A 56863-nucleotide genomic window follows, 5' to 3' on the forward strand; every position below is an offset into this window, starting at 1 on the left:
GATTCTCGGCGGTCTAGGCATAGCGATCATCGTGGTGGCGTGCTGCATCTCGGTGGCGAATCGGATCCCGCGCGCTGTCGCGCCCCTGGTCGCTATGGGGTCGATGTCGTTGACCGTGTATGTCGGCCACCTCATCGCCATAGAGGCCCTGGATATGGCAGCGCGCGACGGCGGATCCAGTCCACCCCCGACGGGCGAATCGGTGCTGAGCTTTTGCACGTTCGCCGCCATTGCCGTTGTCGCCTCCTGGATTTGGATGCGATACAGCCGGCGCGGTCCGATTGAGGAATGTATTCATCGCGTAACGGCGCGGGTCTCGTGATCCATCGACGCGACGTGCAAGAAAGCGATCCGCCAAAATCGGCAGTCGGACGTCGGAGCCCCGGTGCTGTGCACCTGGAGCTGAGCATGGACCGGCGTCGTCGCAACCTCCGCTGATCTGAGCCCTCTTCAATGTCGAAAAACCATGTAGCAGCCGCCGGTCCAAAGTGCGGCCGAACACGATTGGGATTGCTCTGGTCGTTGACCAGACCCCATCGCGGCGCGCTGCTGGCCGGCCTCCTTCTCGGCCTGCTGGCTTCAACTGCGGGACTGGCGACGCCGATGATCACCAAATCGGTTCTCGACACCCTCGGCGGCCATGCATCACTGAGGGGTCCGGTGGCGGCACTTGCCGGGTTGTTAGCCCTCAGCGCAACGATCCGGTGTGTCCAGATGGTGCTGCTCGGCACCGTCGGCGAGCGCATCGTGCTTGGCGCGCGAAAGTCGCTGGTGCAGCGGCTTGTTCGTGTAACCGTGCCGACTCTGATCAGCCGACCAGCGGGTGAGCTCGTGGCCCGGGTCACCTCCGATTCCGTGCTGCTTCGCGACGCCGCTTCGACGAGCGTGGTCGCCCTGATCAACGGAACTGTGATGATGGTCGGCACCCTGATCCTGATGGGCGTGCTCGATCCCGCGCTGCTGGTGACCACGCTCACCGCAATCTCCCTGGTGGCATTGCTTTTCATGCTGCTGATGCCGGGCATCGCTGACGAGCAGCAGACGGCCCAGAGCCATCTCGCGCACGCCGGCGGCATATTGGAGGGCACGCTTCGAGCAATTCGCAGCGTGAAAGCCAGCCGCGCAGAGGACCGCCAGGCTGATCGCGTGATCGGCGCCGCCAAGCAGGCTAGCCGTCATGCTATCCGCGCCGTACGCAGGAAGGCGATTGCCGAGACGATCGCCTGGGCCGGGGTGGATCTCGCGATCATCGTCGTTGTCGCCGTGGGAGCATCGCGGGTAAGCGCGGGCGCGATGACACTCTCCAGCCTCATCGCCTTCCTGTTGTACGCGTTTGGTCTGATGGACCCGGTTACCGAACTGTCGGTCAATGTTTCGACACTACAATCGGGAATCGCTGCGGCGGGCCGGATGCTGGAAGTCCAGGCACTCGACACTGAGGCCGATTCCACCTCTGCGCCCCTCGGAGACGGCGTCGAGCGCATCGATGCGCCGCCGCTAATCGAATTTCGTTGTGTTACCGCGGACTACGGTGGGCAGCGACACATTGTGCGGGGTCTCGACCTGGTCATCCCGCGTACCGGACAGCTGGCGATTGTGGGCCCCTCGGGTGCCGGAAAGACGACAGTCTTGTCGTTGATCATGCGCTTCCTGGAGCCGCGGGAAGGCGAAGTGCTATTGCTGGGCGAGCCCTACTCTCGGTACACACATGCCGAGATCCGCCAACGCATGGCCCTGGTCGAGCAGGAGGTCCCAGTAATACCGGGAACCATCCGCGACAATCTCACGCTTACCCATGAGGATGCGTCCGAATCCGAGTTGCAGAAGGCGTTGGCGAAAGTTCAGCTTGCCGAAGACATCGCGGCTCTAGAGCATGGACTCGACACCGACCTCACCTCTTCACCACTTTCGGTGGGCCAACGGCAGCGCATCGCTCTCGCGCGCGCAATCATCCGGCCCTCAGAGATACTCCTGCTCGATGAGGCAACCGCACACGTCGACGGGCTGACCGAAGCCGCGATCCAGTCATGCGTTCGCGAGCAGGCACGCGAACGGATGGTTATAACTGTGGCCCACCGCCTTTCGACGGTTGTCGACGCGGACACGATCGTTGTCATGCACGACGGTCGAATTCGGTCTCAGGGTAAACATCCTGAGTTGCTCTCCACCGATGATCTTTACCGCGATCTCGTCAATTCCCTGCGCATCGGAGGAAATGGATCGCCGTAGGTGCAACCGAGGCCGCTCGGCTTACTTGTGCATCCATTCGGATGACAAGAATCGTCGCCTGGCGGATCGCCATCTTCGGCACAAGCCACGACGATTGGGTCTATGAACGAAACAGCCACGCAGCGAGAGCAATCCGCGACGACGAGAGTTGAGAGCGGCATGGTCGGTCGTGCTGAGCCATCGCAGAGGATCTATCGGATCGCTGCAGGGGTCGGAATCGCCGTTGGCGGTGTGGTCATTGCCGGCGCCATTTTCGCGCTGGGATACCTCATAGGCGGTCAATCTTCCGACTGCTGGGGCTCCGATGCCGCATACGATGGCCCGGGCTGGCACGACGGGCCGTATGGGTCCGGCCCCGAGCCGGGCTGGGGCCCGTCGCCGTTTGGTACCGGCGCTCCCAGTACTGGTAGTCCGGGTTCGCCGCCGGCCGGCGCGCCGACGACCCCGCCAACCTCGCGACCCTAGTCTCCATCACCCCCGTACCTACGGCGCGCAAAGAGGTGACTTGTCGGCAACCAGCCCGATGCCCGTTGGCATCGGCGCCACTACGCCACCTCCACCCGGACGATGACGCTGTCAGGCCAAACGCTACGGTCACGGGCGCGGGCCAGCTTCTCGCGCGCGCACAGGTCTCGGTGGACATTGGTGACTCCCGGGACCTTGATCAGCGGCACGATGTTCCACTGCCAGCCATACCGGGCGCGCAACACGCGGTTGGCCCGCTCGGCCTCGGCGCCGGAGAGGAGCGTGGCGCGGCCCGCCACCGCCGGAGCGCCCGGCCGAACCCGGCCGCGGTAGTCGCACGCGGTGAGCTCGACGCCGGGGTCCGCGGTCAGCCGCCTCGTCTTCGGCCCCACCTTGGTGCGGAACACCAGCGCGTCGCCGTCGCGCCCGAACCAGATCGGGGTGTCGACGGGGGTGCCGTCGCGGCGGAACGATCGCAGCAGCGCGTAGCGCGCCGCGCCCAGCCCATCGAGTGAATGTGTGTGCATCGCCCCAGTCAACGACTTAGAGTTGGCTCTAAGTCAAACGCCGAAGGAGGCCCGATGCTGACGATCGGCGACGTGGCGCGCCGGGCCGGGGTCGCGGCGACCACGTTGCGGTACTACGAACAGATCGGGCTGGTGCCGCCCCCGGGACGGTTGGGCGGCCAGCGCCGCTACGACGACTCGGTGCTGGCCCGGCTCGAGGTGATCCGGCTCTGCAAGTCCGCCGGCTTCGCGCTGGAGGAGATCCAGCTGCTGTTCGCCGACGACGCGCCGGGTCGTCCGGCCAGCCGCGCGCTGGCCGAGGCCAAACTCGCCGAGATCGACGCGCAGATGGAGTCGCTGGCCCGGGCGCGCGCCGTCATCGAGTGGGGTATGCGCTGCACGTGTCCGTCGATTGACGCGTGCACGTGTGGCATTCATACCGCCGTGCCCGCCTGAGCGAAGGAGTTTCCATGAGCCGGCCAGCCACCATCACCGTGCAGAACTTCTCCCACGTATGCATCGGCGTCTCCGACATCGAGGCCTCCCTGGCCTTCTACACCGCGGTGCTGGGCATGGATGTCGTCTTCGACGTCGAGCTCGGCGGTGCCGGCCTGGATTCGGTGACCGGCGGCGCGGCGCAGCAGGGTCGCATGGTGGGCGGGCTGATCGGCGCCGCCATGGTCGAACTGCTGTCCTTGGGTGAGGTGCCCGAGTGCCCGAGCGGGCCGCACCTGGGCTACACCAACGTCTCGTTCCGGGTCGATGACCTCGACGCCACCTTCGACGCCGTCCGGCGCGAGCACCCCGACGTCCGGGCCGAACCGCCCGTCGATATCGGCGGCGTGCGCATGTTCTTCATCTACGACCCCGACGGCACCCCCATCGAACTGCTGGAACTGCCCGCCGGCATCTCGAGCACGCTGCAGCTCTGGCGCCCCGATACCGCGTGATGTGTTCCGCGCCACAACCCACGCACGTACGCTCACACACATGACGACACCCGAGCGCCCGGTCACCTTGTGCGAGGCGTTCCAGCGCACCGCGTCGATCGAGCCGGATGCCGTCGCGCTTCGGACCCCCGGCGACATGCAGACCATGACGTGGGGTGAGCTTGCGGCGCAGGTGCGGAAGGTCACCGCAGGACTGGCCGGCCTGGGGGTGGGCCGGGGTGACACGGTGTCGCTGATGATGGCCAACCGGATCGAGTTCTATCCCTTCGAGATCGCCGCCCAACACCTCGGCGCCACTTCGTTTTCGGTGTACAACACGCTGCCCGCCGAGCAGTTGACCTACCTGTTCGACAACGCCGGCACCAAGGTCGCGATCTGCGAGGAGCAGTACGTCGACCGCATCCGCGCCAGCGGCGCCCCCATCGAGCACATCGTCTGCATCGACGGTTCGCCGCCCGGCACCATGTCGGTCGACGACGTGTGTGCCGCCGCGCAGCCGGATTTCGACTTCGAGGAGACCTGGCGGGCCGTGCGGCCGGACGACGTCGTCACCCTCATCTACACCTCGGGCACCACCGGAAATCCCAAGGGCGTGGAGATGACCCACGACCATCTGCTGTTCGAGGCGTATGCCCTGAACAGCGTCCTGCCCTCCCAATACGGCGACCGGGTCACGTCCTACCTCCCGACGGCACACATCGCCGACCGGGTGATGGGGCTGTACGGCCTGGAAGTGTTCGGTGCCCAGGTCACGGTCGTCTCCGATGTCCGCGCCATCGCCGCCGCGCTGCCCGACGTCCGGCCCACGGTATGGGGCGGCGTCCCGCGCGTGTGGGAAAAGCTCAAGGCGGGAATCGAATTCGCCGTCAGCAACGAGGCGGACGAGGTCAAGCGCCAGGCCCTGCAGTGGGCGATGTCGGTGGCCGGCAAGCGCGCCGCCACGCTCCTGGCCGGTGACCCGGTGTCCGCCGAGCTGGCCGCCGAATGGGCCCAGGCCGACGAGCTGGTCCTGTCGAAGTTGCGCGAGCGGCTCGGCTTCGGCGAACTGCGGTGGGCGGTGTCGGGTGCCGCCCCGATCCCCAGGGAGACGCTGGCGTTCTTCCTCGGTATCGGCATTCCGATCGCCGAGGTCTGGGGGATGTCGGAATTGAGCTGCGTCGCCTCGGTGAGCCATCCGCGGGACGCGCGCCTGGGCACCGTCGGCAAGCTGCTTCCCGGGATGGAGGGCAAGGTTGCCGAGGACGGCGAATACCTGGTCCGTGGGCCGTTGGTGATGAAGGGCTATCGCAAGGAACCCGCGAAGACCGCCGACGCCATCGACGCCGACGGGTGGCTGCACACCGGAGACATCATCGAGGTCGACGACGAGGGGTACTTGAGAATCATCGACCGCAAGAAGGAGTTGATCATCAACGCCGCCGGAAAGAACATGTCGCCGGCCAACATCGAAAACACCGTGCTGGCCGCGTGCCCGATGGTGGGCGTGATGATCACGATCGGTGACGGGCGGCCGTACAACTCCGCGCTCATGGTCTTCGACGCCGAATCGGTCGGTCCCTACGCGGCCCAGCTGGGGCTGGCCGACACCTCGCCGGCCGCCCTGTCGGCGCACCCGGAGGTCATCGCCCGGATCGCCGCGGGGGTGGCCGAGGGCAACGCCAAATTGTCACGGGTGGAACAGATCAAGCGCTTCCGGGTGTTGCCGTCGCTCTGGGAGCCGGGTGGAGACGAGATCACGTTGACCATGAAACTCAAGCGCAAGCCGATCATGACGAAATACGCGAGCGAGATCGAGGAGCTCTACGCGCCCGAGCTGCACCCGGACGTGCACGAGCCGTCGGCGGCCGCGACGGTGCAACCGGCATGAGCCGGGGACCGGGGGCGACGGCCCGCGAGTTCGGCCGGGTGGGAGTGCGAAAGTTGCTGCAGCGCACCGGCATTGTCGAGGAATCGACGACACCGCTGACCACCGACCCGGCGGAGGTCGTCCAGTTGCTCGCCGCGCCGTGGTATGACGAGCGGCTAAGCGGACTGGCCGACGAGCTCGGGCGGGACCTGCCCGGCGTGCGCGCCGAGGCCGCGTGCTACTTGAGGGAGATGGCCCCGTCGCTGGACGAGCGGGCCGTGAAGGCCTGGCGCAGCTTCAGTTGCTGGCTCATGCGGGCCTACGACGTGCTGGTCGACGAGGATCAGATAGCCCAGCTGCGCAAGCTGGACCGCAAAGCGACACTGGCCTTTGCCTTTTCGCATCGCTCCTATCTGGACGGCCTACTGTTGCCGGAGGTGATTCAGGCCAACCGGCTCTCGCCCGCGCTCACTTTCGGCGGAGCCAATCTGAACTTCTTCCCGATGGGCGCGTGGGCCAAGCGCACCGGCACAATCTTCATCCGGCGCCAGACCAAGGACATCCCCGTCTACCGCTTCGCGTTGCGCGCCTACGCCGCGCAGCTGGTGCAAAACCACGCCAACCTGACCTGGTCGATCGAAGGGGGCCGCACCCGGACCGGCAAGCTGCGTCCGCCGGTGTACGGGATACTGCGCTACATCAGCGACGCCGTCGACGAAATCGATGGCCCCGAAGTGTATTTGGTGCCCACGTCGATCGTCTACGACCAGCTGCACGAGGTCGAGGCGATGACCACCGAGGCCTACGGTGCGACGAAGCGGCCCGAGGACTTCCGTTTCCTGGTTCGGCTCGCGCGCCAGCAGGGGGAGCGGCTGGGCCGCGCCTACCTGGACTTCGGCGAACCGCTCCCGCTGCGCAAGCGCCTGGAAGAGCTGCGCGCCGAGGAGACCGGAACGGGCACCGAGATCGAGCGCATCGCGCTGGACGTCGAGCACCGGATCAACCGCGCCACCCCGGTCACCCCTACCGCGGTGGTGAGCCTCGCGCTGCTGGGTGCCGACCGATCGTTGTCCATCAGCGAGGTGCTGGCCACCGTGCGGCCGCTGGCCAGCTACATCGCGGCACGCAACTGGTGCGTGGCCGGTGCCGCCGACCTGACGAATCGCTCGACCATCCGCTGGACGCTGCACCAGCTCGTCGCCTCCGGCGTGGTCAGCGTCTACGATGCCGGCACCGAACCGGTCTGGGGGATCGGGGCCGACCAGCACCTGGTCGCCGCGTTCTACCGCAACACCGCCATCCACATCGTGGTCGACCGCGCCATCGCCGAGACGGCCCTGCTGGCCGCCGTCGAAGACGCCGAAAACTCCGTAGAGGGCTTGGTACTGCCGGCGACCGTGCGCGACGAGGCGCTGAGCCTGCGCGAGTTGCTGAAATTCGAGTTCCTGTTCTCGGGGCGAGCCCAGTTCGAGAAGGAACTCGCCGACGAGGTGCGGCTGATCGGGCGGGTGGAGGACACCAGCAAGGCGGCCAGCGCGGCCGACGTGCGCGGACTGCTGGAGAAGGCCGACCTGCTGCTGGCGCATCTGGTGCTGCGGCCGTTCCTGGACGCCTACCACATCGTCGCCGACCGGTTGGCCGCCTACGACGACGAATCATTCGACGAGGACGCGTTTCTCACCGAATGCCTCGAGGTCGGCAAGCAGTGGGAGCTGCAGCGCAGGATGGCCAGCGCCGAGTCAAGGTCGATGGAGTTGTTCAAGACCGCGTTGCGGCTGGCCCGGCACCGCGAACTGGTGGATGGCTTCGAGGACCTCGATATCGCGCGGCGACGCCGCGAGTTCGCCGACGAGATCGCCACCGCCGTGCGGCGGGTCAACACCATCGCTGCGCTGGCCGGGGCGCGGTAAACCGCCTTCGTTGCGACGGCCCGTCGGGCGCCGCCGTCAGCGCGCGTCCGGCACCGGTATGTCGGCATGTCGAACCTGGTTCCCGCCGGCACGCTTCGCCTCCTACATCGCGAGGTCGGCGGCGTGCACCCTCGTCGCCGATGCACCCGTAGCTTCGCCGTATGGTAATTACCGCGGACGAAATCTGACATAGGGTCGATGGGTGGGCCTGGTAATCGAAGAGATGCCCGAGCTTGGGGTCACCAGGATCTCGCGGTGGGTCTTCAACTGCTATGTGATCCACAACAATGGGAACGCGATCGTCGTCGATGCTGGGTTGCCCTCTGCGGCAGCCGATCTGGCACCGGTTCTAGACCGGCTCGGCGGACATGTGCACGCGATCGTCGCCACCCATGGCCACAGTGATCACGTCGCCGGCGCCGCGCGTCTCGCGGCGAAGTATGCGGCACCGATTCATCTGCCCGCGGTGACGATGAAGTATCTGGCGGGCGAGCGCCCGCGCACCCCCAGCGCGGCCCGCGTCGCCCGCATCTGGCCCACACTGATCGACCAGCCGCTGGACCGGGTCGGCGTGGCGGGACTGCTTTCGGGCGCCCGCTCCGCCGGGTACGGGACCGCCGCCGGGATGCGATGGTCCGGTTCACCACCGGCCCGTGCGCTCGCCGACGCGGAGCCATTGCCCGGTGCCCCCGACTGGCTGATCCTGGCCACCGCGGGCCACACGGACGACAGCATCGCGTTCTGGAACCCGCTGAGCCGCAGCCTGATAGCGGGCGACGCCGTTCTCAGCGCACGTGGGCGGGCCTGGCACACTCCCGAGACGGTTGATGACAACGCCGCCGCGCGCACCCGCGAGCGGCTGGAGAAACTCCCCGCCGCCCATCTGCTGCCCGGACACGGCCGGGTGGTGCACGCCGCGACCACGGTGTGGGAGGGCCAACGCCGGTAACGTCGTGCCCGACCCCTCCAACCAACCGGCCACCGAACGGAATATCACCATGACCACCGTCGACAATCCCATTCCGCAGCAGGACTTGTCGGGGATCGTGGGACATCGGTTCATCTATACCTACGCCAACGGCTGGCGTTACGAGATGTATGTGAAGAACGACCGCACCATCGACTACCGGATTCATTCCGGTCATGTCGGTGGCCGCTGGGTCAAGGGCCAAGAGGTGGACCTGGTGCAACTCGACAACGACAGCTACAAAATCTCGTGGACCGAACCCACGGGCACGTCGGTGGCCGTCAACGTGATGCCCGGCAAGCGGCGCATCCACGGCGTGATCTTCTTTCCGCAATGGATTCGGCAGCACGGCGAGCGCACGGTGTGTTTCCAGAACGATCATCTCGAGGAGATGCACGCCTACCGCGACGCGGAGCCGACCTACCCGATCTATGTCGTCCCCGAATTCGCCTACATCACGCTGTTCGAGCGTGTCGGTACCGACGACGAATCGGTGATCGACGTGCCCCCGGGGGAGCTTCCGCCGGGCTGGGCCGACCGCAGAGGTTGACCATGGTCGGCAATCGCCAACGCGCCACCATGAGCGGTGACCGCCGGCCCGACGAAGACGCCAACCGAGAACGGTTCTTCTCATGATCCGAATGGCGACGCCGGACGACGCGGCCGCTATCGTCGGCATCTATGCGCCGTACGTGCGCGACACCGTGATCTCCTTCGAAACCGTGCCGCCGACCGTCGACCAGATGCGATCCCGATTAACCGCCACCCTGGTCCAGCTGCCCTGGCTGGTCGTCACCGATGACGGCGTTGTGAAGGGGTTTGCCTACGCGGGCCCGCATGGCGAGCGGGCCGCGTACCGCTGGTCTGTGGACGTGTCGCTCTACCTGGACAGGTCACTCCACCGGCAGGGGCATGGTCGCCGCATCTACACGGCGTTGTTCAAGCTGCTTGCGGCGCAGGGATTTAGCAATGCCTATGCCGCCATTGTGCTGCCCAATCCCGCAAGCGTCGGCCTTCACGAGTCGATGGGGTTCACCCGGGTCGGCGTGTTCGGTGGTGTCGGTTTCAAGAGCGGGCAGTGGTGCGACGTCGGTTGGTGGCACCGCCCATTGGCCGACCGGTCCGCGCGGCCGCACGACCCGCGGCCATGGTCGGAGCTACCGGCTCGCGCAGTGCAGGGTGTGCTGGCGGGTCGCATCGCGTAGAGCCACAGCCGCCGACGGCGCTCGCGGCCCCGCGAAGGCCCCGTCACACGGCCGCGCCGCTCACAGGCACCGTCAAGGTTCGGTCGCAATACTGGCGTAACGTCGGACGCGCTGAGTTCGCCGTCGGTTCATGAGGAAGGGCACCGGGCCGGGGACCCGAAGGTATGACTGTTGCTGTGTCGCTGTTAGGGCAGGCCATAGGCGCTGCCGTGGCAACCGGCGTCGACCCGTCCCGATCCCGTGCCGCAAGCCCGCGATGAGTGACACGTGCGGGGGAGAGACCCGTCCGCTGATCGCATTCACCACCGGAGACGGCGCGCCGCCGATAATTCCGGCCCCCATCAGCCGGCCCTGGATGTCGCAGATGCGCAACGGTTGGCCGAACCGGTGCTTGCCGATGCTCATCGCCAACCAAAGTGGCTGGGAGGTGCGCAACCCGTGCGCATTCACCGCCACCTGGATGGGCGGCGACGAGAGCATGGGGGTGATCATCGCTCCCGACCGGCGCGACGCCGGTCAATTCCTGCCCTTCAGCCACTTCGGTCACGGCATCGTGACCTGGCATCTGCCGATGCTGTTTCGCACCCCGCCCGGTTACAACCTGTTGGTCCGCGGTCCCGCGAACCACCCGAAGGACGCCGTCTCCCCGTTGGAGGGCATCGTGGAAACCGACTGGGCCACATCCAGCTTCAGCATGAGCTGGCAGATCACGCGGAAGATGATGCCGGTGCGGTTCGAGATCGACGAGCCGATCTGCATGATCGTCCCGCAACGGCGGGGCGAGCTCGAAGAATTCGCCCCGCAAATCCGGCCGATCGCCTCCGACGAGGAAGTGCGCCGCAAACACGAGTACTTCCTTCGATCGCGTGACGAGCTGGGCCGCGCCCAGGCCCGGGCGAACCCTGAGCTGGGCGAGCGGGTGCCGTGGCAGGGCGACTACACGCGCGGCCGGCATGCCGACGGCGAGGCCGGCGCACCCGATCACCAGACGCGCATCCACCTTCGCCCGTTCGCCGGATCGGGGCAGTAGGCGATCAGCCCGCGCTACCTGACGGGCCCGGCGGCCCCCGAATCCGCGGCATAGAGTTGGCGGCATGCCGCTTACCGGAGATTACGAGCCGTCGCCTTGGAACTGGGCCCGCGAGCAGGCCGAGAAGTACGAGCAGTCGGGCGGGACCTAAGCCACCGACATGAAGGGGAAACCCATCATCGTGCTGACGACGGTCGGCGCCAAGACGGGCAAGCTGCGCAAGACGCCCCTGATGCGGGTCGAGCACGACGGCGAGTACGCGATCGTCGCCTCGCTCGGCGGGGCCCCGAAGCACCCCGTCTGGTACCACAACGTCGTCAAGAACCCCCGGGTCGAGCTGCAGGACGGCGCCGTCACCCGCGAGTACGACGCCCGTGAGGTGTTCGGCGACGAGAAGGCGGTCTGGTGGGAGCGTGCCGTCGAAGCCTGGCCGGACTACGCCGAATACCAGACGAAGACCGACCGGCAGATCCCGGTGTTCGTGCTGACCCCGGTCGGCTGAATTCCGGAGTTGATCGGCTGGCATGGCACCATTGATCAGTGTCCGCCGACCTGAGCCACCACCCGAGCGTCGCGCCGCTTTCTGCGGCTGACATCGACGGCGCGGCCAAGCGGATCGCCGCGGTGGTCACGCCGACCCCGTTGCAGTACAGCGACCGGTTGTCGGCGATCACCGGTGCGAACGTCTACCTCAAGCGGGAAGACCTGCAGGTGGTGCGCTCCTACAAGCTGCGCGGGGCATACAACCTGCTGGTGCAGTTGTCCGATGAGGAGCTGGCCGCGGGCGTGGTGTGCTCGTCGGCGGGCAACCACGCGCAGGGCTTCGCCTACGCGTGCCGGACGCTCGGCGTGCACGGCCGGGTCTATGTGCCCGCCAAGACCCCGCAGCAAAAGCGGGACCGCATCCGCTACCACGGCGGAGACTTCATCGAACTGATCGTGGGCGGAACGACCTATGACCTGGCCGCCGAGGCCGCGCTGGCCGACGTCGAGCGCACCGGCGCCACACTGGTGCCGCCGTATGACGATCTGCGCACCATGGCCGGCCAGGGCACCATCGCCGTCGAGGTGCTGGAGCAGCTGGAAAACGAGCCCGACCTGGTGGTTGTCCCCGTGGGTGGCGGTGGCTGCATCGCCGGCATCACCACCTACCTGGCTGAGCGGACGACGAACACCCCGGTGCTGGGCATCGAACCGGCCGGGGCCGCGGCCATGATGGCCGCGCTGGCCGCCGGCAAGCCGGTGACGCTGGACCACGTCGATCAGTTCGTCGACGGTGCCGCGGTGCGGCGCGCGGGGACGCTGACCTACGCCGCGCTGGCGGCCGCCGGTGACATGGTGTCGATCACCACGATCGACGAGGGAGCGGTGTGCACCGCGATGCTGGACCTCTACCAGAACGAGGGCATCATCGCCGAGCCCGCCGGCGCGCTGTCGGTCGCGGGACTGCTGGACGCCGACATCGAGCCCGGCTCAACGGTGGTGTGCCTCATCTCGGGCGGCAACAACGACGTGTCGCGCTACGGGGAGGTGCTGGAGCGCTCGCTGGTCCACCTCGGCCTCAAGCACTACTTCCTGGTGGACTTTCCACAGGAACCCGGGGCGCTGCGCCGGTTCCTCGACGAGGTGCTGGGACCCGACGACGACATCACCTTGTTCGAGTACATCAAGCGCAACAACCGCGAGACCGGTGAGGCGCTGGTGGGCATTCAGCTGGCGTCGTCGGCCGATCTGGACGGCCTACTGGCGCGGATGCGGGCCACCGAGCTGCACGTCGAACGCCTCGAGCCCGGCTCGCCGGCCTACCGCTACCTGCTGTTCTAGCCCAGGTATCCCGGCACCGGCGTGGCGGGATCCAGGTCCCCGGCCGGCACCGGCGGCCCGGCCGTCACGCTCAGCGGCACCACCCCCGCCCAGTGCGGCAGCGCGCAATCCTCCGGGTCGTCCGCCGGCCCTCCGGTGCGCACCTTGGCCGACACCTCCACGAGGTCGAGCGCGAGAACGCCGGTGGCGGCCAGTTCGCGCGGGTTCGGGCCCCGGCAGTCGGCGGCGCGCCCGGGCGCGAGGTGATCGAGCAGGCCGGCGAGCGCCCGCCGCTTCTCCGCCTCGTCGTCGACCACGCGGGCGTCACCCAGCACGACCACCGAGCGGAAGTTGACCGAATGGTGCATGGCGGAGCGCGCCAGCACCAGCCCGTCGACCAGGGTGACGGTGACGCACACCGGCAGGCCAGCCGGCGCGGCGCGGGCCGCGAGCAGGGGGCCGCCGCCGGTGGAGCCGTGCAGATAGAGCGTCTCGCCGAGGCGGGCGTGCGTCGTCGGCAGCACCACCGGCCGGCCGGCGCTGAGATAGCCCAGGTGGCAGATCAGCGACGCATCCAAGATCTGATGGACCGTGTCGCGGTCGTAGTGCGTGCGCTCGCGGTAGCGCGTGGGCGTGGTGCGCGGCGTCGGCTGGTATCCGGTCTGCATGGCCCTGGCTTTCGTATTAGTACATAATGGATAACGTGTCAGTACAAAGCAGCATAACCGGGACGGGCGCGGAGTCCATAGCCGCCAGCATCGAAGAGGCGATCTCGGCGGGTTCCCTGGCGCCCGGGGATGCGCTGCCGCCCGTCCGTGAGCTGGCCGCTCGACTCGGCGTGAACGCCAACACCGCCGCCGCGGCCTACCGCCTGCTGCGTCATCGCGGGGCCGTCGAGACCGCGGGCCGGCGCGGTACCCGGGTGCGGCACCGCCCGGCGACCACACCGCGGTCACTCCTGGCACTCGACGTCCCCGCCGGCGTGCGCGACCTGTCGACCGGGAATCCGGACCCCGCCCTGCTGCCCCTCGCGGGGGCCACGCTGCCCGGCCCCGTTGCCGGCCGCCCGGTGCTGTACGGGGAGCCGGCGATGTCGGCGGCGTTGGTGGAGTTCGCCAAAGCGGCGCTCTCCGCCGATGGTGTGCCGGCCGAGCACCTCGCGGTGACGAGCGGCGCGCTCGACGGCATCGAGCGCGTCCTGACCGCGCATCTGCGTCCCGGCGACCGGGTCGCCGTCGAGGACCCGGGCTGGGCCAACCTCCTCGATCTGCTTGCCGCCCTGGGGCTTTCGGCCGAGCCGGTCCGGGTTGACGACGACGGGCCATTGCCTTCCGACCTGGCGCGTGCGCTGGCCCGCGGTGTGCGCGCGGTCGTCATCACCAATCGCGCCCAAAACCCCACGGGGGCGGCGCTATCCGCCGACCGCGCCGACGCGCTGCGGCGACTGCTGGCGCCCCGGGCCGACGACCTGCTGCTCGTCGAGGACGATCACTGCGCGGGTATTTCCGGCGCCCCGCTACGCACGCTGGCCGGCGCGACCGGGAACTGGGCGTTCGTGCGGTCCTCGTCCAAGGCCTACGGACCCGACCTGCGCGTGGCCGTGCTCGCGGGCGACCGCCGCACCGTCGAGCGCGTGCACGGCCGCCTGCGGCTGGGGCCGGGCTGGGTGAGTCATCTGCTGCAGGACCTGGCCGTCAGCCTGTGGTCGGATCAGGCGGCCGCGCGGCTGGTCGCGGCGGCCGAGCGGCAGTACGGCGAAACCCGCCGGCGACTGTCCGCAGCCCTGGCCGAGCGCGGCGTTGTGGCGCACGCGCGTTCCGGACTCAACGTGTGGGTCCCCGTGCCCGACGAGACCGTTGCGATCACCCGGCTGCTCGGCGCGGGCTGGGCGGCGGCCCCCGGCACGCGGTTTCGGATCGGCACGCCGGCGGGCATCCGCGTCACCGTCGCGGACCTGACGGTCGACGAGATCGACCCGCTGGCGGATGCGATCGCCGCGGCGGTGCACGGCGCGGGCCGCCCCAGCGTCTAGGCGAGCGTCAGTGTCCTTCGCCGCACACGGATCCCAGGCCCGGGCCCGTCCACAACAGCTCCACGCTGCGCTCCGGCGGTGTCTCGTCGAGCGCGACCGCCGGCGGGGGCACCGGCTTCTTCTTTCGCAGCAAGCCGATACACCGGCCGAATGCGGATCGATTCATGGGCAAATCATCGGCGGCTGCCCGCGCCGCCGCTCACCGTTATCCACAGGGCGGGCGGCGCGATATTACGTCTGCGCGCCCACCGCCAGGATGGCGAACGAGTGACCTTCCAGCACGGTGTGCTCGCCCTCGGCCTCCGGATCGCCCCAGGCCAGGACCACGTCACCGGCGACGGGCACCTTGACCGCCTCGGGCCCGAGGTTGCACACGATGCGCAACCGCCCGCGCGACACGCTGATCCAGCGCTGGTCCTCGTCGTAGTCGACCGTGAGGTGCTCCAGCCACGGGTCGGCCAGATCGGGGTCGCTGTGCCGCAAGGCGATCAGCTCGCGGTAGAGCCGGTGCACGCGGCCGTGTTCGCCCGAGTCGACCTCGCCCCAGTTGAGTTTCGAGCGCTGGAACGTCTGCGGGTCCTGCGGGTCGGGGATCTCGTCGGCATCCCAGCCGTGTTCGGCGAACTCGGCCTTGCGCCCTTCGGCGGTGGCCTTGGCCAGCTCGGGCTCGGGGTGCGAGCTGAAGAACTGGAAGGGCGTCGACGCCGCGTATTCCTCACCCATGAAAAGCATTGCGGTGAAGGGCGTCCCGAGCGCAAGGGCGGCCTTGATCGCCAGCTGGCCGCCGGTCAGGTTCTGTGACGGCCGGTCCCCGAGCGCCCGGTTGCCGACCTGGTCATGGGTGCAGGTGTACGCGACCAGCCGGGTGCCGGGGATCCCCGACTTCTCCGCGGTGTCCAGCGGCCGGCCATGGCGGCGGCGCCGGAACGACGAATACGTGGCCGCGTGGAAGTATCCGTGACGCAGCGTTTGCGCGAGCGTGGCCAGCGACCCGAAATCCGCGTAGTAACCCTGGCGCTCACCGGACACCGCGGTGTGGATGGCGTGGTGGATGTCGTCGGACCATTGCGCGGTCAGGCCGTAGCCCCCGCGGTCGCGCGGGGAGATCAGCCGCGGGTCGTTGAGGTCGCTCTCGGCGATCAGCGACAGCGGGCGACCCAACTGCTGTGCCAGCCAAACGGTTTCGGTCGCGAGCTCCTCGAGGATGTGGATGGCGGTGGTGTCCACCAGCGCATGCACCGCGTCCAGGCGCAGCCCGTCGGCGTGGAAGTCGCGCATCCAGCGCAACGCGCACCCGATGATGTAGCGGCGCACCTCGTCGGAGTCGGCGTCGGCGATGTTGATGCCTTCGCCCCACGGGTTGCTCGCCGACGACAGGTAGGGCCCGAACTTCGGCAGGTAGTTCCCCGACGGGCCGAGGTGGTTGAACACCGCGTCGATCAGCACGCCCAGCCCCCGCCCGTGGCAGGCGTCGACGAACCGGACCAGGCCGTCGGGGCCGCCGTAGGGTTCGTGCACGCTGTACCACAGCACCCCGTCGTATCCCCAGCCATGCGTTCCCGCAAACGAATTCACCGGCATCAGCTCGACGAAGTCGACACCGAGGTCCACCAGGTAGTCGAGCTTCTCGATCGCGGAGTCGAAGGTGCCGGCCTCGGTGAAGGTGCCGAGGTGCAGTTCGTAGATCACCGCGCCCTCGACCTGCCGGCCCTGCCAGTCGCCGTCGGTCCACGCCGCGCGGGCCGGGTCCCACAGCTGAGAACGCGCGTGCACGCCGTCGGGCTGGCGGGGTGAGCGCGGGTCGGGCAGCACGGTGGGATCGTCGTCGAGCACGAAACCGTAGCGGGCGTCCGGCGCCGCGTCCACGGTCGTGTGCCACCAGCCGTCATCGGCGCGCGTCATCGGGTGCACCCGGCCCTCGACGTCGAGCCGGACCGACTCCGGTTTGGGCGCCCAGACGCTGAATTCAGTCATGGTGACGCTCCAGCAGCACGACGGGCAGGTCGGCGAACAGCTGCGCCGCCGAGGTCGGGCCGTCCGCGACGGCACCGGTCAGCGCGTCCTTCCAGGTCCCCTCGGGCAGCGGCAGCACCGTGTTGCCCCAGCCGGTTTCGGCCAGCCGCACGGTCCAGCGGGTGACCGCGACCACCACGTCGTCGCCCCGGCGGAAGGCGAGCACGTGGTCGCCGGCATCGCCGGCGGCCAGGACGGGCACGTAGCGGCCGTGCAGGAAGGTCTCCGGGTGGGCGCGACGCACCCGAAGCGCCGTCGTGACCACCCGAATCTTGGGGTGCTCCAACGCCTTCAACGCGGCGCGCCGGGCCGCGTAGTCGACGGGCCTGCGGTTGTCCGGGTCGACGAGGCTGTCGTCCCACAGTTCGGTGCCCTGGTAGACGTCCGGTATCCCGGGCACCGTCAGGGCCAGCAGCTTCTGGCCCAGTGCGTCGCTGGCGGCGTGCGGGTTGAGCTGGACGACCAGTTCGGTCAGCTGGCCCGCCACCGGGCCGTCGAGCACCTGATCCAGCCACCGGTGGACGGCGTCCTCGAACTCGGCGTCCGGATCGTTCCACGAGGTGCGCCAGGCGGCTTCGCGGATGGCCTTCTCGGCGTAGGCGTGCAGCCGCTGGCGCAGCTCGGCGCTGACCTCGCCGGTGACCGGCCACACGCCGAAGATGTTCTGCCACAGGAACTGTCCGGTGGCCGGGTCGGGTGAGGGTGCGTCGACCTCCCAGCGGGCGACGAACTCGGTCCACAGCGAGGGAACCTGCGACAGCACCCCGATGCGGGCCCGCACGTCCTCACCGCGCTTGGTGTCGTGCGTGGTCAGCGTCGTCATCGTCTGCGGCCACAACCGGGCGCGGGTGGCGGCGCTGTAATGGAACTCCGCCGCGCCGACACCGAACCGGTGCGGTTCGCCACCCACCTCGTTGAGCGACACCAGCCGGGCGTCGCGGTAGAAGTAGCAGTCCTCGCTTGCCTTGGCGGTGACCGCGCCGCACAGCTGCTGAAGCCGGATGGCCGGCTCAGCGCCCCGGGCCAGCGCCGCGGCGAGCACCTGCAGGGCTGGCCCCAATTCCGGTGAACGCGCCTGGGTTTCGGCGAGCGCGGTCGGCATGACCGCCGACAGCCCCGGATAGTCGCAGCGGTAGACGCCGATATGCGTGAGCAGCGCGGCCACCGCGTCGGGCAACCGTGGGTCATCGGCGCCGGCGGCCGCCACGACGGCGCGGCAGAGCCGGCGCAGTTCGCTGGCCAGCGTGTCGGTGGCCGCGTGGATCTTGAGTTCGGCCAACATCTGCGGTGCCGCGCCGTAGTCCAGGCCCGCCGACTCGACGAGCTCGGTCAGCGCGGGCGCGCCGCTCGGGTCGACGAACACGCCGCCGACCTCGCGCAGCACGTCGTAGCCGGTGGTGCCGCCGACGGGCAGGGTGGGCTCGAGCGCCTCGTCGACCGCGAGGATCTTTTCGATCACGATCCACGTTTGCGCGCCAACCGATTCGCGCAGCCACGCCAAGTAGCCGCTGGGGTCGGACAGCCCGTCGGGGTGGTCGATGCGCACGCCGTCGACGAGTCCCTCGGCCGCCCAGCGGGTGACCTCGGCGTGGGTCGCGTCGAACACGGCGCGGTCCTCCTGGCGCAGCCCGGCCAGGGAGGTGATCGAGAAGAAACGCCGGTAGCCGCACACGCCGTTGCGCCAGCCCACCAGCCGGTAGTGCTGGCGGTCGTGAACCTCGGGTCCGGCGCCCCCGGCGGTGCCGGGCGCGATGGGCAGCGCCAGATCGCCCAGCCGCAGCAGCTCACCGTCGACCCTCAGGTCGGCGGCGTCGTCGTCGGACCCCAGAATGGGCAGCACGATGCGGCCGTCCTCGTCGAGGTCCCAGTCGATGTCGAAATACGTTGCATAGTCCGAGGACCGGCCGTGGGTCAGCACGTCCCACCACCACGCGTTCTGCTGGGGCTGGTCGATCCCCACGTGGTTGGGCACGATGTCGACGATGAGGCCGATGCCGCGCTCGCGTGCCGCCGCCGACAGCCGTTCCAGCCCGTCGCGGCCGCCGAGCTCGGGGGAGACCGTCGTCGGGTCGGTGACGTCGTAGCCGTGGTTGGATCCGGTGGCCGCGGTCATGATCGGGGACAGGTAGAGGTGCGACACCCCCAGCTCGTCCAGGTAATCCAGCAGGTTTTCCGCGTCGGCGAAGGTGAACGCGAAGCCGCTGGCCTCACCCCTCAGCTGCAGCCGGTAGGTCGACAGTATGGGAAAAACCATGCGTCACATGGTCTTACGTAATACCAGAAGCGAACGTGAACCCACTATGATCTGCTCCTCGGCATTCATCACCTGGTCGGCATCGTCCTTGACGCCCACCGGATCGTTGGTGTCCAGTTCCACGGTCCACTCCTGCGCATATTCGTTGTTCGGCAGCACGAACTGCACCGGCTCGTCACCGGCGTTGAAGCACAACAGGAATGAGTCGTCGACTACCCGTTCGCCGCGTGCATTGGGTGCGGTGATGGCCTCGCCGTTGAGGAACACCGCCACACACTTGTGGATGCTTGCGCCCCAGTCCTCGTGCGTCATCTCGCGGCTGCTCGGATTCAGCCAGGCAATGTCGCGCACGTCGTCGCCGCTTCGGATCGGCTCACCCTCGAAGAACCGGCGGCGACGGAACACCGGGTGGTTCTTGCGCAACGTGCTCACCTTGCGCGCGAACGCCAGCAGGTCCGAATTCTTGTCCACCAACGACCAATCCATCCAAGACAATTCGGAGTCCTGGCAGTACACGTTGTTGTTGCCGTTCTGGGTGCGGCCCAGCTCGTCGCCGTGCGCGATCATCGGCGTGCCCTGGCTGAGCATCAGGGTCGCCCAGAAGTTGCGCATCTGACGGGCACGCAGCGCCAGGACCTCCGGGTCATCGGTCGGTCCCTCGACGCCGCAGTTCCACGAGCGGTTGTGGCTTTCGCCATCCCGGTTGTCTTCCCCGTTGGCCAGGTTGTGCTTTTCGTTGTAGGAGACCAAGTCGTTGAGCGTGAACCCGTCGTGGGCGGTGACGAAGTTGATGCTGGCGCTCGGCCGACGGCCGGTCGCCTCATACAGGTCCGACGACCCGGTCAGCCGGGACGCGAACTCGCCCAAGGTTGCGGGCTCGCCCCGCCAGTAGTCACGCACAGTATCGCGATACTTCCCGTTCCACTCCGTCCACAAACCCGGGAAGTTTCCGACCTGGTAGCCACCCTCGCCGACGTCCCACGGCTCGGCGATCAACTTGACCTGGCTGACGATCGGATCCTGCTGCACCAGATCGAAGAACGCGCTCAATCGGTCGACGTCGTGCAGCTCCCGGGCGAGCGTGGCGGCCAGATCGAAGCGGAACCCGTCGACGTGCATCTCGGTCACCCAATAGCGCAGCGAGTCCATGATGAGCTGCAGGACGTGCGGGTGGCGGGCGTTGAGGCTGTTGCCCGTGCCCGTGTAGTCCTTGTACAGGCGTAGATCCTCGTCGACGAGTCGGTAGTAGGCGGCGTTGTCGATTCCGCGGAAGTTGATCGTCGGGCCGAGGTGATTGCCCTCGGCGGTGTGGTTGTACACCACGTCGAGGATGACCTCGATGCCGGCTTCGTGCAGCGCGCGCACCATGGACTTGAACTCGGCGACGCTCGCGTTGCGGTTGGCCGCGTACTGGTTGTGCGGCGCGAAGAAGCCGAAAGTGTTGTAACCCCAGTAGTTTCGCAAGCCGAGGTCCAGCAGCCGCGAGTCGTGCATGAACTGATGCACCGGCATCAGCTCCAGCGCGGTGACGTTCAGCGACTTGAGGTAGTCGATGACCACCGGGTGAGCCATGCCGGCAAAGGTGCCGCGAAGCTCGGCGGGGATGCCCGGGTGGGTCTGGGTCATGCCCTTCACGTGGGCCTCGTAGATCACCGTCTCGTGATAGGGGGTGAGCGGCGAACGGTCCGAGCCCCAGTCGAAGAAGGGATTGCTCACCACACTGGTCATGGTGTGGCCCAGCGAGTCGACCATCGGGGGAGTCCCGGGGTCGGCGTCGTCACCGTCGGGGTGGACGGCCTTCATGTCGTAGGAGAACAGCGCCTGGCCGAAGGCGAACTCGCCGTGGAACGCCTTGCCGTACGGGTCGAGCAGAAGCTTGCTCGGGTCGCAGCGGTGCCCGGCGGCCGGATCGAAGGGCCCGTACACCCGGAAGCCGTAGCGCTGGCCCGGGGTGATGTTCGGCAGATAGGCATGCCAGACAAAGCCGTCGACCTCGTCGAGCGGGATCCGCGACTCCGCCCCGGCGTCGTCGATCAGGCACAACTCGACCCTCTCGGCGATCTCGGAGAACACCGAGAAGTTGGTCCCCGCCCCGTCATACGAGGCGCCGAGCGGATAGGGGTTCCCCGGCCACACGGTGGCCAGTTTCGGCTGCTGATTACCAGATACGCCTGCTGCTGAAGCGTGGTTGTCGGTCGGCACCACTCGACCTTAGTCGCGGTCAGCGGCGCCGGGCGCGTTCACCACCAACCGGTGTTGGCGGCGATCTGGCGGCCCAATTCACCCGCCATGGTCCGGACGTAGGTGGGGGTGAGGTGGTGCGCGCCGTGGTAGATCAGCACGTTGCCCTCGACCGGGCGGCACACGTCGGCACGGCAGATGGCGTCGGACATGTCGAGCACCTTCAGCAGCGGGAATTGTGTGACGAAGTCGAGGGTCTGGTTACGGTCGGACAACGCGTCGGATCGCTTGATCGCGCACGACTGGGGGTTGCCGCCCTTCTTGGCCAGGCAATCCGCCGGATCGAACGGCTGGCCGTTCTTCACCAACCACGGGGTGTCACGCATGCCGAGGATCGGAATGTTGTTGTCGGAGAACCGCTGCCAGATTCCGATGTAAGTCGCCGGCATCACGTCACCGGGCTTGATGTTCCACGGCCGGGTGGTCGTGGTGAACACGTAGTCGGGGCGATCGGCGATCACCTTGGCCATCGTCTGTTCCACCCACTCCCGGCACTGCGGGTAGGCGAGGTTGTTGCCCATGATCAACGGGACTTCCTCGGTGGACAGCGGGCAGCCCATCTTGAGATATGTCGTCACTTTGAAGTGGTGTATCTGGCCGAGCAGGCTCAGCGCGGGCAGCCAGTGCTCGGCGTGGGACCCACCCGCCAGCGCGATCGTGCGGTCGGCGGTCGGGTCGCCGTAGGTGCACACCACCACCGCGGGGTTGACGAAGTCGCTGATGCAACCGTCGCGGGTGGAGGCCGGCAGGTCGTCCTTGACCTCCAGCACGCTGGGCCGCATCGGCAACGCGGGCACACGCACGTGCTCGGTCAGCGCGCGGGCCCCCGGATAGTCCTGCGGGTTGAGCACGCTGAGCTCCTTGCCCGCGGCCCGTAGGACGGTGACGTGCTGGCGCCACGTGAACGACGTCGCCGTCAGCGTGACGCCGAGCAGCACGATCGCCGTTCCCAGCGCCATCGTGGGCCTGGGCAGGCGGGCCAGCCACGCGGGCGCGGGCGCCGGTGCCCTCCCGGCGGTGCGGTAGCGCAGCGGATCCTCGACGAGCCGGGTGGTCAGGTATGCCAGCAGCCCCGAGACCAGCAGCACCGCCATGCCTTCGACGAAGTTGGCGTGCCGGTGCCCGGTGAACGACAGCCAGAAGATCAGCAGCGGCCAGTGCCACAGATAGAGCGAGTACGCCATCGCGCCCAGCGCGACCAGCGGCCCGGCAGCCAGCAGTCGGTTCGGCAGCGGGAGGCGGTCCTTGGCTGCCGGATCGCCGTGCAGGCCGGCCCCCGCGAGGATCATCAGCATGGTGGCCCCGACGGGCACCAGCGCCCACGGGCCGGGAAATTCCTGCACGCCGTCGATCAGCGCCCCGCAGGACGCGATCGCGGCCAGCGCGGCCGTGGCCAACAGCGTGCGCAACCACATCGGCCAGCGGATGGACGGCACCAGCGCGCCGACCAGCGCGCCCAGCAACAGCTCCCAGCCGCGCGCGAAGCTGTTGTAGTAGGCGGCTGCCTGGTCGCCCTGGTGCGCGACGATCGCGTAGACGAACGACGCGACCGTCAGCGCCGTCAGCAGCACCAGGAACAGGGTGCGCAGGCGGGCGCCCAGCCGACGGCGGAAGAGATACGCGCACCCGGCGATCAACAGCAGGAAGCCGACGTAGAACTGACCCTGCACCGACATGGACCAGATGTGTTGCAGGGGGCTGACGGCCTCGCCCGCGCGCAGGTAGTCCGACGCGGTGTTGGCCAGCTCCCAGTTCTGGTAGTAGCCGAGGCTGGCGAGGCTCTGGTCGGCGAAGGTCTCCCAGCGGGTTTCCGGCTGCACCAGGATGGTCAGCACCGCGCACCCGGCCAGCACCACGACGAGGGCGGGGACCAGGCGGCGCACGAGGCGGATCACCTCCGCCACCGGCGACAGGGTGACGGCCGGGTTCAGCGCCGCGCGAATGATCTTGCCGCCGAAGAAGAATCCCGAGAGCGCCAGGAACACGTCGACGCCGCCGGAGACCCGGCCGAACCAGACGTGGAACACGGCGACGAGCGCGATCGCGATGCCGCGCAGGCCGTCGAGGTCGTAGCGATAGAACTCCGCCTTACGCGCTCCCGAAGTGACCGGTTTCGCGGTCGCGACCGGCCGGGGAGGCAGGGACAGGGTCGGCATGATCGACCGCTAATTTACCGAAAACCGCCACCCGCTCCCGGTCAGGAGCAGGTGGCGGTGTGGAACAGGTCCCAGAAAGCGCCGGGAATTACCGGGCGGTGCCGGCTGCCGGGGGCAGGAACGGAGATTGCTGGGGCGGCAGCAGCTGCACCGGAGCCTGTTGCGGCGACGCTTGCTGTGTCGGCAGTTGCTGCATCGGGGCCTGTTGCATCGGGGCCTGTTGCAGCGGTGCCTGCCGCGACGGTGCCTGTGGCACCGGGCGTTGCTGCAGCGGGGCCTGTTGCAGGGGGGCCTGCGCGGACTGCTGCTGCAACGGCGCCTGCTGCACCGGGGCCTGCTGGGTCGGCAGTTGCTGGGTAGGCGCCTGCTGGACCGGGGCCTGCTGGGTCGGCAGTTGCTGCACCGGCGGCTGCTGCAGCGGGGCTTGCTGCGCGGGCGCTTGCTGGGTCGGCAGTTGCTGCACGGGCGGCTGCTGCAGCGGGGCTTGCTGCGTCGGCGCTTGCTGCGCGGGCAGCTGCTGCGGCAGTTGCTGGGCCGGCGTCGACGGGACACCCAGGACCCGGACCAGGTAGGGGGCCATCCCGTTGGCGCGCACCGGCGAAACCTGCACGACGTCGCCCACCTCGAGCATCTGGTTGTTGCCCAGGTACATCGCCACGCTCTGGGTGCCCTCGGGACCGTAGAAGATCAGGTCGCCCTTGTGCGCCTGCTGCGGCAGCACCTTCTGGCCGACCTTGTACATCGCCCCGGACGAGCGCGGCAGCTTGATGCCGGCACCGGCGTAGGCGTACTGCATCAGGCCCGAGGCGTCGAACCCGACGGTGTTGAGGCCCGTCCCGGTGCCACGGGTGGGGCCGTTGATGCCACCACCGGCCCACGAAAACGGCACCCCGCGCTGCGACAGCCCGCGCGCGATCACCACGTCGGTGGCCTGCTGGTAGTCCATCGACCGGGCGCCCGGGTCGGCGGACGCGACGACGGGCGCGGTGGCCACCGGGGCCGCGAGGATCGCCAGACCGATCGCGAAGGCGTAGATGCGTTTCATGTCCTTGGCCTCTCAGGGCTCACTGGCTTCAGCGCGGTGACTTCACGCGTCCGCCGCCGTTGCATGACCTGGGCGAGAGCCTCCACGTTGGGGCCGACGCCGCTGCATGACCTCTGCGGATGTGAACAGCGGGCGATGCCCCTGTTTTCACATCAGTCACTGCAACCACTCTGACAACAACGCTTGTTAGCCGCCAGCCTCCGGCGGGATTTTTTGTCGTACCGTGACCGGAAGGTGACTGGGCGGCCGAATCCCGTATGCGCAGTTGTGATTTGGGTCTCAGCCTGGCGGCCGTAGCGCCCGGTGGCCGAACCGCGGCGGCGGTGCGCCTACACCCAGTAGCGTTCGCTGAACATGGTCAGCAGCGAGCCGGCGACGGAGCTGACCATGATCAGGGTCAGGGCCAGGACGGGCCAGAAGGACATGTACCAGCCCTTCAGCATGGAGACGATGGGGCCGACCACGGCCGCGGCGATCGCCGCACCGATTCCGCCCCACACCACCGGGCGGATGTAGTAGTCGATCCCGAAGGGCACCGGGCCGCACGTCTCGTCGGCGCACACGTGCTCGAGGAAGCCGAACAGGCGGGTCGGCCACGTCGTCGCGGTGGCCAGCACGACGAGCACGGCCAGCAACGCGACGGTGCAGGTCACGTCCCATGCGGCCAGGCGGAGCCGGATGACCCGTGGCGCCTCGTCGTCGTAGTCGACCAGGGGTGAATTGGGGTCCTTGGTCGGATAGGGGCCGGTGGCGGGGTTACCGGGCGGGTGCGGCGTAGCCATCGGATCCCATGCTCCACGATGGGCGGAGTTTGTGCGACTCGGCTGCTTTACCCTCGATCACTATGCCTGCGGCGAGGGCCGGGTTGACGCCCGAGCAGATCAGCGCGATCGACGCTGCGCATGTCTGGCACCCGTACAGCACCATCGGCAGCGAAGTCGTCGCACCGGTGGTGGCGGTCGCCGCCCGCGGCGCCCGGCTGACCCTGATCCGTGACGGCAAGCCGATCGAGGCGCTGGATGCGATGAGCTCCTGGTGGACCGCCATCCACGGGCACGGTCACCCGGTGCTGGACGCCGCGCTGACCGCGCAGCTGGGCGTGATGAACCACGTCATGTTCGGCGGCCTCACCCACGAACCGGCCGCGCGGCTGGCGCAACTGCTGGTGGAGATCACCCCGCCGGGGCTGGACACGGTCTTCTTCAGCGACTCCGGATCGGTGTCGGTCGAGGTCGCGGTCAAGATGGCGCTGCAGTATTGGCGCGCCCGCGGCCGGCCCGGCAAGCACCGGCTGATGACGTGGCGGGGCGGCTACCACGGGGACACCTTCACGCCCATGAGCGTCTGTGACCCCGACGGCGGCATGCACTCGCTGTGGACCGACATCCTGGCCCGCCAGGTGTTCGCCCCGCAGGTGCCGCGCGAGTACGACCCCGCCTACAGCGCGGCGTTCGAGCAGCAACTCGCGCGGCATGCCGGCGAACTGGCGGCGGTGATCGTCGAGCCCGTGGTGCAGGGCGCGGGCGGGATGCGTTTCCACGACCCCCGCTATCTGTGCGACCTGCGTGAGCTGTGCCGACGGCACGACGTGCTGCTGATCTTCGACGAGATCGCGACCGGTTTCGGCCGCACCGGAGAGCTCTTCGCGGCCGACCACGCCGGGGTGAGCCCGGACATCATGTGCGTCGGCAAGGCGTTGACCGGTGGATATGTCACGCTGGCGGCCACGCTGTGCGGCACGGAGATCGCACACACCATCAGCGCCGGCGAGGCCGGCGCGCTGATGCACGGCCCGACCTTCATGGCCAACCCGCTGGCCTGCGCGGTCTCGGTGGCCAGCGTCGAGCTGCTGCTCGGCCAGGACTGGCGCGGGCGGGTCGCCGGTCTGTCCGCCGGGCTGGCGGCGGGGCTCGAGCCCGCCCGCGCGCTGCCCGGCGTGACCGACGTGCGGGTGTGCGGCGCGATCGGCGTCATCGAGTGCGCAGGCCCGGTCGATCTGGCCGTCGCCACCCCTGCGGCCCTGGACAACGGTGTCTGGCTGCGCCCCTTCCGCAACCTGATCTACGCGATGCCGCCCTACGTCTGCACGCCCGACGAGATCGCCCAGATCACCTCGGCGATGGTCGAGGTCGCCCGGCTCGTAGGCTCTCGTAGTCTTTAGGGCGATGAAAACACCGATCGAGACGTCACCGCTGGCCTGGCTGGAGGGCGTGGAACGGCAACGCCGCGAGGCCGGTCTGCGTCGCACGTTGCGGCCCCGCCCGGCGGTCGCCACCGAGCTCGATCTGGCCTCCAACGACTACCTCGGACTCTCACAGCACCCCGACGTGATCGAGGGCGGCGTCGCGGCGCTGCGCATGTGGGGCGCCGGGGCGACCGGTTCGCGGCTGGTCACCGGCGACACCGAACTGCACCAGCAATTCGAGTCCGAACTGGCCGAATACGTCGGCGCATCGGCGGGCCTGCTGTTCTCGTCGGGATACGCCGCCAACCTGGGCGCCGTCGTCGGCCTGTCCGGCCGCGGCGCCCTGTTGGTGTCCGACGCCCTGTCGCACGCCTCCCTGGTCGACGCCTGCCGGCTGTCGCGGGCCCGCGTGACCGTGACCCCGCACCGCGACGTCGCCGCCGTGGAGGAAGCCCTCGCCTCGCGCGCGGAGGAACGCGCCGTCGTCATCACCGAGTCGGTGTTCAGCGCCGACGGCGCGCTGGCGCCGCTGCGGGAGCTGCACGAGGTCTGCCGTCGCCACCGCGCGCTGCTGATCGTCGACGAGGCGCACGGCCTGGGCGTACGCGGTGACGGGCGCGGGCTGCTGCACGAGCTCGGGCTCGCGGGCGCCCCCGACGTGGTGATGACCACGACCCTGTCCAAGGCGCTGGGCAGCCAGGGCGGGGTGGTGCTCGGCCCCGCGGCGGTGCGCGCGCACCTGATCGACGCGGCGCGGACGTTCATCTTCGACACCGGCCTGGCGCCGGCGGCGGTGGGCGCCGCCCGGGCCGCGCTGAGCGTGCTGCGGGCCGAACCCTGGCGGCCCGGGGCGGTGTTGCGGCACGCCCGCGCCCTGGCCGAGGCGTGCGACGTCCCCGGGGTCCCGCAGTCGGCGGTGGTGTCGGTGATCCTCGGCGACCCGGAGGTGGCCCTGGCCGCCGCGACCGCCTGCCTGGACGCCGGCGTGAAGGTGGGCTGCTTCCGGCCCCCGACCGTGCCCGCCGGGACCTCCCGGCTGCGGCTGACCGCGCGCGCGTCGCTGGACGCGGCCGAACTCGACCTCGCCCGACGAGTGCTCACCGAGGTGCTCGCCGTGACGCGCCCTTGACCGTCCTGGTCGTCACCGGGACGGGCACCGGCGTCGGCAAGACCGTCGTCACCGCGGCGCTGGCCTGCCACGCGCGTCAGGCCGGCATGGACGTGGCGGTGTGCAAGCCGGTCCAGACCGGCACCGACGCCGGGGACGACGACCTCGCCGAAGTGACCCGGCTGTCCGGCGTGACAGAGGTCGCCGGCCTGGCCCGCTACCCGCAACCCCTGGCGCCGGCCGCCGCGGCCGAGCAGGCCGGCGCGGCGTTGCCCACCGGTGGTCAGCTGCTGCGGCTGATCGCCGGCCTGGACCGCCCTGGCCGGCTGACGCTGGTCGAGGGAGCGGGCGGGTTGCTGGTCGAGCTCGCCGACGCGGGCGTCACCCTGCGCGACCTGGCGGTCGAGCTGGGGGCCGCGGCGCTGGTCGCGGTCACCGCGGAACTGGGCACCCTCAACCACACCACGTTGACTTTGGAAGCGCTTGCCGCACATCATGTTTCGTGCGCCGGCCTGGTGATCGGCAGCTGGCCGACAAGGCCCGGACCGGCGGAGACCTCGAATCGCTCGGCCCTGGACCGGCTAGCGCCGGTGCGGGCGGCGCTGCCCGCCGGGGCCGGATCGATGGACGCCGCGGCGTTCGCGGACATGAGCGCGGCGGCGTTCGACCGCGACTGGGTCACCGCGCTGGCCCGCTGATGGTCCATTCCATCGAGCTGCTCTTCGACGGCGAGACCGAGGCGACGATCCGGGGGCTCTGGGAGGCGCTGGCCGGCGCCGGGATTCCGAGCCAGGCGCCCGCCGGGCGGCCGCACGTCACGCTCGCGGTGGCCGACCGCATCGCCGGGGAGGCCGACGCCGCCCTGCGGCCGCTGGCCCAGCGGCTGCCGCTGGGCTGCGCGGTCGGCGCGTCACTGCTGCTCGGGCGGACCAACGCGATCCTGGCCCGGCTCATCGTGCCCACGGTCGAGTTGCTGGCGTTCCACGCGGACGTGCACCGGCTGTGCGGCGAGCACCTGGCCCCCGCGCCGGCACCCACCAGCCTGCCCGGTCAATGGACGCCCCACGTCACGCTGGCCCGCCGCGTCGGGGGACCGGCGCTGGGCCGGGCGCTGCGCATCGCGGGGCGCCCGCCGCTCGTCGAGGGCAGCTTCGCCGGCCTGCGCCACTGGAACGGCGAGAAGAAAGTGGACTACCTGATCCGCTAGCCGCCGAACAGCAGGTACAGGCCGGTGAAGGTGTAGCCGACCATGACCAGCATCATCGTCAGCTGGCCGGTGAGCTGGTGGCCGCTCGGCAGCAGCCGCAGCGCCTTGTCGTGCGCCGCGATCACCGCGACGATGTGGCCGGTCACCACGCAGGCCACCTTGATCCCGGCCAGCACCGGCGGGTGGGTCGACAGCACGTAGGCCACCTGCTGGTGCGCCAGGCCCAGCACATTCCAGCCGCGGCCGAACGGATCGGCCAGCGCGAACACGGCCTGTTGTCCACGCTCGACCAGATAGGTCAGGTAATGGGCGAAGACGTAACCCACCACGATCGGGATCAGGGAATGCGCCATCTGGCCGGGCAGCGCCCGGCGTTGCTGCGAGTCCACGCCGCCCGTTGCGCGGGCGGCAAGCGAAAAGGTCGCCGCCACAACGGAAATGAAGACGATCAGGCCGGCGGTTCGGAGCAGCGACGACGACAGTGTCGGGGTGAGGCCCATCCCGCGGGAAAGGCCGTCGGCGAAGCCGCGCCATGTCGGCGACGACGAGAAACTGTCGAACGCCGTCGACCCGAGCAGCACCGCGAGCAGCACGACCACGCCGGGCCGCACGGGCAGCGACGGCAAATGATCGAGCGGGTTGCCGACGACGATTCTTCCGCTCCGCGGGTTGCGGCGAAATGGCGACAGGCGGGACACCGCCATGCTGTACACCCCGAACGGGTCGGCGCGGGCCAACCACCGCTGGCCGCACAGCCAGGCGCCCACCAGCATGACCGCGGCATACCCGCCCAGCCATGCCCGCACCGCCGGCAGCGACGCCGGGTCGGGGCTGGCGAGTTCCATCCAGACGAACGCGAACAGGCCGAGCGCGGCCGGGCGGTAGCCCCAGCGCTCGGGATAGGACCACCGCGCCCGGTGCAGGCGCTCGGGCGTGCCGCACCGCAGCAACAGGTACACCGTCCGCATCGGCGAAAGGACCCGCCAGACCGGCCCGAACAGCAGCGACAGCGCCACCAGTCCGACCCACAGCAGCACGTAGAACACCCCGAGCAGGGCATTGGTCTCCGACCGCGGGCCCCCCACCCCGGCCGCCACCGCCCACGCCGCGAAGATCAGCCCCAGCGCGGCCGCCGCCCACCGCGTCGCCCGGGCGTCGACGAACGCGGTCACCGCCGCCGGCAGCGGACGGCCCGGCTTGCCCGGGTCGAACCGCGGCCGGCGCCAGGCAAACGCGACGAGTGCGAAGGTGAACGTCAGCGCCCACGCCGCGCCGACCATCGCGTACAGGTAGGGCACCGGCAGGTCGCCGGACCCGCCGAGACCGTGCGCGAGCACCACCGTCGCGCCGCGGGCGCTCACGGCTGGACTTGGATGGCGGCGATCGTGCGGTTCAGGTGGTGCAGTTCCACCTCGACGTCGCCGGGCACGTCGACGCTGAACTGGAACGTCTGGTTGGCCGCGGCCGCCACCGGGAACTTGTGGTCGGGCGTCGAGTGCACGTGCAGCTCGTCGGCAACGTCGCTGGTGACGTGCAGAGTGATCGGCTGTTTGACCCTGGCCTGCAGGGCGGCGTTGGTCGGGGTCACCTGGCCGTTGGCGATGGTGACGTCGACGTCCAGCCCGGCCGGCGGCGGCTGGGCCGGCCCCTTTCCGCCGCAGGCGACCAGGGCGCACACCGACGCCGCCACCCACGCCGACGTGAGGGTGTTGCGGACCGTCATCGGCTCACGCCGCTCTCGGCACCGGCTGCTTGTCCTGAACCGGTTCCGGCTCGGTGACCGAGTTGTTGAGGCGACCGGCGCCCCAGGTCAGGCCGGCGATCACCATCAGCGTCAGGAACAGCACCACGATCGAGCCCGCGGTGAACAGCCACCCCGGGGCGCTCTGGTCGCGTTCGCGCTGCAGGATCGTGACCTCCTGGACGAACGGCCGGTTGAACGACGCCAGGGCCGGAACCTCGGGCGCCGGGATCGCGTCGTCGGCCGGCTCCCAGATCGGCACGGCGGTCATCGTGTAACCGTCTTGCACACGCAGCAGCGTCTTCCACGAACCCCACACCGGCACCGGCTGGGTGGACCGGTAGTGGCCGGGGCCGACCTGTTGCAGCCGGTCGATCACCAGACCGCGGCTGTTCTCCATCCGGCCCTGCCAGGACAGGATCGTCAGCCATTCTGGGTTTTGGCTGACCATGTCGGGCGGCGTGAGCTGCACGTCGGCGGACACCATGCGCTGCCCGGGCGGGCTGGGCAGGTCGGTCAGCGTGAGGGTGGCGTTGTCCTGACGCGGCACGACGATATGCAGCCCGTTGGCCACCGCGCCGCCGATCACCACCACCGTCGCCGCCACGATCGTGATGCCCGTGGCGCGGCCCGGCAGGCGCTGGCCGGTGAGCACCATGCCGAACAGCGCCCCGCAGGTGCCCGTCAGGATCGCGACCGGCACGGCCATCGCCAGCGCCTGACCCCACATGCTCATGGGCCAGGGGTAGTGGTACACCGTGCCGATCCACAGCGACTCCAGCCACAGCCCCACCGTCCCCACGGCCAGGCCGGAGACCGCGCCAAAGGCGATGGGGCGCTTGAACAACGGCGTGAGCGCCACCAATTCGACCATCAGCGCCGGGCCGAGGTAGAGCGGGAACCAGTTGATCGGGGCCCCCAGGATCGGCCCGACCAACAATGCGACCGCCCCGCGCAGGGCGATGGCGAAGACGGCGGCGATCACGGCCGCGCCGCGACCCATCGTGATGCGGGCGGCCACCGCCGCCAGTGCGGCCGCCGCGGCGATCATCATCGGCTGCAGCGCCAGGCGGAATTGCTCGACGCCGAAGTCGTATTCGATCTGGTAGACCGACAGCCCGATGAACATGCCGCCGAAGGACAGGTAGCGCAGGAATTTGATGAAGGCGCCGTGGTAGACGTCCGCGCCCTCCTGGGCCTCACCCTCGCGCTCCAGCATCAACACCGCGAACAGCGAGAACCCGGCGCCACCGATCATCATCAAATGCGTTGGGCCCCAGAGTGTTACGTCCTGGCCGAAGATGCGATGCCAGATGTCGTCGAGCGGGAAGCCGATCATGGCGTACATCCCGCACCCTGCCATCAGCACCCCGCCGACCGGGGCGTACCAGTTGCGGGTGATGCGCACCGCGGCGGGGCCGGGCTTGTCGAACGGCAGCACGATCGCGGTCATGCCGCCCAGGAAGATCCCGAACAGCCCGATGATGATGAAGTAGTGCGCCGGGTTGGCCAGCGGACCGGGGTCGCGGCCGTTTCCGATGTGCCAGCTGACGTCCCAGATGAACCCGAACAGCGCGCAGATGATCGACGTGGTGAAGATCAGGACCGGCAGTGCGACCCAGTTGGGGCGGTGGAACTTCTCGCCCATCTTGTCCGCGAACCGGATCAGCCATTCAATGCGATGGGTGCGGTGCGCATAGCCGACCCACAGCAGCGCCGCCGCGATCACCAGCGCGGCGATCGACAGCCCGATCACCTGGTTCAGTCCCGCCCCCCGCGCCGGTGGCTCGGCGAGCAGCGTCAGCCCCGTCGACGTCATCGTTGTGCCCTCCCACACTCGCGTCCCGGTCCAACTGGATCGCTAACTTACTCCTGAGTAAGTTAGCGATCCAGTGTCTGTTCGCGGAATGCCCCACCGGGCGTGTCGTCAATCACTCTTTTCGTCGGCGGCGCCGGGTCGGGCTTCGGAGCCGTCCGGCGCTGCGTCGCCGTCGCCGGCGCGGCGGTCCTTCAGGGCGACATACAAGATCACGGCCACGACCACCACCGCCGGCAGGAATGCCGGGATCGCCAGCAGGAGCATGTGGTGGGCGACGTATGCGGTGTGCGGATCGGTCATGGTGGTCAGATACCCCGGCGGACGCCATCTTCTGCGGCCGTTACCCTACTTTGAACACTTTTATTCGCGCTGCCACCACCGTGGCAGGGGTGGCCGCATGCTCGGCCAACGACGATGCAGGGGAGTACTGGTGACTCAAGCGGCCACTCGACCGGCGACCGGCGCCCACGACGCAGACATCCTGGCGGTTGCCCGCGACCAGGTGCTCGAACGCGGCGAGGGACTGAGCCGGGAGCAGGTGCTGCAGGTGCTGCAGCTGCCCGACGACCGGCTCGACGACCTGCTGGCGCTGGCCCACGAGGTGCGCATGCGCTGGTGCGGCCCCGAGGTCGAGGTCGAGGGCATCATCAGCCTGAAGACGGGCGGCTGCCCGGAGGACTGTCATTTCTGCTCGCAGTCGGGGTTGTTCGCCTCCCCGGTGCGCAGCGCCCGGCTGGACATTCCCAGCCTGGTCGAGGCCGCCAAACAAACCGCCAAGTCGGGTGCCACCGAGTTCTGCATCGTGGCCGCCGTGCGTGGCCCCGACGAGCGGCTGATGTCCCAGGTCGCGGCCGGCATCGAGGCGATCCGCAACGAGGTCGAGATCAACATCGCCTGCTCGCTGGGAATGCTGACCGCCGAGCAGGTCGAGCAGCTCTCGGCGATGGGGGTGCACCGGTACAACCACAACCTCGAGACGGCCCGCTCGTTCTTCACCAACGTCGTGACCACCCACACCTGGGAAGAGCGCTGGCAGACCCTGTCGATGGTGCGCGACGCCGGGATGGAGGTGTGCTGTGGCGGCATCCTGGGCATGGGCGAGACGCTCGAGCAACGCGCGGAGTTCGCCGCCGAACTGGCCGAGCTGGGACCCGACGAGGTGCCGTTGAACTTCCTCAACCCGCGGCCCGGCACGCCGTTCGGGGACCTCGAGGTGCTGCCGGTGGCCGAGGCGCTGAAGTCGGTGGCCGCTTTCCGCCTGGCGTTGCCGCGCGCGATGCTGCGGTTCGCCGGGGGCCGTGAGATCACCCTGGGTGACCTGGGCGCCAAGAAGGGCATCCTGGGCGGCATCAACGCGGTGATCGTCGGGAACTACCTGACCACGCTCGGCCGTCCGGCCGAAGCCGATCTGGAACTGCTCGACGACCTGCAGATGCCCATCAAGGCGCTCAACGCCACCCTGTAAGAAACGTGGCGACTGTGGTTGGGGATCTGGGTGCTCCGGTCAGTGCCGGCGTCTACAACGTCTACACCGGGGAATTGGGGGGCACCGCAGTGCCGACAGCGGCGCAGTTGGGTCTGGAACCGCCCCGGTTCTGCGCGGAATGCGGGCGCCGGATGGTGGTGCAGGTTCGCCCCGACGGCTGGCGGGCGCGGTGCTCGCGGCACGGTCAGGTCGACTCCGTCGACCTGGAGGCCCAACGGTGACCCAGCCCGCGGAGACGGCGCCCCCCGCGACCGCCCCGTCGACGTCCCGGACCCGCGCCATCGCCGTCGCCGTGCTGGGCTCCCTGCTGGTCGGTGTGCTGATCGGCGGGTTGTGGGCGTGGATCGCGCCGCCCATCCACGCGGTGGTGGCGCTCACCCGCGCGGGTGAACGGGTCCACGACTATCTGGGCACCGAGTCGGAGCACTTCTTCGACGCGCCGTGCCTGATGCTCGGTCTGCTGACCGTGCTCGCCGTGGTGGCCCCGGTGCTGGGGTGGCAGTGGCGCGTCCGCCGCGGACCGGGAATGGTGGTCGCGCTCTCGATCGGCATGGTGACCGTCGCCGCGGCCGCGACGGCGACCGGGGCGGCGTTGGTGCGGCTCCGTTACGGCGCATTGGACTTCGACGCGGTACCGCTGTCGAAAGCCCCGTCGGTGGCGTACGTCGTCCAGGCACCCCCGGTCTTTTTCGCGGACCATCCCCTGCGGGTGGCGTTGACCCTGCTGTGGCCGGCCGCTATCGCCGCGCTGCTCTATGCGGTGTTTGCGGCCGCCGACGCCCGCGACGACCTGGGCGCCTATCCGCCGGGCCGGTCTGCCGACGCGCTGCCGGTGGGAGCCGGGGGCGCATCGGACGCGCCCGTGTCATAGCGGACGGCGGTGAATCCTCCGGCCGAAGATGACCTTGGCGGCGATCTTGGCCAGCCGCGCCATCCCGACGTAGGTCATCGGGTGAAACATCGTCGGCCAGGTCGTCCGGATCAGGTGCTCGGTCAGCGGCCGGCGGTCGAACCGGTCCGTGAGCCAGCGCAGCGCCATCGGAGCCGACAGCGGGTGCAGCAGCATGTGCTCGTTGAACGCGTCGCGGTGGTAGGTGACCTGGGCGCCGCCGGCCGAATAGGCGTCGGCGAGCACGTCGATGTCCTTGACGTCGATGAGGTAGTCGTGGACCGCCTGCACGATCAGCACGGGCGGCGTCGGGACGGCCACACCCAGCTTGATGTTCTCGAACACGTGGGTGACCTCGGGCGTCGAGAGGATGCTCTCGAGCGGCTCGTCGAGAAAGTCACCCATGTTCTTGCCGGCCATCCGGATGACCGCCTCCACGGTGGTCATCTTCTCGAGCGATTCGAGCAGGGCGCGTCCCTCCTCGTTGCTGTGCTCTTTGATCACCCGGTCCAGCTCGGGGTAGATGTGAGCGAGCGCGGCAACCACCAGGGCGGGCAGGCCCGACAGGAAGCTGCCGTTGAGCCTGCGGAAGGTGTTGCCCAGGTCGCCGACGGGTGACCCCAGCACCGCCCCGACGACGTCGAGCTCGGGCGCGTACTCGGCGCACACTTCGGCGGCCCAGGCACTGGCCAGGCCGCCGCCGGAGTAACCCCACAACCCGATCGGCGCTTCCGGGGACAACCCGAGACGGTCCGAACCCAGGGCCGCCCGGATGCCGTCCAACACGCGATAGCCGGGCTCATACGGCGCACCCCAGAGGCCGTGCAGGCCTTCGTGGTCGGGCACCGAGACTGCCCAGCCCTCGGCAACGGCGGCGGCGATCAGGAAGTACTCGAACTGACCGATGGACCCCAGGGCTTTTGCCCGGCGTCGCAGCGCGTAGGACGGGAAGCAGCGCGACGACACGGCGTCGATCGCGCACTGGTAGGACAGCAGCGGGCAGGGCCGTTCCGGGGCGAGCTCGGCCGGGACGATCACCGTCGTCACGGTCGCCTCGGGCTCGCCGTTCATGTCCATCGTCCGGTAGAGCAGCTGCACCGCCTTGACCGGCTGCGGAATCAGGCCCAAAAACGCCAGCTCCACGTCGCGCGAGCGCAGCACCGTCCCGGGCTCGGCGTGCTGGAACCCCAGTGGCGGCTGGTAGAACGGGTCGTCCGAGGGCAGCAGCGGGCGTACTTTGCGCTGCAATTCCTCGTGTGGGGGCCGGGCGATCCACTCCGCGCCGCGTGTGCCTGCCAGATTGCCGAGCTCAGCCATTGAGGCTCCCTTCTAGGCCACCCGGCATTCTCGCCCATGAACGGCAGGTAACCAAAACGCAATCGCCGCATCGTCGGCGAGTTCTCGCCGGGAAAGGCAGGCCCGGCGCGCCACAGTTGTCGATTCATCGGTGTCCCCTGACCGGGCGTTCCGCAAACTTGCCGGGGCGGCTGCCGTGGGCGGTCAGACCTGGCCCGGCTGCCCGGGGGGCCTCAGCGCGGCGAATTCGTCGGTGACCCGCAGCCGGGAGTCGGTGAAGTGGTAGAGGGCCGCCGGCCGGCCCCCGCTGCGACCGGACTGCGCGATGGTGCCCGTCTGGCTGATCACGCCGCGGCGGACCAGCACGCGTTGCAGGTTCGTCGCGTCGACCTGATAGCCCAGCGCGGCGCCGTAGATGTCGCGCAGCGTGGACAAGGCGAATTCCTTTGGCGCCAAAGCAAACCCGAGGTTGGTATAGGACAGCTTGGCGACCAGCCGGGCGTGCGCGTGGGTGACCATCGGGCCGTGGTCGAAGGCCATCTCGGGCAGGCAGCTCACCGGGTGCCACCGCGTGTCCGGCGGCAGCTCGGGGGTGGCGGGGGAGGGCACCAAGCCCAGGAAGGTCGAGGCGATCACCCGGGCACCCGGAACCCGGTTCGGATCGGAGAACACCGCCAGCTGTTCCAGGTGCGTCAGCTCCTTGAGGTCCACCTTTTCGGCCAGCTGCCGGCGGACCGAGCTGATCATGTCCTCGTCGTTGCGCAGCCGTCCGCCCGGCAGCGACCAGGCGCCGCGCTGCGGATCCTTGGCGCGCTGCCATAACAGCACGTTAAGCTGCGGTTTCTGTATTCGCGGGCCGCCCGTTACCTGGCGAACCTGAAACACCACCGCGAGCACCTCGTGTTCAGTGCTAGTATGGGCCATGTTTTCGATTATAAGTCGAAAACCTCCTGGGCTGAAAGGAGCCGCCGTGACGGTTATGAATCGCATGGACACGCTCGCCGAAGACATGATGGCCGACGTCACCAACACGCCCACCGGTTACGCCGGTGTGGAGGGCGACGCGCAGTGGGCCGCGGAGATCCGCCGCCTGGCGAAGCTGCGCGGCGCGACCGTGCTGGCGCACAACTACCAGCTGCCCGCGATTCAAGACGTCGCCGACCACGTGGGGGATTCGCTGGCCCTGTCGCGGATCGCCGCCGAGGCGCCCGAGGACACCATCGTGTTCTGCGGAGTGCACTTCATGGCCGAAACCGCCAAGATCATCAGCCCCGCCAAGACTGTCCTCATCCCGGATCAGCGGGCCGGCTGCTCGCTGGCCGACTCGATCAACGCCGACGAGCTGCGCGCCTGGAAGGACGAGCACCCCGGCGCCGTCGTCGTCTCCTACGTCAACACCACCGCCGCGGTGAAGGCCCTGACCGACATCTGCTGCACGTCGTCCAACGCGGTCGACGTGGTGAACTCGATCGACCCGGACCGCGAGGTGCTGTTCTGCCCGGACCAGTTCCTGGGGGCCCACGTGCGCCGGGTGACCGGCCGCGCGAACATGCACGTGTGGGCCGGTGAATGCCATGTCCACGCCGGGATCAACGGCGACGAGCTGTCCGAACAGGCCAGGGCGAATCCCGACGCCGACCTCTATGTGCATCCCGAATGTGGTTGTGCCACTTCGGCGTTGTACCTCGCCGGCGAAGGCGCCTTCCCGGCGGACCGGGTCAAGATCCTGTCCACCGGCGGCATGCTCGACGCCGCGCACGAGACCTCGGCCCGCAAGGTGCTGGTGGCCACCGAGGTCGGCATGCTGCATCAATTGCGCAGGGCCGCACCGCAGGTCGATTTCCGCGCGGTCAACGACCGGGCGTCCTGCAAGTACATGAAGATGATCACGCCCGCGGCACTGTTGCGCTGCCTGGTGGACGGCGCCGACGAAGTCGACGTCGATCCCGAGATCGCGGCGGCGGGCCGGCGCAGCGTGCAGCGAATGATCGAGATCGGTCAGCCGGGCGGCGGCGAATGATCGCCCGCCCGGCCTGGACCGACAGCGCCGACGTCGTCGTCATCGGTACCGGCGTGGGGGGATTGGCCGCCGCCCTGGCCGCCCACCGGGCGGGCCGCCGCGTCGTCGTGCTGAGCAAGGCCGACCAGGCGCGCGGGACGACGGCCACGCACTACGCCCAGGGCGGCATCGCGGTGGTCCTGCCCGACAACGACGACTCCGTCGAGGCCCACGTCGCCGACACCGTGGCCGCCGGCGCCGGCCTCTGCGATCCCGACGCGGTGACCTCCATCGTCGCCGACGGCTACCGAGCGGTCTCCGAATTGGTCGGTGCCGGAGCGCGATTCGACGAGGCCGCCCCGGGCCGCTGGGACGTGACGCGCGAGGGCGGGCACTCGCGGCGGCGCATCGTGCACGCCGGCGGCGACGCCACCGGCGCCGAGGTCCAGCGTGCGCTCGACCGCGCCGCCCGGCTGCTGGACGTCCGCACCGGCCACGTCGCGCTGCGCGTGCTGCACGACGGCTCCTTGGGCGGAGAAGCCGTGACCGGCGTGTCCGTCGGCAACCAGGACGGGTACGGAATCATCAGTGCGCCGGCGGTCATCCTGGCTTCCGGCGGCCTCGGGCACCTCTACGGCGCGACCACCAATCCCGCGGGCTCCACGGGCGACGGCATCGCGCTGGCGCTGTGGGCCGGTGTCGCGGTCAGTGACCTCGAGTTCATCCAGTTCCATCCCACGATGCTGTTCGGTGGGGGCGGCGGCCGGCGTCCGCTGATCACCGAGGCGATCCGCGGTGAGGGCGCGATTTTGCTTGACCGGCAAGGCAACTCGGTCACCGCTGGTGTGCACCCGATGGGCGATCTGGCGCCGCGCGACGTCGTGGCCGCGGCCATCGACACGCGGCTGAAGGCCACCGGTGACCCCTGCGTGTTCCTCGACGCGCGCGGCATCGAGGGTTTCGCCACCCGGTTCCCGACGGTGACCGCCGCGTGCCGGGCCGCCGGCATCGACCCGGTCCGCCAACCCATCCCGGTCGTACCGGGGGCGCACTACAGCTGCGGCGGCGTCGTCACCGACGTCGACGGGCAGACCGAACTGCCGGGGCTGTTCGCCGCCGGCGAGGTGGCGCGCACCGGCATGCACGGCGCCAACCGGTTGGCGTCCAACAGCCTGCTGGAAGGCCTGGTGGTCGGCGGGCGCGCCGGCAAGGCCGCGGCCGCGCACGTGCTGGCGGCGGGGCGCGTCCGGGCCACAGAGTGCGAGCCGTCCGTCCACACCGCCCCGGAGCGCGGCGAATTGCAGGCCGCGATGAGCCGCGACGCCTCGGTGGTGCGCGACGCCGCCGGGCTCAACCGGTTGTCCGACGCGCTGTCCGCGGCCCCGGTGCGCACCATCGCCGGCCGCCGCGACTTCGAAGACGTCGCGCTGGCCGCGGCCGCCCGCGCCGTGACCGCCGCCGCCCTGGCGCGCAACGAGAGCCGGGGCTGCCACCACCGTGCGGAATACCCCGAGCCCGCGCCGGAACAGGCGCGTAGCAGCGTGCTGCGGCTGGCCGACGACCGGAACTCGGTGCTGGCGGAGGCGCTGGCGGCGGTGGGCTGATGATGCTGCCGGACGAACGCAGCGCCGCCCAGGACACCATCCGGCGGGCTCTGGAAGAGGACCTGCGCTACGGGCCCGACGTCACCACCCTGGCGACAGTGCCCGCCGGCGCGGTGGCCACGGCGTCGATGGTGCCCCGTGAGGCCGGCGTGATCGCCGGCGTCGAGGTCGCGCTGCTGGTTCTCGACGCCGTCCTCGCCGGCGGCTACGAGGTGGTGCACAGCGTCGAGGACGGCGCCCGGCTGCAGCCCGGCGAGCCGGTGTTGACCGTGCGCGCGGACACCCGTGGGCTGCTGACCGCCGAGCGGACCATGCTGAACCTGGTCTGCCACCTGTCGGGCATCGCCACCACGACGGCGGCCTGGGTCGACGCCGTGCACGGCACCAAGGCCAAGGTCCGCGATACCCGCAAAACGCTACCCGGGCTGCGCGCGCTGCAGAAGTACGCGGTGCGGGTCGGCGGGGGCGTCAACCACCGGATGGGACTGGGGGACGCGGCGCTGATCAAGGACAACCACGTGGTGGCCGCGGGATCGGTGGTCGACGCGCTGCGGGCGGTCCGCGACGCGGCGCCGGATCTGCCGTGCGAGGTGGAGGTCGACTCCCTCGAGCAGTTGGACGAGGTGCTGGCCGAAAAGCCGGAACTGGTGCTGCTGGACAACTTCCCGGTGTGGCAGACGCAGATGGCCGTGCAGCGCCGGGACGCGCGCGCACCCGCCGTGCTGCTGGAGTCCTCCGGCGGGCTCAGCCTGGACAATGCCGCCACCTACGCAGCCACCGGGGTGGACTACCTGGCCGTCGGGGCGCTGACGCATTCGGTGCGCGCGCTCGACGTCGGCCTGGACATGTAGGCCCTTTAGCCGCGCAGCAGCGTGCGTGCGGCGGGCTTGGCGGCGTCGAGCGCGCCAGCATCGCCGGAGATCCGGGACAGGATCAGTGCCCCCTCGATCAGTGCGATCACCGCGAGCGCAACCTGTTTGGCCTCCGCGGCAACCCAGCCGTCGGAGCGCAGGCGCTCTTCGACCGCGGCGCACCAAGCCCCGAACGCGCGCGCGGACGCCTCGCGCACCAGCGGGCTCGCGTTGACCGACTCCGTGGCGATCGGCTCGATCGGGCAGCCGTCGCGGTGGTCGCCGGCCAGCCCCGCCGCCAGCAGGTCGATCCACCGTTCGACGATGTCGGCGGCGGGACGGCCCGTGGCCAGGAACCGGCGCAGGAGTTGTTCGATACCCGCCCCCTCGCTCTCGACGACCGCGGCGGCCAGCTGTTGCTTGCCCTGCGGGAAGTGGTGATACAGCGAACCGGGTTTGACGCCGGCCTCCTCGAGGATCTGATTGAGGCCCGTCGCCGCGTACCCCTGGCGCCGGAACAGGGTGGCGGCTTTGTCGATCAGCGCTGCGCGGCTGCGATCCGGTCTCGGCACGCTGTTGACAATACTTGAGAGATCACTCAAGAATGCTGGGATGAGGCAGCTCACCTACGAAGAGGTCGGACGATACGCTTGGCGCGACGCGCCCGACCCGCAGATCACCGCGCCGGAACAGGCGCTGGTCCAGCCGCTCATGGTGGCCTGCTGCGACCTCGACGTCGCGGTCGCCCATGGGCGGCTGCCGTTGCCGCCGGGATACGCGGTGGGCCACGAGGGGTTGGCCGAGGTCGTCGCGGTCGGCGATGGTGTGAAGGATGTTCGGGTAGGCGACCGTGTCGTGGTGCCATTCCAGATCAGCTGCGGAACCTGCCGCGAATGTCGCCGTGGCGTGACCGGTTCGTGCGGCTCGGGGCCATTGATGGCGACGTACGGAATGGCGCCGATCGCCGGCCTCGATGGTGGCGGTTTCATGTCCGATCTGGTGCTGGTGCCGTATGCGGACGCGATGCTCATCCCGCTGCCCGACGGCGTCGACCCCATCTCGATCGCGTCCCTGTCGGACAACATCCCCGACGGCTGGAGGACGGTCGGGCCATTCCACGAGGAGTTGGCGAGCCTCGATCCAGTCGATCGGCGCGTCCTGGTCGTCGGGCGGCTGTCGATCGGGTTGTACTCGGCCGCCTTCGCGGCGGCGCTGGGCGCCCGGGTCGACTACGTCGACACCGACCCGCGGCGGCTGGCCGCCGCCGAGAAACTCGGCGCGGTGGTGCACGACGCTGCCAAACCCGACAAGTCGTGGGATCCGTATCCGGTCACCGTGCACACCACCGGCGATGCGGCGCTGCTATCGGCCACACTGCGTGCCACCTGGCCAGACGGCGTGTGCACCGACACTGGGATCTACCCCGAATACAAGGTCGAGATGCCGTTGCTGCCGATGTACACCCGTGGTGTGCAATTCATCACCGGACGAGTGAGCGCGCGCACGGTCATACCGCAGGTGCTCGAGCGGCTCGCCGACGGCCTGGATCTGTCGCCGGCCGTCGATCGCGTCGTCGCCTGGGACGACGCGCCGTCGGCCTGGCCGACGATGATCGGCAAAACGGTCTTCACCAGGGTGTAGACCGCTGGAGCTTGGGTCCAGGGCGGCCTCAGGCGATGTCGCCGACGAACACGCCGATCCGGCGCAGCTGCATGCGGGCCATCCGCGGCAGGCGCTCGGCGTCGGGGCCGTCCGAGCCGGCCGGCAGGATCCGCGGGTTGGTGATGTGCACCACGCGGTTGCGGCTGTATTGCACGTCGGCCTCGCCGGCGGCCAGCACGTTCTTGACCCAGTTCGTCTTGCCGTGGCCCAGCGCGATGGCCAGCACGTTCCCCTTGCGGTAAGGGGTGATGATGGTCTCGTACGGCGTGCCCGAGGTGCGGCCGCGGTGCTTGATGGTGGCGGTGCCGGGCAGAAAGCGGGCGATCGGCTTGACCGCCGGGTTGAAATACTTGATCTGGAAGCGCTCGAACCAGGGCGGGAACACCATTGGGACGCCCGGCGCGTTGTTGGGATGATCCTTCGCGGACATGACGGCTCCCTGAGTTGTACGGGGCTTACCCGGCCTTACATGGGCACTGTACCGGTCGAAAATCGACTTGAGTTGCTCTGGGACAATGGAGGCAATGAGTACCACTTCAGCACCCGTGATGGCCCGCATCGACCTGCGGGGCGTCCAGCTGACGGCTGCCCGGTTGCGGACCGCGCTGCCGCGCGGGGGCGCCGACGTGGAGAGCGTGCTGCCCAAGGTGCGCCCGATCGTGGAGGCCGTCGCCGAGCGCGGCGCCGAGGCGGCGCTGCAGTACGGGGAGTCGTTCGACGGGGTGCGGCCCGCGGCGGTCCGGGTGCCCGCGGCGGCGCTGGAGGCGGCGCTGGCTGACCTGCACCCCGACGTCGTCGAGGCCCTCCGGGTGATGATCGAACGCGCCCGCGCCGTGCACGCCGACCAGCGCCGCAGCGACGTCACCACCACGCTGGGCCCGGGCGCGACGGTGACCGAGCGGTGGGTCCCCGTCGAACGGGTGGGCCTGTACGTGCCCGGCGGCAACGCGGTGTACCCGTCGAGCGTGGTGATGAACGTGGTGCCGGCACAGGTCGCGGGCGTCGACTCGCTGGTGGTGGCCAGTCCGCCGCAGGCCAGGTTCGAAGGCCTGCCGCACCCGACGATCCTGGCCGCCGCCCGGCTGCTGGGGGTCGACGAGGTGTGGGCGGTCGGCGGCGCGCAGGCGGTGGCGCTGCTGGCCTACGGCGGCACCGACACCGACGGTCGGGAACTGGCGCCCGTCGACATGATCACGGGCCCGGGCAACATCTACGTCACCGCCGCCAAGCGGCTGTGCCGCTCGCGCGTGGGCATCGACGCCGAGGCCGGGCCGACGGAGATCGCCATCCTGGCCGACCACACCGCCGACCCCGCGCACGTGGCCGCCGACCTGATCAGCCAGGCCGAACACGACGAGATGGCGGGCAGCGTGCTGGTCACACCCAGCGCGGAGCTGGCCGACGCCACCGCCGCCGAGGTGGCCGCCCAGCTGCGCACGACCGTGCACCGCGACCGGGTGGCCACCGCGCTGGGCGGCCGCCAGTCCGCGATCATCCTGGTCGACGACCTGGACGCCGGTGTCAAGGTGGTCAACGCCTACGCCGCCGAGCACCTGGAGATCCAGACCGTCGGCGCGGCGGAGGTCGCCGGGCGAATCCGTTCGGCCGGTGCCGTTTTCGTCGGGCCCTACTCGCCGGTCAGCCTCGGCGACTACTGCGCGGGCTCCAACCACGTCCTGCCGACCGCGGGCTCGGCCCGGCATTCCAGCGGCCTGTCGGTGCAGACCTTCCTGCGCGGCATTCACGTCGTCGACTACACCGAGGCCGCCCTCAAGGACGTCTCGGGGCACGTGGTCACGCTGGCCAAGGCCGAAGACCTGCCGGCGCACGGCGAGGCGATCCGGCGGAGGTTCGAGCGATGACCGGGCCGGAGAACCCCACGCTGGACGACCTGCCCCTGCGCGACGACCTGCGCGGCAAATCGCCCTACGGCGCACCGCAATTGGCGGTCCCGGTGCGGTTGAACACCAACGAGAACCCGCACCCGCCCAGCCGGGCGCTGGTGGACGACGTGGTCCGGTCGGTGGCCGAGGCGGCCGCCGACCTGCACCGCTACCCCGACCGGGACGCGACTGCCCTGCGCAGCGACCTGGCCGGCTACCTCACCGCGCAGACCGGAGTGCCGCTCGGCGTGGAAAACGTCTGGGCGGCAAACGGTTCCAACGAGATCCTGCAACAGTTGCTGCAGGCGTTCGGCGGGCCCGGGCGCACCGCCATCGGGTTCGTCCCGTCCTACTCGATGCACCCGATCATCTCCGATGCCACGCGCACGGAATGGCTGGAGGGCGTCCGCGCCGACGATTTCAGCCTCGACCTCGACGCGGCGGTCGCCGCGATCACCGAGCGCCGGCCCGACGTGGTGTTCATCGCCAGCCCGAACAACCCGTCCGGGCAGAGCGTTTCGTTGCCCGCCCTGCGGCGGCTGCTCGACGCGGTACCGGGCATCCTGATCGTCGACGAGGCGTACGGCGAGTTCTCCTCCGAACCCAGCGCCGTGGGGCTGGTGCGCGAGTATCCGACCAAGCTCATCGTCACCCGCACGATGAGCAAGGCGTTCGCGTTCGCCGGCGGGCGGCTCGGCTACCTGATCGCCACGCCCGCGGTGATCGACGCGATGCTGCTGGTGCGGCTGCCGTACCACTTGTCGTCAATCACCCAGGCCGCGGCCCGGGCCGCGCTGCGGCACGCCGACGACACCCTGGGCAGCGTCGCCGCGCTGATCGCAGAACGTGAACGTGTCACGAAGGCGTTGACCGGCATGGGTTTTCAGGTCATCCCGAGCGACGCCAACTTCGTGCTGTTCGGTCGGTTCACCGACGCCCCGGCCACCTGGCAGCGCTACCTGGACGCCGGCGTCTTGATCCGCGACGTCGGGATCCCCGGCTACCTGCGCGCGACCACCGGGCTGGCCGAAGAGAACGACGCCTTCCTGCGGGCCAGCGCCCAGATCGCCGCCACCGAACTGGCCCCAGCCACCCCAGTAGGAGCCCCGTGACCACCATTGCGACCCGGCGCGCGCGTATCGAGCGCCGCACCAAGGAATCCGACATCGTCATCGAGCTCGACCTCGACGGCACCGGCCAGGTCCACGTCGACACGGGTGTGCCGTTCTACGACCACATGCTGACCGCGCTGGGCAGCCACGCCAGTTTCGATTTGACCGTCCGCACCAAGGGCGACGTCGAGATCGAGGGCCACCACACCATCGAGGACACCGCGATCGCCCTGGGCCAGGCGCTCGGGCAGGCCCTCGGCGACAAGCGAGGTATCCGCCGGTTCGGCGACGCCTTCATCCCGATGGACGAGACGCTGGCCCACGCCGTCGTCGACGTGTCCGGCCGGCCCTATTGCGTGCACACCGGCGAGCCGGATCACCTGCTACACACGAGCATTGCCGGCAGCTCGGTGCCCTATCACACCGTCATCAACCGGCACGTCTTCGAGTCGCTGGCCATGAACGCCCGCATCGCGCTGCACGTGCGCGTCCTGTACGGCCGCGACCCGCACCACGTCACCGAAGCGCAGTACAAGGCGGTGGCCCGCGCGTTGCGTCAGGCCGTCGAGCCCGACCCCCGGGTGACCGACGTGCCGTCCACCAAAGGCGTTCTGTGACAAAACCATCCGTCGTCGTCCTGGATTACGGCTCGGGCAACCTGCGGTCGGCCCAGCGCGCCCTGCAGCGGGCGGGCGCGTCGGTGGAGGTGACCGCCGACGCCGACCCGGCGGCCGCCGCCGACGGGCTGGTGGTGCCCGGCGTCGGGGCGTTCGAGGCCTGCATGACCGGCCTGCGCAAGGTCCACGGAGACCGCATCATCGCCGACCGAGTCGCCGCCGGGCGCCCGGTGCTGGGGGTCTGCGTCGGCATGCAGATCCTGTTCGCCAGCGGCGTCGAATTCGGTGTGCAGACAGCGGGTTGCGGCCAGTGGCCGGGCGAAGTCACCCGGCTGGACGCCCCGGTGATCCCGCACATGGGCTGGAACGTCGTCGACGCCGGGCCCGGCAGCACCCTTTTCAAGGGGCTCGACGTCGACACGCGGTTCTACTTCGTGCACTCCTATGCCGCACAGCGATGGGAGGGTCCGCCCGAGGCCGTCCTCACCTGGGCCACTCACCGGGTGCCGTTCTTGGCCGCGGTCGAGCAAGGGCCGCTGTCGGCCACCCAGTTCCACCCCGAAAAGAGCGGGGACGCCGGTGCGGCGGTGCTGCGCAACTGGATCGAGGCACTGTGACAACGGCTTGGGAGGGAATGTGTTGATCTTGTTGCCCGCGGTCGACGTGGTCGACGGCCGAGCGGTGCGGTTGGTCCAGGGCAAGGCGGGCAGCGAAACCGAATACGGTTCGGCGCTGGACGCGGCGCTGGGCTGGCAGCGCGACGGCGCGGACTGGATCCACCTGGTGGACCTGGACGCGGCGTTCGGCCGCGGCTCCAACCGCGAACTACTCGCCGAGGTGGTCGGCAAGCTCGACGTCCAGGTGGAGCTGTCGGGCGGCATCCGCGACGACGAGTCCCTGGCCGCGGCGCTGGCCACCGGCTGCGCCCGGGTCAACCTGGGTACGGCGGCGCTGGAGAACCCGCAGTGGTGCGCGCGTGCGATCAGCGAGCATGGCGAGAAGGTCGCCGTCGGCCTGGACGTCCAGATCGTCGAGGGTCGGCACCGGTTGCGCGGCCGCGGTTGGGAAACCGACGGCGGTGACCTGTGGGAAGTGCTGGAGCGCCTTGACCGCGAAGGCTGTTCGCGCTTCGTCGTCACCGACGTCACCAAGGACGGGACGCTGGGCGGTCCCAACCTGGACCTGCTGGCCGCCGTCGCCGACCGGACCGACGCCCCGGTGATCGCCTCCGGCGGCGTGTCGAGCCTGGACGACCTGCGCGCGATCGCCACCCTGACCGACCGCGGCGTCGAGGGAGCCATCGTCGGGAAGGCGCTCTACGCCGGGCGGTTCACCCTGCCGCAGGCGCTGGCCGCGGTTGCGGGGTAGGGCCGCGATGGACCTGGAAGAGTTGGTGAAGAAGGCGTCGGCGATCCTGGACGACGCCACTGAGCCGTTCCTGTCCGGCCACCGCGCCGATTCGGCGGTCCAGAAGAAGGGCAACGACTTCGCCACCGACGTGGACCTCGCGATCGAGCGTCAGGTGGTCGACGCGCTGACCGAGGCGACCGGAATCGGGGTGCACGGCGAAGAATTCGGCGGCACGGACGTCGACTCCGAATGGGTGTGGGTGCTCGACCCCGTCGACGGCACGTTCAACTACGCCGCCGGCTCACCGATGGCGGGCATTCTGCTGGGCCTGCTGCACCGCGGCGACCCGGTCGCCGGGCTGACCTGGCTGCCCTTCGTCGACCAGCGCTACACCGCGGTGGTGGGCGGCCCGTTGATGAAAAACGGTGTCGCGCAACCGCCGCTGGCCGACATCGACCTGGCCGACGCACTGATCGGCGCCGGCTCGTTCAGCGCGGACGCGCGGGGCCGGTTCCCGGGGCGCTACCGGATCGCGGTGCTGGAGAACCTCAGCCGGATCTCGTCGCGGTTGCGGATGCACGGCTCCACCGGGCTCGACCTCGCCTACGTCGCCGACGGAGTCCTCGGCGGCTCCATCAGTTTCGGCGGCCACGTGTGGGACCACGCAGCCGGCGTCGCGCTGGTGCGCGCCGCAGGCGGAGTCGTCACCGACGTCCACGGCGAACCCTGGACCCCCGCGTCGGATTCCGCGCTGGCGGCGGGTCCGCGCGCGCACGCCGAGATTCTCGAGATCCTGCGCGGCACCGGCCGACCGGAGGATTTCTGAGATGCCCTCCGGTAGCGGCCTCGCGGTGCGGGTCATTCCCTGCCTGGACGTCGACGCCGGGCGGGTGGTCAAGGGGGTCAACTTCGAAAACCTGCGCGACGCAGGTGATCCTGTCGAACTCGCCGCGGCCTACGACGCCGAGGGCGCCGACGAGCTCACCTTCCTCGACGTCACCGCCTCGTCGTCGGGGCGGGCCACCATGCTGGACGTGGTGCGCCGCACGGCCGAGCAGGTGTTCATCCCGCTGACCGTCGGCGGCGGGGTGCGCACGGTGGCCGACGTCGACGTCTTGCTGCGCGCGGGCGCCGACAAGGTGTCGATCAACACCGCCGCGATCGCCCGCCCCGACCTGCTGGAGGAGATGGCGAGGCAGTTCGGCTCGCAGTGCATCGTGCTGTCGGTCGACGCCCGCACGGTGCCCCCGGGTTCGGTGCCGACGCCGTCGGGGTGGGAGGTCACCACGCACGGCGGGCGCCGCGGGACCGGCATCGACGCCGTCGAATGGGCTTCTCGCGGAGCCGATCTGGGGGTGGGAGAGATCCTGCTGAATTCGATGGACGCCGACGGCACCAAGGCCGGGTTCGACCTGGAGATGCTGCGGGCGGTGCGCTCGGCGGTCACGGTGCCGGTGATCGCCAGCGGGGGCGCCGGCGCGGCGGAACACTTCGCGCCCGCGGTCGCCGCGGGTGCCGATGCCGTGTTGGCGGCCAGCGTCTTTCACTTCCGTGAGCTGACCATCGGTCAGGTGAAGGCCGCCATGGCGGCCGAAGGGATCACCGTGCGATGACGCTGGACCCGCAGATCGCCGCGCGCCTGAAGCGCAACGCCGAAGGCCTGTTCACGGCCGTCGTGCAGGAACGCGGAAGCGGCGACGTGCTGATGGTCGCCTGGATGGACGACGCGGCGCTGGCCCGCACGCTCGAAACCCGTGAGGCGACGTACTTTTCGCGGTCCCGCGCCCAGCAGTGGATCAAGGGCGCGACGTCCGGCCACACCCAACACGTGCACTCGGTGCGACTGGACTGCGACGGGGACGCCGTGCTGCTCACGGTCGACCAGGTGGGCGGCGCCTGTCACACCGGCGAGCACAGCTGCTTCGACGCCGACGTGCTGCTGCAGCCCGAGGCCTAGATTCGTTGCGGCGTCGGCGATCCGCTGGGCGCTAGTTCGCGGTGCGACGCTGACCCTGGGCGGCGGCCAGGAAGTCGACCCAGGACACCACCTCGGAGTGCTTTCTGAGCAGGGCACGGCGCTGGCGTTCGGTCATACCGCCCCAGACGCCCCACTCGACCCGGTTGTCGAGCGCATCGGCGCCGCATTCCAGGATCACCGGGCAGTGCCGGCAGATCGCCGCGGCCTTTCTCTGGGCGGCGCCGCGAACGAACAGTCCGTCCGGGTTGCCGGTCCGGCAGAGGGCTTTCGAAACCCACTCAGCGCGATCGTCGTCCTTCGCGCCGCGCAGATGGTTGCGAATTGAGCTGTTGGCGCCGCCTTGTGCGGTGGTCCGGGTTGCTAACACCGTTCCCCCCTTCGATCCGGCTAGCTCTAGACCAGCTTTCGGATATGCCTTGTTGACTTCCCTCCGGATCAGCCCGTGTAAACCTGAGGCGAATGTTGCGACCGTATGGAAAGCCGCCGGGTGAACGTTAGGGGCTTTTGTCCCCAGCGCCCGGGGACTTTCGGTTCAAGAAATGTGGTCGCGGCGTCGCCGGTAGCCCGGGAGGTCAGAACCGAGGTCCGAAGTCGCCCGAACGGGTGCCGTCGATGAGAATGGCGGTCGATGTTGAGACGGATGTCGTGGACCGCGGTCGTGCCGTTGCTTGCCGTCGGGGTGTTGGCTGTGATCTGGGGCGAAAGGCTCCGCCCGGCACTGGCCGTGGTGGTCGCGGCGTTTCTCATCGGGGCCGTGCTGGCCGCGGTGCATCACGCCGAGGTGGTCGCCGCCCGGGTCGGCGAGCCATTCGGGTCCCTGGTGCTCGCGGCCGCGGTGACGGTGATCAAGGTGGCCCTGATCGTCGAGCTGATGGCATCCGGGGGCAACGAAGCCGCGACGCTGGCCAGGGACACGGTGTTCGCCGCGCTGATGATCACCACCAACGGCATCGCGGGCCTGTCGCTGCTGATGGGTTCCCGGCGTTATGGCGTCACGCTGTTCAACGCCGAGGGCAGCGGTGCGGCGCTGGCAACCCTGACCACGCTGGCGACGCTGAGCCTGGTGCTGCCGGCCTTCACGACCAGCGGCCTGGGCAAGGAGTTCTCGCCCGGTCAACTGATCTTCGCCGCGGTCGCCTCGCTGCTGCTGTACCTGGTCTTCGTCTTCACGCAGACGGTGCGGCACCGCGACTTCTTCCTGCCGGTCGCGCAGAAGGGCCAGAAGCGGCTGTTCGAGGACGAGAGCCATGCGGACCCGCCGAGCCGCGGCGCGGCGCTGGGCAGCCTGGGGCTGCTGCTGGTCGCCCTGATCGCGGTGGTGGGCCTGGCCGAGGAGGAGTCGCCGGCCGTCGAGAGCGCGGTGACGGCGGTGGGATTTCCGCAGTCCTTCGTCGGCGTCGTCATCGCCTCGTTGGTGTTGCTGCCGGAAACCCTCGCCGCGGTGCGTGCGTCGCGGCAGGGCCGCATCCAGATCAGCCTGAACCTGGCCTACGGCTCGGCGTTGGCGAGCATCGGGCTGACCATCCCCGCGATCGCGCTGGCGTCGATCTGGCTGAAGGGACCGCTGGTGCTCGGCCTGGGCGCCATCCAATTGGTGCTGCTGGCGCTGACCGTCGTGATCAGCATGCTGACAGTGGTGCCCGGCCGGGCCACTCGGCTGCAGGGCGAGCTGCACCTGGTGCTGCTCGCCGCCTACGTGTTCCTGGCGATCAGTCCCTGACGCTCAGCGGGCGCGCAGCGTCTGCAGCGCCTTGTCCGCGTGGGTGTCCATGTTGAACTCGCTGGAGATCACGTCGAGCACCGTGCGATCGGTGTCGATGACGAAGGTGGTGCGCTTGACCGGCATCAGCTTGCCGAGCAGGCCGCGCTTGACGCCGAACTGCGCGGCGACGGTCCCGTCCGTGTCGGACAGCAGCGGGTAGTCGAACTTCTGCATGTCGGCGAACTTGGCCTGCTTGGGCACGGGATCGACGCTGATGCCGACCCGGTTGGCCCCGACGGCGGCGAACTCGGCGGCCAGGTCCCGGAAGTGGCAGGCCTCCTTGGTGCAGCCCGGCGTCATCGCGGCGGGATAGAAGAACAGCACCACGGGTCCGCCGGCGAGCAGGTCGCTGAGCTTGCGTGGCGTCCCCGTTTGATCGGGAAGTTCGAAGTCCGCGACGGTGTCACCGGGTTTCATGGTCGACACGCTACGCCCGATCGCCCGACTTGCCCCCTCGCGGCTGCGCCGTTGGGGGTGCCCCCAACCTCGGCCGGTTCCGGGCCGCATCGGCGTCAGGCTGGGCGGGTCCTGATCAGCTCGTCTGCGAGGATGGTTCGGTGCACGCCCACCTCGCCGCGACGACCTCACGAGCGGACTTCCGCCAGCTCGCAGCCGAGCACCGCGTGGTTCCGGTGACTCGCAAGGTGCTCGCCGACAGCGAGACGCCGCTGTCGGCCTACCGCAAGCTCGCCGCCAATCGCCCGGGGACCTTCCTGCTGGAATCCGCCGAGCACGGCCGGTCCTGGTCGCGCTGGTCGTTCATCGGCGCGGGCGCGCCGTCGGCGTTGACCGTCCGCGACGGCGAAGCGGTCTGGCTGGGGGCCGTGCCGCAGGACGCGCCCACCGGGGGCGACCCGTTGCACGCGCTGCGGGCCACCCTCGAGCTGCTGGCCACCGGCACCCTGCCCGGGCTGCCGCCGCTGTCCGGCGGCATGGTCGGCTTGTTCGCCTACGACATGGTGCGGCGCCTGGAACGCCTGCCCGAACTGGCCGTCGACGACCTGCACCTGCCGGACATGCTGCTGCTGCTGGCCACCGACGTGGCGGCCGTCGACCACCACGAGGGCACCATCACGCTGATCGCCAACGCGGTGAACTGGAACGGCACCGACGAGCGGGTCGACGAGGCCTACGACGACGCGGTCGCCCGCCTGGACGTGATGACCTCGGCGCTCGGCCAGCCGCTGCCGTCCACGGTCGCCACGTTCGACCGGCCCGAGCCGCGGTACCGCGCGCAGCGCACCGTCGAGGAGTACGGCAAGATCGTCGACTACCTCGTCGACCAGATCGCCGCCGGCGAGGCCTTCCAGGTCGTCCCCTCCCAGCGGTTCGAGATGGACACCGACGTCGACCCGATCGACGTGTACCGGATGCTGCGGGTCACCAACCCGAGCCCCTACATGTACCTGATGCACGTCCCCAATGATCATGGGGGAACGGACTTCTCGGTCGTGGGCTCCAGCCCGGAGGCGCTGGTCACCGTCCACGACGGCTGGGCGACGACGCATCCGATCGCCGGCACCCGGTGGCGCGGACAGACCGACGAAGAGGATCAGCTGCTGGAAAAGGAACTGCTGGCCGACGAGAAGGAACGCGCCGAGCACCTGATGCTGGTCGATCTGGGCCGCAACGACCTCGGCCGGGTCTGCGCGCCGGGCACCGTGCGCGTCGAGGATTACAGCCACATCGAGCGCTACAGCCACGTCATGCACCTGGTGTCGACGGTGACCGGGATGCTCGCCGAGGGCCGGACCGCGCTGGACGCGGTGACGGCCTGCTTCCCGGCCGGCACGCTGTCGGGCGCTCCCAAGGTGCGGGCCATGGAGCTGATCGAGGAGGTGGAGAAGACGCGGCGCGGCCTCTACGGCGGCGTGGTCGGCTACCTCGACTTCGCCGGCAACGCCGACTTCGCGATCGCCATCCGCACCGCGCTGATGCGCGACGGCACCGCCTACGTGCAGGCCGGCGGCGGGGTGGTAGCGGACTCCAACGGACCGTATGAGTACACCGAGGCGTCCAACAAGGCGCGCGCGGTGCTCAACGCGATCGCCGCCGCGGAGACGCTGACCGCCCCGGAGGCCGGCCCCCATGGCTGAGGCCCGGCCCAACCGCCGGGCCCGGCTGGCCGTCGGGATGGCCCAGGTCTTGCTGGTGCTGTCCTCGGCGGCGTTGTGGGCGGCGTCCCGGCTGCCGTGGGTGGTGATCCGGTCGTTCGACGGGCTCGGGCCGCCGCGCGAGGTGACCCTGTCCGGCGCGTCGTGGTCGACGGCGCTGCTGCCGTTGGCGGTGCTCATGCTGGCGGCGGCCGTGGCGGCGATCGCGGTGCGCGGCTGGCCGCTGCGGGCGCTGGCGGGGCTGCTGGCCCTGGCCAGCCTGGCCGTCGGATACCTCGGCGTCAGTCTGTGGGCGCTGCCCGACGTGGCCGTGCGCGGGGCCGACCTGGCCCACGTCGCGGTGATGACGCTGGTGGGCAGCGAGCGGCGCTACGTCGGCGCGGGCATCGCGGTGGCCGCGGCGGCGTGCACCCTGATCGCCGCCGTCCTGTTGCTGCGGTCGGCCGGCGACCGCGGGGCGGCGAGGCTGAGCGCGCGAAAGTATGCGGCCCCGGCGACGCGCCGCTCGAATGCGCTACGCGACGACGCCGATGGCGCGATGCTGGAGCAGCCGGAGACGCCGGAAATGTCGGAGCGGATGATCTGGGACGCGCTTGACGAGGGCTGTGACCCAACGCAGGAGCCGACCGATCGGTCCCGCGGCTCGGACACCGAGGGTCGGTGACGGGCCGCGAGCCGGGGGCCGCTACCCTTCATTCACGTCGTCGCAATCGGCTCCGATTTGTCAGGTCGGCCGTGGGGTGACGATGGGTGACAGCGCGAAGGGAAGCAACAGGCATGAGTCCGGCTACCGTGCTTGACTCCATCCTCGAGGGAGTCCGGGCCGACGTCGCCGCGCGCGAAGCCCTCATCAGCTTGTCCGAAATCAAAGCCGCCGCCGCCGCCGCGCCGCCGGCGCGTGACGTGATGGCCGCCCTGCGCGAGCCCGGCATCGGCGTCATCGCCGAAGTCAAGCGCGCCAGCCCGTCGGCGGGTTCCCTGGCCACCATTGCCGATCCGGCGAAACTGGCCCGCGCGTACGAGGACGGCGGAGCCCGGATCATCAGCGTGCTGACCGAGGAGCGACGCTTCCGCGGCTCGCTCGACGACCTCGACGCGGTCCGCGCCGCCGTCTCGATACCGGTGTTGCGGAAAGACTTTGTGGTGCAGCCGTATCAGATCCACGAAGCCCGCGCGCACGGCGCCGACATGTTGTTGCTCATCGTCGCCGCGCTGGACCAGTCCGCCCTGGTGTCGATGCTGGACCGCACCGAATCGCTGGGCATGACCGCCCTTGTCGAGGTGCACACCGAGGAGGAGGCCGACCGCGCGCTGAAGGCCGGGGCCAACGTAATCGGTGTCAACGCACGTGATCTCGCGACGCTGGAAGTCGACCGGGATTGCTTTGCGCGCATCGCTCCCGGGCTGCCCAGCAACGTGATCAGGATCGCCGAGTCCGGTGTCCGTGGCACCGGGGACCTGTTGGCGTATGCCGGCGCCGGTGCGGACGCCGTTCTGGTCGGCGAGGGTTTGGTCAAAAGCGGTGACCCGCGCGCCGCGGTCGCCGACCTGGTCACCGCGGGCACCCACCCGTCCTGCCCGAAACCGTCTCGCTAGTCGTCAAGTCACTGGTGATGGTCAACCTGTCCCGCCCGGACCTTCCCCGTCCGAGTGCAGCCGTCGCCGAACCCACCCGCCACGAACCCGATGCGGGTGGCCACTTCGGTGTCTACGGCGGCCGCTACGTCGCGGAGGCGTTGATGGCGGTGATCGAAGAGGTCACCGCCGCCTACGAGAAGGAACGCATCAACCCCGATTTCCTGGACACCCTGGACGATCTGCAGGTCAACTACGCCGGTCGGCCGTCGCCGCTTTACGAGGCCACCCGGCTGTCCGAGCACGCCGGCGCCGCGCGCATCTTCCTCAAGCGGGAAGACCTGAACCACACCGGTTCTCACAAGATCAACAACGTGCTCGGTCAGGCGCTGCTGGCCAAGCGAATGGGCAAGACCCGGGTCATCGCCGAGACGGGCGCCGGTCAGCACGGCGTCGCCACGGCCACCGCGTGCGCCCTGCTGGGTCTGGAATGTGTGATCTACATGGGCGCGGTGGACACCGCGCGCCAGGCGCTCAACGTGGCCCGGATGCGACTGCTGGGCGCTGAGGTCGTGTCCGTGCAGAGCGGCTCGAAGACGCTCAAAGACGCCATCAACGAGGCGTTTCGTGACTGGGTGACCAACGCCGAGCGCACCTACTACTGCTTCGGCACCGCCGCGGGGCCGCATCCGTTTCCGGCGATGGTGCGCGATTTTCAGCGCATCATCGGGCTGGAGGCGCGCGTGCAGATCCAGGCCCAGGCGGGCCGGTTGCCCGACGCGGTCGTGGCCTGTGTCGGTGGGGGATCGAACGCCATCGGCATCTTCCATCCGTTCATCGACGATGCGGGGGTCCGCCTGGTCGGCTTCGAGGCGGCCGGTGACGGCGTCGAAACCGGAAGGCACGCCGCGACGTTCGCCGGCGGCTCACCCGGCGCCTTTCAGGGGTCGTTCTCCTACCTGCTACAGGACGAGGACGGTCAGACCATCGAATCGCATTCGATCTCAGCGGGTTTGGACTATCCGGGGGTTGGCCCCGAGCATGCGTATCTCAAGGAGACCGGGCGTGCCGAATACCGGCCGATCACCGACGCCGAGGCGATGGACGCGTTCGCACTGCTGTGCCGCACCGAGGGGATCATCCCGGCGATCGAATCGGCGCACGCGGTCGCCGGCGCGGTCAAGCTGGGCCCCGAGCTGGGGCCGGGCGCGATCATCGTGGTGAACCTCTCGGGTCGCGGTGACAAAGACGTCGAGACGGCCGCGAAATGGTTCGGCCTGATGGGGCCCAGCGAGCGATGAACGTGCGACAGCGGCAAGCCAGCAGGCTCGGGCCGGTTTTCGACGCGTGCCGCGAGGACGATCGCGCCGCGCTGATCGGCTACCTGCCCACCGGTTACCCCGACGTGCGGGCCTCGGTGGACGGGATGATCGCCCTGGTCGAATCGGGTTGCGACATCATCGAAGTCGGTGTGCCGTACTCCGATCCCGGCATGGACGGGCCGACCATCGCGCGCGCCACCGAGGTCGCGTTGCACGGGGGAGTGCGGGTCCGGGACACGCTCGCCGCCGTCGAGGCGATCAGTGCGGCCGGTGGGCGCGCGGTGGTGATGACGTATTGGAATCCGGTGCTGCGGTACGGGGTCGACGCGTTCGCGCGGGATCTCGCGTCGGCCGGGGGGCAGGGCCTGATCACGCCGGACCTCATCCCCGACGAAGCCGGGCCGTGGCTGGCGGCCTCCGAGGAGCATCGGCTGGATCGGATTTTTCTGGTGGCGCCGTCCTCCACGCCGCAACGGTTGGCGATGACCGTCGAGGCGTCGCGGGGATTCGTCTACGCTGCTTCCACGATGGGGGTAACGGGGGCGCGGGACGCGGTGTCGCAGGCCGCACCCGAACTGGTGGCACGGGTGAAGGCCGTGTCGGACATACCGGTGGGCGTCGGCCTGGGCGTGCGGTCGCGAGAGCAGGCGG

At 69.7% G+C, this 56863-nt stretch carries 55 protein-coding genes and 2 pseudogenes (1 of these 57 cut by a window edge); 38 read left to right on the plus strand and 19 right to left on the minus strand.

All coding sequences use genetic code 11. The features are described 5' to 3' along the window. Both A5692_RS08760 and A5692_RS08765 read left to right on the plus strand, forming a co-directional pair. Positions 1-322, plus strand: a 322-nt coding sequence (locus A5692_RS08760; RefSeq protein ID WP_197514400.1) for a DUF418 domain-containing protein, incomplete at its 5' end; no start/stop codon positions are given. A gap of 200 nt (positions 323-522) precedes the next feature. Further along, positions 523-2229, plus strand: coding sequence for an ABC transporter ATP-binding protein (locus A5692_RS08765; protein WP_231984245.1), 1707 nt, complete (start codon positions 523-525; stop codon positions 2227-2229). Positions 2230-2774: 545 nt separating this feature from the next. Here the strand turns inward: A5692_RS08765 and A5692_RS08770 are convergent. After that, complete coding sequence (locus A5692_RS08770; RefSeq protein WP_068054688.1) at positions 2775-3221, minus strand: PPOX class F420-dependent oxidoreductase; 447 nt, start codon at positions 3219-3221, stop codon at positions 2775-2777. A 54-nt stretch (positions 3222-3275) separates the two neighbouring features. Between A5692_RS08770 and A5692_RS08775 the strand changes: the two genes are divergently transcribed. From A5692_RS08775 to ilvA, 10 genes and pseudogenes are all read left to right on the plus strand, one after another. Then, positions 3276-3656 (plus strand): helix-turn-helix domain-containing protein, encoded by a 381-nt coding sequence (locus tag A5692_RS08775; protein WP_068054691.1) that lies wholly within the window; start codon positions 3276-3278, stop codon positions 3654-3656. Positions 3657-3670: 14 nt separating this feature from the next. Continuing rightward, a complete protein-coding gene (locus A5692_RS08780) occupies positions 3671-4150 on the plus strand; it encodes a VOC family protein (RefSeq protein WP_068054693.1) in 480 nt (159 codons plus the stop codon). A gap of 40 nt (positions 4151-4190) precedes the next feature. Beyond that, positions 4191-6017, plus strand: coding sequence for a fatty acid--CoA ligase FadD11 (fadD11, locus tag A5692_RS08785; protein ID WP_068054695.1), 1827 nt, complete (start codon positions 4191-4193; stop codon positions 6015-6017). After that, positions 6014-7906, plus strand: a complete 1893-nt coding sequence (locus A5692_RS08790; protein ID WP_068054697.1) for a lysophospholipid acyltransferase — start codon at positions 6014-6016, stop codon at positions 7904-7906. The genes fadD11 and A5692_RS08790 overlap by 4 nt, the downstream gene beginning before the upstream one ends. 202 nt (positions 7907-8108) lie before the next feature. Then, the gene (locus A5692_RS08795; protein WP_068054700.1) at positions 8109-8855 is read left to right on the plus strand and encodes an MBL fold metallo-hydrolase; all 747 of its coding nucleotides are present in this window, start codon (positions 8109-8111) and stop codon (positions 8853-8855) included. A 49-nt stretch (positions 8856-8904) separates the two neighbouring features. After that, a complete protein-coding gene (locus A5692_RS08800; RefSeq protein WP_068054882.1) occupies positions 8905-9423 on the plus strand; it encodes a phenolic acid decarboxylase in 519 nt (172 codons plus the stop codon). Between the two features lie 91 nt (positions 9424-9514). Beyond that, positions 9515-10078 (plus strand): arsinothricin resistance N-acetyltransferase ArsN1 family B, encoded by a 564-nt coding sequence (locus A5692_RS08805; RefSeq protein WP_068054885.1) that lies wholly within the window; start codon positions 9515-9517, stop codon positions 10076-10078. A 256-nt stretch (positions 10079-10334) separates the two neighbouring features. Continuing rightward, positions 10335-11108, plus strand: coding sequence for a DUF6065 family protein (locus tag A5692_RS08810; RefSeq protein WP_068054701.1), 774 nt, complete (start codon positions 10335-10337; stop codon positions 11106-11108). Between the two features lie 64 nt (positions 11109-11172). Continuing rightward, a pseudogene (locus A5692_RS08815) lies at positions 11173-11610 on the plus strand (nitroreductase family deazaflavin-dependent oxidoreductase). A gap of 38 nt (positions 11611-11648) precedes the next feature. Then, positions 11649-12932 (plus strand): threonine ammonia-lyase, encoded by a 1284-nt coding sequence (gene ilvA / locus A5692_RS08820; protein ID WP_068054702.1) that lies wholly within the window; start codon positions 11649-11651, stop codon positions 12930-12932. On the opposite strand, the gene A5692_RS08825 is transcribed toward ilvA, so the two are convergent. Then, the gene (locus A5692_RS08825; RefSeq protein ID WP_068054705.1) at positions 12929-13579 is read right to left on the minus strand and encodes a pyridoxamine 5'-phosphate oxidase family protein; all 651 of its coding nucleotides are present in this window, start codon (positions 13577-13579) and stop codon (positions 12929-12931) included. The two genes, ilvA and A5692_RS08825, sit on opposite strands and share 4 nt — an antisense overlap. 35 nt (positions 13580-13614) lie before the next feature. Between A5692_RS08825 and A5692_RS08830 the strand changes: the two genes are divergently transcribed. Beyond that, the gene (locus tag A5692_RS08830; RefSeq protein WP_068054887.1) at positions 13615-14943 is read left to right on the plus strand and encodes an aminotransferase class I/II-fold pyridoxal phosphate-dependent enzyme; all 1329 of its coding nucleotides are present in this window, start codon (positions 13615-13617) and stop codon (positions 14941-14943) included. Between the two features lie 7 nt (positions 14944-14950). Here A5692_RS08830 and A5692_RS28970 read toward each other — a convergent pair whose 3' ends face one another. From A5692_RS28970 to A5692_RS08860, 7 genes and pseudogenes are all read right to left on the minus strand, one after another. Further along, positions 14951-15109: a hypothetical protein gene (locus A5692_RS28970; protein WP_156765993.1), complete on the minus strand. Its 159-nt coding sequence runs from the start codon at positions 15107-15109 to the stop codon at positions 14951-14953. Between the two features lie 65 nt (positions 15110-15174). Beyond that, a complete protein-coding gene (gene treZ, locus A5692_RS08835; RefSeq protein ID WP_068054708.1) occupies positions 15175-16917 on the minus strand; it encodes a malto-oligosyltrehalose trehalohydrolase in 1743 nt (580 codons plus the stop codon). Next, positions 16910-19210, minus strand: coding sequence for a malto-oligosyltrehalose synthase (gene treY / locus A5692_RS08840; protein WP_068054711.1), 2301 nt, complete (start codon positions 19208-19210; stop codon positions 16910-16912). Before treY ends, treZ begins: the two co-directional genes overlap by 8 nt. 3 nt (positions 19211-19213) lie before the next feature. Continuing rightward, on the minus strand, positions 19214-21412 hold the full coding sequence (gene glgX / locus A5692_RS08845) for a glycogen debranching protein GlgX (RefSeq protein WP_068054714.1): 2199 nt from the start codon (positions 21410-21412) through the stop codon (positions 19214-19216). A 38-nt stretch (positions 21413-21450) separates the two neighbouring features. After that, entirely contained in the window at positions 21451-23607 is a 2157-nt protein-coding gene (locus A5692_RS08850; protein ID WP_068054717.1) for an acyltransferase family protein, read from the minus strand. A 358-nt stretch (positions 23608-23965) separates the two neighbouring features. After that, positions 23966-24652 (minus strand): annotated as a pseudogene (gene ripD, locus A5692_RS08855) (NlpC/P60 family peptidoglycan-binding protein RipD); the annotation flags it as partial. Positions 24653-24981: 329 nt separating this feature from the next. Next, on the minus strand, positions 24982-25434 hold the full coding sequence (locus A5692_RS08860; protein ID WP_068054722.1) for a hypothetical protein: 453 nt from the start codon (positions 25432-25434) through the stop codon (positions 24982-24984). Positions 25435-25496: 62 nt separating this feature from the next. On the opposite strand from A5692_RS08860, the gene A5692_RS08865 reads away from it, so the two are divergent. From A5692_RS08865 to A5692_RS08880, 4 genes are read left to right on the plus strand one after another with little or no spacing between them, the layout of a single operon-like run. Then, positions 25497-26813, plus strand: a complete 1317-nt coding sequence (locus A5692_RS08865; protein ID WP_068054724.1) for an adenosylmethionine--8-amino-7-oxononanoate transaminase — start codon at positions 25497-25499, stop codon at positions 26811-26813. A gap of 4 nt (positions 26814-26817) precedes the next feature. Then, positions 26818-27966 carry an 8-amino-7-oxononanoate synthase gene (locus A5692_RS08870; protein WP_068054726.1) on the plus strand — a complete coding sequence of 383 codons (1149 nt, stop codon included), beginning with the start codon at positions 26818-26820 and terminating at the stop codon, positions 27964-27966. Continuing rightward, positions 27963-28643, plus strand: a complete 681-nt coding sequence (bioD, locus tag A5692_RS08875; protein WP_068054728.1) for a dethiobiotin synthase — start codon at positions 27963-27965, stop codon at positions 28641-28643. Before A5692_RS08870 ends, bioD begins: the two co-directional genes overlap by 4 nt. Further along, positions 28643-29152: a 2'-5' RNA ligase family protein gene (locus tag A5692_RS08880; protein WP_068054731.1), complete on the plus strand. Its 510-nt coding sequence runs from the start codon at positions 28643-28645 to the stop codon at positions 29150-29152. Before bioD ends, A5692_RS08880 begins: the two co-directional genes overlap by 1 nt. On the opposite strand, the gene A5692_RS08885 is transcribed toward A5692_RS08880, so the two are convergent. The 4 genes from A5692_RS08885 to A5692_RS08900 form a co-directional block, all read right to left on the minus strand. Beyond that, positions 29149-30513, minus strand: a complete 1365-nt coding sequence (locus tag A5692_RS08885; RefSeq protein WP_068054734.1) for a hypothetical protein — start codon at positions 30511-30513, stop codon at positions 29149-29151. The two genes, A5692_RS08880 and A5692_RS08885, sit on opposite strands and share 4 nt — an antisense overlap. Beyond that, positions 30510-30875 (minus strand): hypothetical protein, encoded by a 366-nt coding sequence (locus A5692_RS08890; protein ID WP_068054737.1) that lies wholly within the window; start codon positions 30873-30875, stop codon positions 30510-30512. Before A5692_RS08890 ends, A5692_RS08885 begins: the two co-directional genes overlap by 4 nt. A gap of 4 nt (positions 30876-30879) precedes the next feature. Further along, positions 30880-32712: a hypothetical protein gene (locus tag A5692_RS08895; protein WP_068054740.1), complete on the minus strand. Its 1833-nt coding sequence runs from the start codon at positions 32710-32712 to the stop codon at positions 30880-30882. 108 nt (positions 32713-32820) lie between these two features. After that, positions 32821-33012: a hypothetical protein gene (locus A5692_RS08900; RefSeq protein WP_068054743.1), complete on the minus strand. Its 192-nt coding sequence runs from the start codon at positions 33010-33012 to the stop codon at positions 32821-32823. Between the two features lie 130 nt (positions 33013-33142). Here A5692_RS08900 and bioB point away from each other — a divergent pair, with 130 nt between their 5' ends. The 3 genes from bioB to A5692_RS08915 are packed head-to-tail and all read left to right on the plus strand — an operon-like array spanning position 33143 to position 35069. Beyond that, the gene (gene bioB / locus A5692_RS08905) at positions 33143-34177 is read left to right on the plus strand and encodes a biotin synthase BioB (protein ID WP_068054746.1); all 1035 of its coding nucleotides are present in this window, start codon (positions 33143-33145) and stop codon (positions 34175-34177) included. A 14-nt stretch (positions 34178-34191) separates the two neighbouring features. Then, positions 34192-34419: a hypothetical protein gene (locus tag A5692_RS08910; protein WP_068054890.1), complete on the plus strand. Its 228-nt coding sequence runs from the start codon at positions 34192-34194 to the stop codon at positions 34417-34419. Then, entirely contained in the window at positions 34416-35069 is a 654-nt protein-coding gene (locus tag A5692_RS08915) for a DUF2567 domain-containing protein (RefSeq protein WP_068054749.1), read from the plus strand. Before A5692_RS08910 ends, A5692_RS08915 begins: the two co-directional genes overlap by 4 nt. Here A5692_RS08915 and A5692_RS08920 read toward each other — a convergent pair. Further along, complete coding sequence (locus tag A5692_RS08920) at positions 35064-36404, minus strand: lipase family protein (RefSeq protein WP_068054752.1); 1341 nt, start codon at positions 36402-36404, stop codon at positions 35064-35066. The two genes, A5692_RS08915 and A5692_RS08920, sit on opposite strands and share 6 nt — an antisense overlap. Before the next feature lie 183 nt (positions 36405-36587). Next, positions 36588-37307 carry an NUDIX domain-containing protein gene (locus A5692_RS08925; protein WP_068054755.1) on the minus strand — a complete coding sequence of 240 codons (720 nt, stop codon included), beginning with the start codon at positions 37305-37307 and terminating at the stop codon, positions 36588-36590. 46 nt (positions 37308-37353) lie between these two features. On the opposite strand from A5692_RS08925, the gene nadA reads away from it, so the two are divergent. The 3 genes from nadA to nadC are packed head-to-tail and all read left to right on the plus strand — an operon-like array spanning position 37354 to position 40837. Further along, positions 37354-38403 (plus strand): quinolinate synthase NadA, encoded by a 1050-nt coding sequence (nadA, locus tag A5692_RS08930; protein WP_068054760.1) that lies wholly within the window; start codon positions 37354-37356, stop codon positions 38401-38403. Beyond that, positions 38403-39986 (plus strand): L-aspartate oxidase, encoded by a 1584-nt coding sequence (locus tag A5692_RS08935; protein ID WP_197514404.1) that lies wholly within the window; start codon positions 38403-38405, stop codon positions 39984-39986. Before nadA ends, A5692_RS08935 begins: the two co-directional genes overlap by 1 nt. Beyond that, entirely contained in the window at positions 39986-40837 is an 852-nt protein-coding gene (gene nadC / locus A5692_RS08940) for a carboxylating nicotinate-nucleotide diphosphorylase (protein WP_068054769.1), read from the plus strand. The genes A5692_RS08935 and nadC overlap by 1 nt, the downstream gene beginning before the upstream one ends. A 5-nt stretch (positions 40838-40842) precedes the next feature. On the opposite strand, the gene A5692_RS08945 is transcribed toward nadC, so the two are convergent. Beyond that, a complete protein-coding gene (locus A5692_RS08945; RefSeq protein WP_068054770.1) occupies positions 40843-41409 on the minus strand; it encodes a TetR/AcrR family transcriptional regulator in 567 nt (188 codons plus the stop codon). Positions 41410-41449: 40 nt separating this feature from the next. Here A5692_RS08945 and A5692_RS08950 point away from each other — a divergent pair, with 40 nt between their 5' ends. Beyond that, positions 41450-42478 carry an alcohol dehydrogenase catalytic domain-containing protein gene (locus A5692_RS08950; protein ID WP_068054772.1) on the plus strand — a complete coding sequence of 343 codons (1029 nt, stop codon included), beginning with the start codon at positions 41450-41452 and terminating at the stop codon, positions 42476-42478. A gap of 28 nt (positions 42479-42506) precedes the next feature. Here the strand turns inward: A5692_RS08950 and A5692_RS08955 are convergent, their stop codons facing one another. Continuing rightward, positions 42507-42929: a nitroreductase family deazaflavin-dependent oxidoreductase gene (locus A5692_RS08955; protein ID WP_068054774.1), complete on the minus strand. Its 423-nt coding sequence runs from the start codon at positions 42927-42929 to the stop codon at positions 42507-42509. Between the two features lie 115 nt (positions 42930-43044). On the opposite strand from A5692_RS08955, the gene hisD reads away from it, so the two are divergent. From hisD to hisI, 8 genes are read left to right on the plus strand one after another with little or no spacing between them, the layout of a single operon-like run. Next, positions 43045-44361 carry a histidinol dehydrogenase gene (gene hisD / locus A5692_RS08960; protein WP_197514405.1) on the plus strand — a complete coding sequence of 439 codons (1317 nt, stop codon included), beginning with the start codon at positions 43045-43047 and terminating at the stop codon, positions 44359-44361. Beyond that, entirely contained in the window at positions 44358-45494 is a 1137-nt protein-coding gene (locus A5692_RS08965; RefSeq protein WP_068054782.1) for a histidinol-phosphate transaminase, read from the plus strand. Before hisD ends, A5692_RS08965 begins: the two co-directional genes overlap by 4 nt. After that, positions 45491-46111 (plus strand): imidazoleglycerol-phosphate dehydratase HisB, encoded by a 621-nt coding sequence (hisB, locus tag A5692_RS08970; protein WP_068054785.1) that lies wholly within the window; start codon positions 45491-45493, stop codon positions 46109-46111. The genes A5692_RS08965 and hisB overlap by 4 nt, the downstream gene beginning before the upstream one ends. Next, a complete protein-coding gene (hisH, locus tag A5692_RS08975) occupies positions 46108-46728 on the plus strand; it encodes an imidazole glycerol phosphate synthase subunit HisH (RefSeq protein ID WP_068054789.1) in 621 nt (206 codons plus the stop codon). The genes hisB and hisH overlap by 4 nt, the downstream gene beginning before the upstream one ends. Positions 46729-46747: 19 nt before the next feature. Further along, positions 46748-47479, plus strand: coding sequence for a bifunctional 1-(5-phosphoribosyl)-5-((5-phosphoribosylamino)methylideneamino)imidazole-4-carboxamide isomerase/phosphoribosylanthranilate isomerase PriA (gene priA, locus A5692_RS08980; protein WP_068054795.1), 732 nt, complete (start codon positions 46748-46750; stop codon positions 47477-47479). 7 nt (positions 47480-47486) lie between these two features. Further along, positions 47487-48287, plus strand: coding sequence for an inositol monophosphatase (locus A5692_RS08985; RefSeq protein WP_068054797.1), 801 nt, complete (start codon positions 47487-47489; stop codon positions 48285-48287). Position 48288: 1 nt separating this feature from the next. Then, positions 48289-49074, plus strand: coding sequence for an imidazole glycerol phosphate synthase subunit HisF (gene hisF / locus A5692_RS08990; RefSeq protein WP_068054800.1), 786 nt, complete (start codon positions 48289-48291; stop codon positions 49072-49074). Continuing rightward, positions 49071-49418 carry a phosphoribosyl-AMP cyclohydrolase gene (hisI, locus tag A5692_RS08995; RefSeq protein ID WP_068054803.1) on the plus strand — a complete coding sequence of 116 codons (348 nt, stop codon included), beginning with the start codon at positions 49071-49073 and terminating at the stop codon, positions 49416-49418. Before hisF ends, hisI begins: the two co-directional genes overlap by 4 nt. Positions 49419-49449: 31 nt before the next feature. On the opposite strand, the gene A5692_RS09000 is transcribed toward hisI, so the two are convergent. After that, positions 49450-49761, minus strand: a complete 312-nt coding sequence (locus tag A5692_RS09000; RefSeq protein WP_068054893.1) for a WhiB family transcriptional regulator — start codon at positions 49759-49761, stop codon at positions 49450-49452. 306 nt (positions 49762-50067) lie between these two features. Here A5692_RS09000 and A5692_RS09005 point away from each other — a divergent pair, with 306 nt between their 5' ends. Further along, the gene (locus A5692_RS09005; RefSeq protein WP_068054807.1) at positions 50068-51159 is read left to right on the plus strand and encodes a calcium:proton antiporter; all 1092 of its coding nucleotides are present in this window, start codon (positions 50068-50070) and stop codon (positions 51157-51159) included. Positions 51160-51162: 3 nt separating this feature from the next. Here A5692_RS09005 and A5692_RS09010 read toward each other — a convergent pair whose 3' ends face one another. Continuing rightward, positions 51163-51618: a peroxiredoxin gene (locus A5692_RS09010; RefSeq protein ID WP_068054808.1), complete on the minus strand. Its 456-nt coding sequence runs from the start codon at positions 51616-51618 to the stop codon at positions 51163-51165. A 140-nt stretch (positions 51619-51758) separates the two neighbouring features. Between A5692_RS09010 and A5692_RS09015 the strand changes: the two genes are divergently transcribed. From A5692_RS09015 to trpA, 5 genes are all read left to right on the plus strand, one after another. Continuing rightward, the gene (locus tag A5692_RS09015; RefSeq protein ID WP_068054809.1) at positions 51759-53297 is read left to right on the plus strand and encodes an anthranilate synthase component I; all 1539 of its coding nucleotides are present in this window, start codon (positions 51759-51761) and stop codon (positions 53295-53297) included. Next, the gene (locus A5692_RS09020; RefSeq protein ID WP_068054810.1) at positions 53290-53979 is read left to right on the plus strand and encodes a TIGR02234 family membrane protein; all 690 of its coding nucleotides are present in this window, start codon (positions 53290-53292) and stop codon (positions 53977-53979) included. Before A5692_RS09015 ends, A5692_RS09020 begins: the two co-directional genes overlap by 8 nt. A gap of 113 nt (positions 53980-54092) precedes the next feature. Next, entirely contained in the window at positions 54093-54911 is an 819-nt protein-coding gene (gene trpC, locus A5692_RS09025) for an indole-3-glycerol phosphate synthase TrpC (RefSeq protein ID WP_068054812.1), read from the plus strand. A 17-nt stretch (positions 54912-54928) separates the two neighbouring features. Next, positions 54929-56191: a tryptophan synthase subunit beta gene (gene trpB, locus A5692_RS09030; RefSeq protein WP_068054814.1), complete on the plus strand. Its 1263-nt coding sequence runs from the start codon at positions 54929-54931 to the stop codon at positions 56189-56191. Next, positions 56188-56863, plus strand: the 5' portion of a protein-coding gene (gene trpA / locus A5692_RS09035; RefSeq protein WP_068054816.1) for a tryptophan synthase subunit alpha. Its footprint extends 140 nt past the window's final position; the window shows 676 of its 816 coding nt (coding positions 1-676); it begins with the start codon at positions 56188-56190; its stop codon lies off the right edge, out of view. The genes trpB and trpA overlap by 4 nt, the downstream gene beginning before the upstream one ends.

Origin of the sequence: Mycobacterium sp. E342, from assembly GCF_001667665.1 — a bacterium.
Lineage (GTDB): Bacteria > Actinomycetota > Actinomycetes > Mycobacteriales > Mycobacteriaceae > Mycobacterium.

Excerpts from the sequence above, each read along its gene's own strand:
- A5692_RS09005 (WP_068054807.1), top strand. The coding sequence starts at position 50,068 with ATGTTGAGACGGATGTCGTGGACCGCGGTCGTGCCGTTGCTTGCCGTC.
- A5692_RS08850 (WP_068054717.1), bottom strand. The coding sequence starts at position 23,607 with ATGCCGACCCTGTCCCTGCCTCCCCGGCCGGTCGCGACCGCGAAACCG.
- A5692_RS08825 (WP_068054705.1), bottom strand. The coding sequence starts at position 13,579 with ATGCAGACCGGATACCAGCCGACGCCGCGCACCACGCCCACGCGCTAC.
- A5692_RS08810 (WP_068054701.1), top strand. The coding sequence starts at position 10,335 with ATGAGTGACACGTGCGGGGGAGAGACCCGTCCGCTGATCGCATTCACC.
- A5692_RS08955 (WP_068054774.1), bottom strand. The coding sequence starts at position 42,929 with ATGTCCGCGAAGGATCATCCCAACAACGCGCCGGGCGTCCCAATGGTG.
- fadD11 (WP_068054695.1), top strand. The coding sequence starts at position 4,191 with ATGACGACACCCGAGCGCCCGGTCACCTTGTGCGAGGCGTTCCAGCGC.
- A5692_RS08865 (WP_068054724.1), top strand. The coding sequence starts at position 25,497 with ATGCCTGCGGCGAGGGCCGGGTTGACGCCCGAGCAGATCAGCGCGATC.
- A5692_RS08925 (WP_068054755.1), bottom strand. The coding sequence starts at position 37,307 with ATGGCCCATACTAGCACTGAACACGAGGTGCTCGCGGTGGTGTTTCAG.
- treZ (WP_068054708.1), bottom strand. The coding sequence starts at position 16,917 with ATGACTGAATTCAGCGTCTGGGCGCCCAAACCGGAGTCGGTCCGGCTC.
- A5692_RS08780 (WP_068054693.1), top strand. The coding sequence starts at position 3,671 with ATGAGCCGGCCAGCCACCATCACCGTGCAGAACTTCTCCCACGTATGC.
- trpC (WP_068054812.1), top strand. The coding sequence starts at position 54,093 with ATGAGTCCGGCTACCGTGCTTGACTCCATCCTCGAGGGAGTCCGGGCC.
- A5692_RS08880 (WP_068054731.1), top strand. The coding sequence starts at position 28,643 with ATGGTCCATTCCATCGAGCTGCTCTTCGACGGCGAGACCGAGGCGACG.
- A5692_RS08770 (WP_068054688.1), bottom strand. The coding sequence starts at position 3,221 with ATGCACACACATTCACTCGATGGGCTGGGCGCGGCGCGCTACGCGCTG.
- A5692_RS08895 (WP_068054740.1), bottom strand. The coding sequence starts at position 32,712 with ATGACGTCGACGGGGCTGACGCTGCTCGCCGAGCCACCGGCGCGGGGG.
- treY (WP_068054711.1), bottom strand. The coding sequence starts at position 19,210 with ATGGTTTTTCCCATACTGTCGACCTACCGGCTGCAGCTGAGGGGTGAG.
- A5692_RS08860 (WP_068054722.1), bottom strand. The coding sequence starts at position 25,434 with ATGGCTACGCCGCACCCGCCCGGTAACCCCGCCACCGGCCCCTATCCG.
- A5692_RS08920 (WP_068054752.1), bottom strand. The coding sequence starts at position 36,404 with ATGGCTGAGCTCGGCAATCTGGCAGGCACACGCGGCGCGGAGTGGATC.
- A5692_RS08890 (WP_068054737.1), bottom strand. The coding sequence starts at position 30,875 with ATGACGGTCCGCAACACCCTCACGTCGGCGTGGGTGGCGGCGTCGGTG.
- A5692_RS08775 (WP_068054691.1), top strand. The coding sequence starts at position 3,276 with ATGCTGACGATCGGCGACGTGGCGCGCCGGGCCGGGGTCGCGGCGACC.
- nadC (WP_068054769.1), top strand. The coding sequence starts at position 39,986 with ATGATGCTGCCGGACGAACGCAGCGCCGCCCAGGACACCATCCGGCGG.
- trpB (WP_068054814.1), top strand. The coding sequence starts at position 54,929 with ATGGTCAACCTGTCCCGCCCGGACCTTCCCCGTCCGAGTGCAGCCGTC.
- hisF (WP_068054800.1), top strand. The coding sequence starts at position 48,289 with ATGCCCTCCGGTAGCGGCCTCGCGGTGCGGGTCATTCCCTGCCTGGAC.
- A5692_RS08790 (WP_068054697.1), top strand. The coding sequence starts at position 6,014 with ATGAGCCGGGGACCGGGGGCGACGGCCCGCGAGTTCGGCCGGGTGGGA.
- A5692_RS08985 (WP_068054797.1), top strand. The coding sequence starts at position 47,487 with ATGGACCTGGAAGAGTTGGTGAAGAAGGCGTCGGCGATCCTGGACGAC.
- A5692_RS28970 (WP_156765993.1), bottom strand. The coding sequence starts at position 15,109 with ATGAATCGATCCGCATTCGGCCGGTGTATCGGCTTGCTGCGAAAGAAG.
- A5692_RS08805 (WP_068054885.1), top strand. The coding sequence starts at position 9,515 with ATGGCGACGCCGGACGACGCGGCCGCTATCGTCGGCATCTATGCGCCG.
- A5692_RS08900 (WP_068054743.1), bottom strand. The coding sequence starts at position 33,012 with ATGACCGATCCGCACACCGCATACGTCGCCCACCACATGCTCCTGCTG.
- A5692_RS08965 (WP_068054782.1), top strand. The coding sequence starts at position 44,358 with ATGACCGGGCCGGAGAACCCCACGCTGGACGACCTGCCCCTGCGCGAC.
- A5692_RS08800 (WP_068054882.1), top strand. The coding sequence starts at position 8,905 with ATGACCACCGTCGACAATCCCATTCCGCAGCAGGACTTGTCGGGGATC.
- A5692_RS09010 (WP_068054808.1), bottom strand. The coding sequence starts at position 51,618 with ATGAAACCCGGTGACACCGTCGCGGACTTCGAACTTCCCGATCAAACG.
- hisI (WP_068054803.1), top strand. The coding sequence starts at position 49,071 with ATGACGCTGGACCCGCAGATCGCCGCGCGCCTGAAGCGCAACGCCGAA.
- A5692_RS08870 (WP_068054726.1), top strand. The coding sequence starts at position 26,818 with ATGAAAACACCGATCGAGACGTCACCGCTGGCCTGGCTGGAGGGCGTG.
- A5692_RS08950 (WP_068054772.1), top strand. The coding sequence starts at position 41,450 with ATGAGGCAGCTCACCTACGAAGAGGTCGGACGATACGCTTGGCGCGAC.
- A5692_RS09020 (WP_068054810.1), top strand. The coding sequence starts at position 53,290 with ATGGCTGAGGCCCGGCCCAACCGCCGGGCCCGGCTGGCCGTCGGGATG.